Source organism: Gordonia amarae NBRC 15530 (assembly GCF_000241345.1).
Taxonomy (GTDB): Bacteria; Actinomycetota; Actinomycetes; order Mycobacteriales; family Mycobacteriaceae; genus Gordonia; species Gordonia amarae.
In genome coordinates, this window is record NZ_BAED01000062.1 from 1 (window position 1) to 57671 (window position 57671).

The 57671-nt window shown below is 67.9% G+C and carries 50 protein-coding genes and 2 pseudogenes (1 of these 52 running past the window's edge); 17 read left to right on the top strand and 35 right to left on the bottom strand.

Annotated features, from left to right (window positions below; genetic code table 11):
- The 4 genes from GOAMR_RS18235 to rimP all read right to left on the bottom strand — a co-directional run.
- Positions 1–377: translation initiation factor IF-2 N-terminal domain-containing protein (locus GOAMR_RS18235; RefSeq protein ID WP_005191352.1), on the bottom strand; the 377-nt coding region annotated here is incomplete at its 3' end.
- 80 nt (positions 378–457) lie between these two features.
- Entirely contained in the window at positions 458–808 is a 351-nt protein-coding gene (locus GOAMR_RS24305; RefSeq protein ID WP_083837012.1) for a YlxR family protein, read from the bottom strand.
- A gap of 83 nt (positions 809–891) precedes the next feature.
- Positions 892–1899, bottom strand: coding sequence for a transcription termination factor NusA (gene nusA, locus GOAMR_RS18240; RefSeq protein WP_005191356.1), 1008 nt, complete (start codon positions 1897–1899; stop codon positions 892–894).
- Positions 1900–1944: 45 nt separating this feature from the next.
- A complete protein-coding gene (rimP, locus tag GOAMR_RS18245) occupies positions 1945–2535 on the bottom strand; it encodes a ribosome maturation factor RimP (RefSeq protein ID WP_005191359.1) in 591 nt (196 codons plus the stop codon).
- A 161-nt stretch (positions 2536–2696) separates the two neighbouring features.
- Between rimP and GOAMR_RS18250 the strand changes: the two genes are divergently transcribed.
- Together GOAMR_RS18250 and GOAMR_RS18255 are read left to right on the top strand one after the other, a co-directional pair.
- Positions 2697–3287, top strand: coding sequence for a hypothetical protein (locus GOAMR_RS18250; protein WP_005191361.1), 591 nt, complete (start codon positions 2697–2699; stop codon positions 3285–3287).
- Positions 3284–3715 (top strand): ferritin-like domain-containing protein, encoded by a 432-nt coding sequence (locus GOAMR_RS18255; RefSeq protein ID WP_005191363.1) that lies wholly within the window; start codon positions 3284–3286, stop codon positions 3713–3715. The genes GOAMR_RS18250 and GOAMR_RS18255 overlap by 4 nt, the downstream gene beginning before the upstream one ends.
- Positions 3716–3736: 21 nt before the next feature.
- On the opposite strand, the gene GOAMR_RS18260 is transcribed toward GOAMR_RS18255, so the two are convergent.
- From GOAMR_RS18260 to GOAMR_RS18270, 3 genes are all read right to left on the bottom strand, one after another.
- A complete protein-coding gene (locus tag GOAMR_RS18260; protein WP_005191365.1) occupies positions 3737–3985 on the bottom strand; it encodes a type II toxin-antitoxin system antitoxin in 249 nt (82 codons plus the stop codon).
- Positions 3985–4911 (bottom strand): SPFH domain-containing protein, encoded by a 927-nt coding sequence (locus GOAMR_RS18265; protein WP_005191366.1) that lies wholly within the window; start codon positions 4909–4911, stop codon positions 3985–3987. The genes GOAMR_RS18260 and GOAMR_RS18265 overlap by 1 nt, the downstream gene beginning before the upstream one ends.
- Positions 4912–4996: 85 nt before the next feature.
- Entirely contained in the window at positions 4997–6727 is a 1731-nt protein-coding gene (locus GOAMR_RS18270) for a proline--tRNA ligase (protein ID WP_005191370.1), read from the bottom strand.
- Positions 6728–6840: 113 nt separating this feature from the next.
- On the opposite strand from GOAMR_RS18270, the gene yaaA reads away from it, so the two are divergent.
- On the top strand, positions 6841–7581 hold the full coding sequence (gene yaaA / locus GOAMR_RS18275; protein WP_040515805.1) for a peroxide stress protein YaaA: 741 nt from the start codon (positions 6841–6843) through the stop codon (positions 7579–7581).
- Positions 7582–7858: 277 nt separating this feature from the next.
- Here yaaA and GOAMR_RS18280 read toward each other — a convergent pair.
- The 4 genes and pseudogenes from GOAMR_RS18280 to GOAMR_RS18295 form a co-directional block, all read right to left on the bottom strand.
- Positions 7859–9310, bottom strand: a pseudogene (locus GOAMR_RS18280) (DHA2 family efflux MFS transporter permease subunit); the annotation flags it as partial.
- 167 nt (positions 9311–9477) lie between these two features.
- A complete protein-coding gene (locus GOAMR_RS18285; RefSeq protein WP_005191383.1) occupies positions 9478–9753 on the bottom strand; it encodes a hypothetical protein in 276 nt (91 codons plus the stop codon).
- 110 nt (positions 9754–9863) lie between these two features.
- Positions 9864–11111: a uroporphyrinogen-III C-methyltransferase gene (cobA, locus tag GOAMR_RS18290; protein WP_005191386.1), complete on the bottom strand. Its 1248-nt coding sequence runs from the start codon at positions 11109–11111 to the stop codon at positions 9864–9866.
- Positions 11112–11186: 75 nt separating this feature from the next.
- Positions 11187–11879, bottom strand: a complete 693-nt coding sequence (locus tag GOAMR_RS18295) for a response regulator (RefSeq protein ID WP_005191388.1) — start codon at positions 11877–11879, stop codon at positions 11187–11189.
- Positions 11880–12085: 206 nt separating this feature from the next.
- Between GOAMR_RS18295 and GOAMR_RS18300 the strand changes: the two genes are divergently transcribed.
- Positions 12086–13099: an acyl-ACP desaturase gene (locus GOAMR_RS18300; protein ID WP_005191391.1), complete on the top strand. Its 1014-nt coding sequence runs from the start codon at positions 12086–12088 to the stop codon at positions 13097–13099.
- Positions 13100–13138: 39 nt separating this feature from the next.
- On the opposite strand, the gene GOAMR_RS18305 is transcribed toward GOAMR_RS18300, so the two are convergent.
- The 6 genes from GOAMR_RS18305 to mqo all read right to left on the bottom strand — a co-directional run bounded on the left by GOAMR_RS18305 (position 13139) and on the right by mqo (position 20955).
- The gene (locus GOAMR_RS18305) at positions 13139–14854 is read right to left on the bottom strand and encodes a GAF domain-containing sensor histidine kinase (RefSeq protein ID WP_005191393.1); all 1716 of its coding nucleotides are present in this window, start codon (positions 14852–14854) and stop codon (positions 13139–13141) included.
- A 62-nt stretch (positions 14855–14916) separates the two neighbouring features.
- On the bottom strand, positions 14917–16311 hold the full coding sequence (locus tag GOAMR_RS18310) for a cobyrinic acid a,c-diamide synthase CobB (RefSeq protein WP_040515794.1): 1395 nt from the start codon (positions 16309–16311) through the stop codon (positions 14917–14919).
- Positions 16305–16922, bottom strand: coding sequence for a cob(I)yrinic acid a,c-diamide adenosyltransferase (gene cobO / locus GOAMR_RS18315; RefSeq protein ID WP_005191405.1), 618 nt, complete (start codon positions 16920–16922; stop codon positions 16305–16307). The genes GOAMR_RS18310 and cobO overlap by 7 nt, the downstream gene beginning before the upstream one ends.
- Before the next feature lie 10 nt (positions 16923–16932).
- Positions 16933–18879, bottom strand: a complete 1947-nt coding sequence (locus GOAMR_RS18320) for a VWA domain-containing protein (RefSeq protein WP_005191408.1) — start codon at positions 18877–18879, stop codon at positions 16933–16935.
- Positions 18876–19382, bottom strand: a complete 507-nt coding sequence (locus tag GOAMR_RS18325) for a GNAT family N-acetyltransferase (protein WP_005191410.1) — start codon at positions 19380–19382, stop codon at positions 18876–18878. Before GOAMR_RS18325 ends, GOAMR_RS18320 begins: the two co-directional genes overlap by 4 nt.
- An 85-nt stretch (positions 19383–19467) precedes the next feature.
- Positions 19468–20955 (bottom strand): malate dehydrogenase (quinone), encoded by a 1488-nt coding sequence (gene mqo / locus GOAMR_RS18330; RefSeq protein WP_005191412.1) that lies wholly within the window; start codon positions 20953–20955, stop codon positions 19468–19470.
- A gap of 166 nt (positions 20956–21121) precedes the next feature.
- Between mqo and GOAMR_RS18335 the strand changes: the two genes are divergently transcribed.
- Positions 21122–22213 (top strand): alpha/beta hydrolase, encoded by a 1092-nt coding sequence (locus GOAMR_RS18335; RefSeq protein ID WP_005191415.1) that lies wholly within the window; start codon positions 21122–21124, stop codon positions 22211–22213.
- Complete coding sequence (locus tag GOAMR_RS18340) at positions 22210–23610, top strand: mycothione reductase (protein ID WP_005191418.1); 1401 nt, start codon at positions 22210–22212, stop codon at positions 23608–23610. The genes GOAMR_RS18335 and GOAMR_RS18340 overlap by 4 nt, the downstream gene beginning before the upstream one ends.
- Before the next feature lie 24 nt (positions 23611–23634).
- On the opposite strand, the gene GOAMR_RS18345 is transcribed toward GOAMR_RS18340, so the two are convergent.
- From GOAMR_RS18345 to map, 6 genes and pseudogenes are all read right to left on the bottom strand, one after another.
- The gene (locus GOAMR_RS18345) at positions 23635–24459 is read right to left on the bottom strand and encodes an alpha/beta fold hydrolase (protein WP_040515796.1); all 825 of its coding nucleotides are present in this window, start codon (positions 24457–24459) and stop codon (positions 23635–23637) included.
- Positions 24460–24503: 44 nt separating this feature from the next.
- Positions 24504–26051 (bottom strand): cobyric acid synthase, encoded by a 1548-nt coding sequence (locus GOAMR_RS18350; RefSeq protein WP_040515797.1) that lies wholly within the window; start codon positions 26049–26051, stop codon positions 24504–24506.
- A gap of 11 nt (positions 26052–26062) precedes the next feature.
- Positions 26063–27388, bottom strand: coding sequence for an ABC transporter permease (locus GOAMR_RS18355; RefSeq protein ID WP_005191424.1), 1326 nt, complete (start codon positions 27386–27388; stop codon positions 26063–26065).
- Positions 27389–27508: 120 nt separating this feature from the next.
- A pseudogene (locus tag GOAMR_RS24310) lies at positions 27509–27769 on the bottom strand (cation:dicarboxylate symporter family transporter); the annotation flags it as partial.
- A complete protein-coding gene (locus GOAMR_RS25930; protein ID WP_373278785.1) occupies positions 27724–27867 on the bottom strand; it encodes a hypothetical protein in 144 nt (47 codons plus the stop codon). The gene GOAMR_RS25930 and the pseudogene GOAMR_RS24310, both read right to left, overlap by 46 nt.
- A gap of 87 nt (positions 27868–27954) precedes the next feature.
- The gene (gene map, locus GOAMR_RS18365) at positions 27955–28824 is read right to left on the bottom strand and encodes a type I methionyl aminopeptidase (RefSeq protein WP_005191427.1); all 870 of its coding nucleotides are present in this window, start codon (positions 28822–28824) and stop codon (positions 27955–27957) included.
- 175 nt (positions 28825–28999) lie between these two features.
- Here map and GOAMR_RS18370 point away from each other — a divergent pair, with 175 nt between their 5' ends.
- Genes GOAMR_RS18370 through GOAMR_RS18380 form a run of 3 tightly spaced genes read left to right on the top strand, consistent with a single transcriptional unit; the run spans position 29000 to position 31943 of the window.
- Complete coding sequence (locus tag GOAMR_RS18370; RefSeq protein WP_005191428.1) at positions 29000–30067, top strand: heme/hemin ABC transporter substrate-binding protein; 1068 nt, start codon at positions 29000–29002, stop codon at positions 30065–30067.
- Entirely contained in the window at positions 30064–31167 is a 1104-nt protein-coding gene (locus GOAMR_RS18375; protein ID WP_005191429.1) for a FecCD family ABC transporter permease, read from the top strand. The genes GOAMR_RS18370 and GOAMR_RS18375 overlap by 4 nt, the downstream gene beginning before the upstream one ends.
- Positions 31164–31943 carry a heme ABC transporter ATP-binding protein gene (locus GOAMR_RS18380; RefSeq protein ID WP_005191431.1) on the top strand — a complete coding sequence of 260 codons (780 nt, stop codon included), beginning with the start codon at positions 31164–31166 and terminating at the stop codon, positions 31941–31943. Before GOAMR_RS18375 ends, GOAMR_RS18380 begins: the two co-directional genes overlap by 4 nt.
- Before the next feature lie 89 nt (positions 31944–32032).
- On the opposite strand, the gene GOAMR_RS18385 is transcribed toward GOAMR_RS18380, so the two are convergent.
- The gene (locus GOAMR_RS18385) at positions 32033–38395 is read right to left on the bottom strand and encodes an AAA domain-containing protein (RefSeq protein ID WP_040515798.1); all 6363 of its coding nucleotides are present in this window, start codon (positions 38393–38395) and stop codon (positions 32033–32035) included.
- A 292-nt stretch (positions 38396–38687) separates the two neighbouring features.
- Between GOAMR_RS18385 and styD the strand changes: the two genes are divergently transcribed.
- The 5 genes from styD to GOAMR_RS18410 all read left to right on the top strand — a co-directional run bounded on the left by styD (position 38688) and on the right by GOAMR_RS18410 (position 43894).
- Positions 38688–40166 (top strand): phenylacetaldehyde dehydrogenase StyD, encoded by a 1479-nt coding sequence (styD, locus tag GOAMR_RS18390; protein ID WP_005191433.1) that lies wholly within the window; start codon positions 38688–38690, stop codon positions 40164–40166.
- A gap of 51 nt (positions 40167–40217) precedes the next feature.
- On the top strand, positions 40218–41330 hold the full coding sequence (locus GOAMR_RS18395) for an NDMA-dependent alcohol dehydrogenase (RefSeq protein WP_005191436.1): 1113 nt from the start codon (positions 40218–40220) through the stop codon (positions 41328–41330).
- A gap of 91 nt (positions 41331–41421) precedes the next feature.
- On the top strand, positions 41422–42324 hold the full coding sequence (locus GOAMR_RS18400) for a LysR family transcriptional regulator (RefSeq protein WP_005191438.1): 903 nt from the start codon (positions 41422–41424) through the stop codon (positions 42322–42324).
- A gap of 137 nt (positions 42325–42461) precedes the next feature.
- A complete protein-coding gene (locus GOAMR_RS18405; protein WP_005191439.1) occupies positions 42462–43034 on the top strand; it encodes a cupin domain-containing protein in 573 nt (190 codons plus the stop codon).
- A 104-nt stretch (positions 43035–43138) separates the two neighbouring features.
- Positions 43139–43894, top strand: coding sequence for an SDR family NAD(P)-dependent oxidoreductase (locus tag GOAMR_RS18410; protein WP_005191440.1), 756 nt, complete (start codon positions 43139–43141; stop codon positions 43892–43894).
- 59 nt (positions 43895–43953) lie between these two features.
- Here the strand turns inward: GOAMR_RS18410 and GOAMR_RS18415 are convergent, their stop codons facing one another.
- The 10 genes from GOAMR_RS18415 to GOAMR_RS18460 form a co-directional block, all read right to left on the bottom strand.
- Positions 43954–44940 carry an AraC-like ligand-binding domain-containing protein gene (locus tag GOAMR_RS18415; RefSeq protein ID WP_005191441.1) on the bottom strand — a complete coding sequence of 329 codons (987 nt, stop codon included), beginning with the start codon at positions 44938–44940 and terminating at the stop codon, positions 43954–43956.
- A 6-nt stretch (positions 44941–44946) separates the two neighbouring features.
- Complete coding sequence (paaK, locus tag GOAMR_RS18420) at positions 44947–46260, bottom strand: phenylacetate--CoA ligase PaaK (protein WP_005191443.1); 1314 nt, start codon at positions 46258–46260, stop codon at positions 44947–44949.
- Positions 46261–46303: 43 nt separating this feature from the next.
- Positions 46304–47410 (bottom strand): 1,2-phenylacetyl-CoA epoxidase subunit PaaE, encoded by a 1107-nt coding sequence (paaE, locus tag GOAMR_RS18425; protein WP_005191451.1) that lies wholly within the window; start codon positions 47408–47410, stop codon positions 46304–46306.
- A gap of 4 nt (positions 47411–47414) precedes the next feature.
- On the bottom strand, positions 47415–47924 hold the full coding sequence (gene paaD, locus GOAMR_RS18430; RefSeq protein WP_050942797.1) for a 1,2-phenylacetyl-CoA epoxidase subunit PaaD: 510 nt from the start codon (positions 47922–47924) through the stop codon (positions 47415–47417).
- 34 nt (positions 47925–47958) lie between these two features.
- Positions 47959–48876 (bottom strand): 1,2-phenylacetyl-CoA epoxidase subunit PaaC, encoded by a 918-nt coding sequence (gene paaC / locus GOAMR_RS18435; RefSeq protein ID WP_005191454.1) that lies wholly within the window; start codon positions 48874–48876, stop codon positions 47959–47961.
- A gap of 16 nt (positions 48877–48892) precedes the next feature.
- Positions 48893–49186 carry a 1,2-phenylacetyl-CoA epoxidase subunit PaaB gene (gene paaB, locus GOAMR_RS18440; RefSeq protein WP_005191455.1) on the bottom strand — a complete coding sequence of 98 codons (294 nt, stop codon included), beginning with the start codon at positions 49184–49186 and terminating at the stop codon, positions 48893–48895.
- Complete coding sequence (gene paaA, locus GOAMR_RS18445; protein ID WP_005191464.1) at positions 49186–50148, bottom strand: 1,2-phenylacetyl-CoA epoxidase subunit PaaA; 963 nt, start codon at positions 50146–50148, stop codon at positions 49186–49188. Before paaA ends, paaB begins: the two co-directional genes overlap by 1 nt.
- Before the next feature lie 90 nt (positions 50149–50238).
- A complete protein-coding gene (locus GOAMR_RS18450; protein WP_005191468.1) occupies positions 50239–51018 on the bottom strand; it encodes an enoyl-CoA hydratase-related protein in 780 nt (259 codons plus the stop codon).
- Positions 51015–51878 (bottom strand): 3-hydroxyacyl-CoA dehydrogenase family protein, encoded by an 864-nt coding sequence (locus GOAMR_RS18455; protein ID WP_005191469.1) that lies wholly within the window; start codon positions 51876–51878, stop codon positions 51015–51017. Before GOAMR_RS18455 ends, GOAMR_RS18450 begins: the two co-directional genes overlap by 4 nt.
- A 14-nt stretch (positions 51879–51892) precedes the next feature.
- Positions 51893–52666: an enoyl-CoA hydratase/isomerase family protein gene (locus tag GOAMR_RS18460; protein ID WP_005191470.1), complete on the bottom strand. Its 774-nt coding sequence runs from the start codon at positions 52664–52666 to the stop codon at positions 51893–51895.
- A 110-nt stretch (positions 52667–52776) separates the two neighbouring features.
- Between GOAMR_RS18460 and GOAMR_RS18465 the strand changes: the two genes are divergently transcribed.
- From GOAMR_RS18465 to paaI, 3 genes are all read left to right on the top strand, one after another.
- Entirely contained in the window at positions 52777–53388 is a 612-nt protein-coding gene (locus tag GOAMR_RS18465; RefSeq protein WP_005191471.1) for a TetR/AcrR family transcriptional regulator, read from the top strand.
- Positions 53389–53465: 77 nt separating this feature from the next.
- Positions 53466–55508 (top strand): phenylacetic acid degradation bifunctional protein PaaZ, encoded by a 2043-nt coding sequence (gene paaZ / locus GOAMR_RS18470; RefSeq protein ID WP_005191472.1) that lies wholly within the window; start codon positions 53466–53468, stop codon positions 55506–55508.
- Positions 55505–55924 (top strand): hydroxyphenylacetyl-CoA thioesterase PaaI, encoded by a 420-nt coding sequence (paaI, locus tag GOAMR_RS18475; RefSeq protein ID WP_005191473.1) that lies wholly within the window; start codon positions 55505–55507, stop codon positions 55922–55924. Before paaZ ends, paaI begins: the two co-directional genes overlap by 4 nt.
- Before the next feature lie 64 nt (positions 55925–55988).
- Here the strand turns inward: paaI and GOAMR_RS18480 are convergent, their stop codons facing one another.
- A protein-coding gene (locus GOAMR_RS18480) for a penicillin-binding transpeptidase domain-containing protein (RefSeq protein WP_005191474.1) crosses the window boundary here: on the bottom strand, positions 55989–57671 show its 3' portion. Its footprint extends 126 nt past the window's final position; 1683 of the gene's 1809 nt are visible here — the last part of the coding sequence; the start codon falls outside the window, past its right edge; the stop codon is at positions 55989–55991.

The window sequence follows — 57671 nt, forward strand, 5'->3', positions numbered from 1 at the left end:
GCCTGCGGGGCCGGGCGGCCCGCATCTACGGGTGCCGCCGGAGCGCTCGCCGCGGCGGCCGGGGCCGGCGCAGGTGCGGCCGGCTTGGGCGCGCCGGGACGCGGGCCCACGGGTGCGGGCTTCTGGGCTGCCGCCGGCGTGGCCGACGGGCGCGGTGCACCGGGCTTGGGTGCGCCGGTAGGCCGGGGCTTGGACGCACCTGTGTCCTTGCCTCCGGCCTGGGGGAATGATTCGCGAAGTCGCCGGGCCACCGGGGCCTCGACGGTCGACGACGCGGATTTGACGAATTCGCCCTGCTCCTTGAGACGTTCGAGCACCTGTTTGCTCGTCACGCCGAGTTCTTTGGCCAATTCGTGCACGCGGGCCTTGCCTGCCACTGCTCTCCTCACTTGGAGGTCGAGCGGCCTGCCCGCTACGACCTCGTGGTTACGTCCGATACGTGCTCATCGTGGGAACTTCACGGTGTGCTCATGTCTTCTGCTGCCTGTCTTTGATCGTTGATCTCCCCGACCAGCTCGGAGAGATCACTGTGGGTCACGGTCAGACCGTGGACCCGTAATGCCGGCCCGAAGGCCTTGCGGCGCACCGCACGGGAGAGACACTCCTCACGTGGGTGCAACCAGGCGCCTCGCCCCGGCATAGCTCGTGTGACATCCACAACCACCACCGTCCTGCCGGGACCCTCACCGGACTCCGTGTGTAGGGAATCGGTACGGGCCACCAACCGGACGAGCGCTGTTGCGCTGTCTCGCCGCCGACATCCGATGCACGTCCGTATCGGCGCCTCGGATAGCGTTCGATGAACCATCGGTCAGTCTAGCGCGCCGAGGGCCGATCGGGAGAATCGGCCCACAATCAGCGGTGTTGATCCGGTCACGTCGGCCCGAACCATCACTCGTCTCCGGGATCGGCGGGGTCTGCGTCGGACCGGATGTCGATCCGCCACCCGGTCAGCCGCGCCGCCAGCCGGGCGTTCTGGCCTTCCTTGCCGATCGCCAGGGACAGCTGGTAGTCGGGCACCACCACACGCGCCGCTTTGAGGGCCAGATCGATGACCGACACCGACACAACCTTCGCCGGCGACAGCGCATTCCCGACGAAGACGGCCGGGTCGTCGTCGAAGTCGATGATGTCGATCTTCTCGCCGCCAAGCTCACTCATCACGTTGCGCACCCGCTGGCCCATCGGGCCGATGCAGGCGCCCTTGGCGTTCAGGCCGCCGACCTTGGTGTGGACGGCGATCTTGGAACGGTGGCCCGCCTCGCGCGCGACGGCCACGATCTCCACCGAGCCGTCCTCGATCTCGGGCACCTCCAGCGCGAACAGCTTGCGCACCAGGTTGGGATGGGTGCGCGACAGCGTGATCTGGGTGCCACGCGCCCCGCGGGTGACGCCGACGACATAGCACTTGACGCGATCGCCGTGCTTGAGTTCCTCACCCGGGACTTGTTCGGCCTTGGGGATCACGCCCTCGACGGGATTGGCGTCGCTGCCGATGGCCACGACGATCATCTCGCGGGCGTTCGCCCGCGCGTCGGCCTGCACCACGCCGCCGACGATCTCACCCTCATGGGTGGCGAAGTCACCGAACGTCTTCTCGCTCTCGGCATCACGCAGCCGCTGCAGGATCACCTGACGGGCGGTGGTCGCGGCGATCCGGCCGAAGTCGTCGGGAGTGTCGTCCCACTCCTCCGAGGCCTCGCCGTTCGGGCCGTACTCGTGCGCCATCACCCGGACCTCACCCGACTTGCGGTTGATGTCGATGCGGGCGTGCTGGGCCGGGTGGGCGGTGTGCTTGTACGCGGTCAGCAAGGCGGTCTCGATCGTCTCGATGACAGTGTCGATCGGGATGCCTTTGTCGGCCTCGATCATGCGCAGTGCGCTGATGTCGATATGCATGGGCTGGCTCCTATTCACTTGTGAGGCTGGCGGAAGGAAGGGAAGTCATGCGCGCTCCTGACGACGCTGCTCGATCTCCTGCTCGTCGAGGCCGCAGAGTTCGAGCTCGGTGACCGACGGCCGGGAGAAATCGACCTGGACGACCGCCTTCGCGATCGAGGCGAGGGCGACGGCGCGGCTGGTGATGCGGCCCCGCGCGTTGACCACGAGCGTCACCGAGTCCTCGGTCAGCTCTCCGACGCGGCCGGTGATCGACGGAGTGTCGGCGTCGGACAGCTCGACGGTGACCTTGCGGCCCCGGGCTCTGCGCCAGTGCCGCGGCGCGGTCAGCGGCCGGTCGACGCCGGGTGAGGTCACCTCGAGGTGGTACGGGTCGGCGGGGACGTCCGGATCTGCGTCGAGAAGTCCGGAGATGTCGCGGCTGATGGTCGCGATCTCGTCGAGGTCGTTGGCGCCGTCACGATCAACGACGACCTTGATCTCACGCCGGACGCCCGCGACGGCCGCGGGCTGTGCGGCGGAGTCCGGCCAGTGGACGATGACCTCGTCGAGGTCGTAGCCGTGGCCGGTCACGACCGGTTCGACGAGTGTGGTGATGTGCGAGGTCAGTTTCCGTGAGGCTGAGGTGGACTGCACGACGGTCGAACTCCTCGTCTTCAGTTGTAGGTGACGGTGTCGGCCTGCCGGGCCGTGACATACGCTGACCCGGCTGCCGCTATGGGCAGTCGGGCGAACAGCAATGATAGCAACCGCGCACCGCAAAACCCATCCGCCGAGTTGCTGGCATCATGTGACGCGTGCCCATCCTCCCGATGCCCGATGTGAGCGCGCGTGCCGCCGGCGCGCCACCCCGGTCCGAGTCCACCGCCGGTCTCGTGTTGTCACCGCTCAAGCTGTCACGCCGGTCGGCGATCCGCGGTGCGCTGGCCGCGTCGGCGATCGCCGCCACCGCCGGATCGGTGGCCGCCTGCGACAGCGGGCCGTCGGCGGAGCAACTGACGGCCGAGGCGCTGCTGCCACTGGCCGACGCCGCGCACGCCGACGCCGCCACGGCGCTGGCACTGAGCGTCACCGACACCGATTACGCGGCCGCGTTGAAGATCGTCGCCGACCAGCGCACGGAACACGCCACGGCGCTCACCGAGGAGATCACCCGGATGCACCAGGACACGGCGAAACAGATCGTCACCACTCCCGCGAAAGAGACCGGCGAGACGGGAGGTTCCGGCGGGACCGGCATCACCGTCGACGACTTCCGCACCCGGCTCACCGCGTCGGGGCGGGCGGCCGGGAAGGTCGCGGTCGGCGAGGACGGCTACGTCGCCGGGCTCGCCGGCGCCGTCAGCGCGTCGGTGGCCTCGATCGTCGAGGTGGCGCTGGCCGAATGAGTGAGACAACCGATGCACTGAAGGTGGTCGTCGCCTCCGAGCACGCCGCCCTGTTCACCTACGGCGTGATCACCGCGTTCACCACGTCCACCCGCCGCAAGACCGTCGACGAGTTCACCGCCGCCCATCGCGCAGCCCGCGACACCGCCGCTGAGGCGATGCGGTCGGCCGGGGCCACCCCGCCCGATCAGGAGCCCGGCTACGTGTTGCCTGTCAAGGTCACCGACCCGGTGTCCGCAGCGAAGGTCGCGCTCGCCGCCGAAACGGATTCGGCGGTCGCCTACCGGTCACTGCTGGAGAAGGCCGGCAGCCCCGCTGTCCGGCAGATCGGCCTCGACGGGCTCACCGCATGCGCGTCGCGGGCCGCTCAGTGGCGCGCCGCGCTCAAACAGTCGCCGTACACGGTCGCACTGCCCGGTTCCCGCTGACTGTCGGCTCTCCGGGGGCTCTCAGATCTCGCGGCGCGGGCGGCCCCTGCGCCGGATCGGTGCCGCCTCCCGCGGTGACCGTCCGGCGTCGTCGAGCGCGCGGCGCAGCAGCACCTCGATCTGCGCGTTGACGCTGCGCAGATCGTCGGCCGCCCACTTGGCGAGGGCCTCGTAGACGGCCGGGTCGATCCGCAGGGCGATCGATTTGCGGGGCGAGGGACGCCCCGCGCCCCGCGCCTCTTCGCCCGCATCTGTGCTGCCCGTGGCCATCAGGAATACAGGCTGCCGGTGTTCACCACCGGCGTCGCACGATTGTCACCGCAGAGGACCACCAGCAGGTTCGACACCATCGCGGCGCGACGCTCGTCGTCGAGCACCACGACGTCCTCGGCCTCAAGCCGGGCCAGGGCGCTCTGCACGAGCCCGACGGCGCCGTCCACGATCTTCTCCCGGGCCGCGAGCAGCGCCGACGCCTGCTGGCGCTGCAGCATCGCCTGCGCGATCTCGGGGGCGTAGGCCAGCGAGGAGATGCGGGTTTCGAGGATCTCCAGTCCGGCAAGGGAGGCGCGGTCGGCGACCTGATCGGCCAGTTCCGCGGCCACCTGGTCGGTCGAGCCGCGCAGGGACGTGGTGCCGTGACTGGCGTCCTCGTCGTACGGGTGGCTGGTGGTGACCTGCCGCAGTGCGGATTCGGCCTGGGTTCCGACGAACTCCTCGTAGTCCTCGACACCGAATGTCGCCTTGGCGGTGTCGGCGACCTGCCACACGATGATCGCGGCCACATGGACGGGATTACCGACGGCGTCGTTGACCTTCAGTTCGGCGGTCTCGAAGTTGCGCACCCGTGCCGACACCTTCCGGCGGGTGGTCAGCGGCGGCACCAGCCCGAGGCCCGGCTGCCGCACCGTGCCCACGTAGCGCCCGAACAGCTGCACCACGTAGGTGTGTCCGGGTGCGACGACGATGATGGTCGAGGCTCCGACCACGGCGGCGATCAGCAGGAGCACGGCCGGTACCGCGAGCACGGGCAGCTGCTGCGCCACGGCGAGTGCGATACAGCCCGCGGCGAGGCCGATCGCCACGACCGCTGCGGCGATGACCCCGATCGCCGCCGGCGTTCCGCGATACCAGCACGGCCGCTCGGACACCTCGACCTGCGCTCCCTCGCGCCCGACCGGTACGGTTTCGACGTTCATGACGACAACCTCCTAAAGTGATATCAGTTTTTAAAGTGATATCACTTTAGGAGGTTGCTCGTCCAGTCCCCTGGCCGTCCGGGTCCTATCCGCGGACGATCGCCGCGATCGCCGCGGCGGCACCCTCGACCGGGATCTCCCGGGCCTCACCGGTGAACCGGTCGCGGACCTCGACGACCCCGCCCGCGAAGCCGCGCCCCACCACCATGGTGGTCGGAACGCCGAGCAGTTCGGCGTCCTTGAACTTGACGCCCGGCGACGCCTTGCGGTCGTCGAGCACCACCGACAACGCCTGCGCGTCCAGTTCGGCGGCAAGCGCCTCGGCACCGTCGATCGCGGCGGCATCCTTGTTGGCGATCACCACGTGCACGTCGAACGGGGTGACCTCACGCGGCCAGCGCAGGCCCTTGTCGTCGTGGCACTGTTCGGCAATCACCGCCACCAGCCGTGACACGCCCACACCGTAGGAACCCATGGTGAGCCGGACCGGTTTGCCGCTCTCCCCCAGCACGTCCACCTCGAACGCGTTGGTGTACTTCTGGCCGAGCTGGAAGATGTGCCCGATCTCGATCCCCTTGGCCGCGGTGAGCACGCCCTTGCCGTCGGGCGACAGGTCACCCTCGCGGACCTCGGCGGCCTCGATGGTGCCGGTGGGCACGAAGTCGCGGCCCGCGACCAGGTCGACCACATGCTTGCCCGGCTGGTCGGCACCGGTGATCCAGCGGGTGCCGTCCACCACGCGCGGATCCACCAGGTACCGAAGTCCGTTGCCTAGCAGCGCATTCGGTCCCACGTAGCCCTTGACCAGGAACGGGTTGGCGGCGAAGTCCTCCTCGGTGAGCAGTTCCACCGACGCAGGCTCCACCGCCGCCTCCAGCCGCTTCATGTCCACCTCGCGGTCACCGGGCACGCCGATGCCCACGATCTCCGGTTCAGCGCCGGGCACCTGCAGCTTCACCAGCACGTTCTTGAGGGTGTCGGCCGCGGTGACCTCACGGTCCAGCGCAGAGTTGGCCCACGCGACGAGGGTGGCGATGGTCGGGGTGTTCTCGGTGTCGTGCACCTGAGCGGCGGGCGCGTCGTCGAACGGGAGGGGCTCGGGTGCCGGGGTCACCACCGCCTCCACGTTGGCGGCGTAGCCGGATTCCACACACCGGACGAAGGTGTCCTCACCCACCTCACTCTCGGCGAGGAACTCCTCCGACGCGCTGCCGCCCATGGCACCGGAGGTGGCCGAGACGATGACGTACTTGACGCCGAGGCGGTTGAAAATCTTCTGGTAAGCCTCGCGGTGCAGGTTGTAGGCGACCTTGAGGCCGTCGTCATCGAGGTCGAATGAGTAGGAGTCCTTCATCACGAACTCGCGGCCACGCAGGATGCCCGCGCGGGGGCGTTCCTCGTCGCGGTACTTGGTCTGGATCTGGTACAGGATCACCGGCAGATCCTTGTACGAGGAGTACTCGCCCTTGACCAGCTGACTGAACAGTTCCTCGTGGGTGGGGCCGAGCAGCATGTCGACACCCTTGCGGTCCTTGAGGCGGAACAGGTTGTCGCCGTATTCGGTCCACCGGTTGGTGGCCTCGTACGGTTCGCGCGGCAGCAGTGCCGGCAGCAGGATCTCCTGGGCGCCGATGGCGTCCATCTCCTCGCGGACAACCTGTTCGACGGCCCGCAGCACCCGCAGGCCCAGCGGCAGCCAGCTGTAGACGCCGGGCGCGGCGCGGCGGACATAGCCGGCACGCACGAGCAGTTTGTGGCTGGGCACCTCGGCGTCGGCCGGGTCATCGCGCAGGGTTCGCAGGAACAGGGTCGACATGCGTGTGATCACAGTCAGCAAGCTTAGGGCATTGCCGCCACCTGTTTCCGGGCGTCTCACCCGGGTGAACCCTCACGTCGAATCGGTGGGCGCCGTCTCGTTATCGTGTGTCGGTGCGAGTGATCCTGCCTCCTTCCGAAACCAAATCCGACGGCGGTAAAGGCGCGCCCCTGGATCTGGACACCCTGGTGTTTCCCGAACTCAACCCGATTCGCAAGCAGATCGGTGAGGCGCTGGTGGCGCTGGCGGCCGATCTCGACGCGAGCTGCAAGGCCCTGGGGCTGGGCCGGACCCAGCTCGCCGAGGTCGACCGCAACGCCGAACTGTGGATCTCCCTCACGCGCCCGGCGATCGAGCGGTACACCGGCGTTCTCTACGACGCCTTCGACTACGCCTCGATGACACGGGCCACCAAGGCGAAGGTGGCCGGCCGGGTGATGATCGGGTCGGCCCTGTTCGGGGTGGTGGGTGCGGGTGACCTGATCCCGGCCTACCGGTTGTCCGGCGGGTCCAAGCTCCCCGGGATGAGAACCATCGCCGCGACGTGGAAGCCGGAGCTGTCGCACAGTCTGGATGCAGTCGACGACTTCGTGGTGGACCTGCGTTCGGGTGTCTATCACCAACTCGGCCCGGTCCGCGGTGCGGTCACCGCCACCGTGGTCACCGAGCAGCCCGACGGTTCGCGCAGCGTGGTCAGCCATTTCAACAAGCACCACAAGGGCCTGATCGCCCGTGAACTGGTCCGCACCCGGCGCACCGTCCGGGACATCAATGCCCTGGCCGCGGTCCTCTCCGACGCGGGTCAGCGCATCGAGATCGACGGCCCCGACCGGATCGTCGTCGTGACCGACTGACCCCGGCCGCCGGTCAGCGGCTGTGTCGGTTGCGGGTGGACATGAAGATGCGCCCGGTCTCGGCGACGCCGAGCCGCTCGTCGTCCTCATCCTCGAAGGGCCCGCCGTCCGGTGCGGGCAGCGACCACTCGTTCGGCGTCCGCGGCCGCGGTCCGTCGGGGCGGACCGGGATCGGTTCCGTCGGCGGATCGTCCGGCCGGTAGCCCCTTCGTGGGGCAGGCTTTTGCGATGAGGGGCCGTTCGCCGCCGGCACGGGACGGGCCTCCGGTTCCTCGCCGTCGACACCGGCATCGGCGGCCTGCTGAGCGGCCTGGCCCTCGGCGACCTCCTCGGGGGTGAACCGCATGAACATCACGACGCAGGCGGCCAGGACCGCGAGCGCCGCACAACTGGCGAACGCGAGGCCGTAGCCGTCGGCCTGGGCCGCGAGCTGCCTGGCGTTCATCGTCTCGACGGGTGCGGTGGTGCCGCCCTTGGAGAGTGCCCGGGAGGTGACCGCCGCGCCGACGGCCACCAGACCGACGGCGCCGCCGAGTTGCTGGGCGACCTGCGCGATGGCGGTGAGCGGACCGATCTCGTTGGGTCCCACGCCCGCGACCACCGACAGCGTCAGCGGGATCACCGCCAGACCCACACCGAAGCCGATGACCACCACAGGCATCCCGATGCCCGGGAAGTACGACGGTGCGTCGGTGGCGATGGACCAGGCATACATGCAGCCCGCGGCGATCACGGCACCGCCGGCCAGGACGAGCCAGCGCGGCTGCACCATCAGCGAGAGCTTGGACGCGATCGCGGCCGCGACGCCCAGACCGAACGCGAACGGGACCACCGCCATGCCGCTCTGCAGCGGCGTGTACTTGAGGATGCCCTGCAGGTACAGCGAGATGAACACCGCCATACACATCATGATCATGCTCGACAACAGGATCGCGATCAGCGCGGCCACCCGGTTCGAGTTGTCGAACAGGGTGAACGGCAGGATCGGGTTGCGGGCGCGGCGCTCGACCACCACAAAAGCGATAAGGGCGAGCGTTCCGACGATAAACGACCCGACGACGATCGGCCGCACCCAGCCCTGTGGTCCCTCGTTGACGGCGAGCACCAGCAACGTACAGCCGAGGGTGCCGAGCACCGCGCCGGGAACGTCGAGCGAGAGCCGCTCGCCCTGCGATTCGGCCAGCGCCCACAGCGCGCCGACGCCGACCACCAGGCCGATGGGCACGTTGATCAGGAAGACCAGCCGCCACGACAGCTCGGTGAGCACGCCACCGAGGATCAGACCGGCGACCGAGCCGATGCCGGTCATCGCCGCGTAAATGGCGAATGCCTGGCTGCGGGGTTTACCGGGCGCGAATGTGGTGGCGACCAGCGCCATCGCCGTCGGCGCGGCCACCGCAGCCGAGGCACCCTGCAGCGCGCGGCCGACAATCAGCATCGCCTCACCCTGCGCGAGTCCGCACAGCAGCGAGGTAGCCGTGAACGCGAGAACACCGATGACGAACATGCGCCGGCGGCCGAAGGTGTCGCCGAGCCGGCCGCCGAGGAGCATCAGGCCACCGAAGGCGAGAACATAGCTGCTGATGATCCAGTTGGCGTTGGATTCGCTGAGCGAGAGGGCGTCGCGCATCTTGGGCAATGCCAGCGCAGCGACAGTGCCGTCGAGCACCATCAGCAGCTGCATCCCGCTCAGCACGAAGATGGCGGGTCCGAGAACCTTATGCTGCATCGGTGGGACCTCGCATCGTCGAGTAGGGCTTCCCGGATGTGGCCATGGGCATCGACGTTACCGCTCAGTAAGGTTCAGATGCCAATTTCTGGCGATATATGACAGCACGACACGACGATGCCGGCGACCCGTCGGTCACCGGCATCGTAGCCCGGTATACGGGACTTCTAGGAGAAGATCGGCAACCAGATGCGATCGATGACCGAGCCGAGCACCGAGTGCGTACGATGCGGCTGCGGGACCTGCCGGTGCGGCTGCGGCGCGGGTTCCTGCTGCTTCGGCGGCGCCGGCCGATGGTGTTCGGACTGGTGTACCGGAGGATGTCCGGGCGCGGCGGTGGCCAAGCCCGCACCGGCACCCACGCCGGCCAGAACCGCACCGGAGGCCATGGCACCAACCAGCACCTTCTTGGCCATCACTCCCTTGGTGGTTGCAGACGTCATTCGCGATCCTTTCCAGAACTGTTCCACTGTCACGGGACGGAAGGCCAGGGGCCGTTTGTCCCGCCGATGACGTTAGGAGCAGACAATCCGAAAACGGTTCGGGAAAGCTGTCAGGAGCCTGGCAATTGCTGTGAATCGGCGTCGGTGAACCCGGCGACGGCGCCGATCACCACAATCGCAGGCGGCGCGAGTCCCTCGGCATCGGCGACCGCACCGGCATGGGCGAGATCAGTGCGCAGCAGCCGTTGCGTGGGCAACGAGCCGTTCTCGATCATCGCGACGGGGGTGTCGCCGGGCTTGCCGCCCGCGAGGAGGGCGTCGGCGAACACCGCGACCCGTTCGACGGCCATCATCAGCACCAGCGTGCCCCGCAGCCTGGCCAGGACCGACCAGTCGATGAGTGAGTCGGGATGACCCGGCGGAACGTGGCCCGAGGCGATCACCACCTCGTGGGTGACCCCGCGGTGGGTCACCGGAATACCCGCCGACCCGGGTGCGGCGATCGGGCTGGAGACGCCCGGTACCACGGTGACGGGCACCCCGGCCGCCACGCACGCCTGCAGTTCCTCGAACCCGCGGCCGTACACGAACGGGTCGCCGCCCTTGAGCCGGACAACGAACTTGCCCTCCTGGGCACGGGAGACGAGGACATCGTTGATGGCCTCCTGCTTCATCGCCCGCCCGTAGGGCACCTTCGCGGCGTCGATGATCTCCACCTGCGGCCCGAGCGCGGCGAGCAGTTCCGGCGGGGCCAGCCGGTCGGCGACCACCACATCCGCCTGGGCGAGCAGACGCTGCCCGCGCACGGTGATCAGTTCGGCATCACCCGGGCCACCGCCGACGAGAGCCACCCCTGGCGGGTGCGGGGTGCTGGTGTGCGGGGCCAGCGAACCGTCGGCCAGGGCGCGGGAGATCGCCGCGCGCATCGCCGCGGACTGCCGGTGGTCACCGCCCGCGAGCACCCCGAACTGCAGATCCCGGTGCCGCCCCGATGCCGGGGTGGCCGCGGTGCCCTGCCGGGCGTCGTCGGCCCGCACGCAGAAGGTGTGCCTGCGTTCGGCTTCGGCGACCACCGCGGCGTTGACCCGCGGGTCGTCGGTGCACGCGAGCACGTACCAGGCGCCGTCGAGGTCGCCGTCGGCGTAGGCGCGGGTGATCACGGTGATGCCGGGGAACGATTCGACGGCCGGGGTCGGGTCGATGGCCACCACCACGACATCAGCGCCGGCGGCCACGAGATTCGGCAGCCGCCGCTGCGCCACCGATCCACCGCCCACGACGACGACCCGGCGTCCGCGGAGATCGAGTCCGGCCAGATACAGACCGGAAACCGATTCCGGAACGACGCGTTCAGCCATGAGGAAACAGCCTACCGGCCCCGGTCCGGGTGCCTGTGCGCAGTCTTAGGTGTGGTTCCCCTCACCCGACTGCCGTCAGTGCTTGTCGTCGCGGAGCTTGGTGGCCATCACCGCGACCTGGGTGCGGCGCTGCATGTCCAGCTTCGACAGGATCCGCGAGACGTAGTTCTTGATCGTCTTCTCCGCCAGGAACATCCGCTGCGCGATCTGCCGGTTGGTGAGCCCCTCACCGATCAGGTGGAACACCTCCCGCTCCTGATGGGTGAGTTCGGCGAGCGGGTCGACGTCATCGCGCTTACCGTCACGCAGACGGGCCAGCAGCGCCGCGGTGCTGCGGTCGTCGAGCAGCGAACCACCGCGGCCGACGGTACGCACCGCCGCGACCAGATCCTGGCCGAGGATCTGCTTGAGCACGAAACCCGAGGCACCGGCCAGGACCGCCGCCAGCAGCGCGTCGTCGTCGGCGTAGCTGGTGAGCATCAGGCAGTGCACCGACGGTTCGGCCGAGCGCACATCGCGGCACAGTTCCACCCCGCTGCCGTCGGGCAGCCGGACGTCGAGCACGGCGACGTCGGGTTTGGTGGCCAGGATGCCGACGGTCGCCTCCCCCACCGACGCGGCCTCTCCGACGATCTCCAGGTCGGAGGCCGTGCCGAGAAGGTCCCGCAGTCCGCGCCGGACCAGTTCATGGTCGTCGACGAGATACACGCGAACGCGCGGGGTGTCGCCGTCGCTGTCGGAGTCCTGAATCTCACCTGCTGATGCCATGGGTGAAACGCTACCTCAGCACGTCCGGCGAGAACGGCCAAGCGGACACCACACCACCGAGCGGACACGACAAGCGGCCCAGCCCTGTCGGGACCTTCGCCTCAGGAGCCACTCCCCGGTTCAGCGAAGAGTGGATTCAAGGTCCCGCAACGCTGCGCACCCGTCTTCACCGACCGCCGGAAACGACCACAGATGCAGGAGAATTCGTGACCAGTCTCACCGGCATCACGACCAGCATCCCGCAGATGACCGGTCCTGATCTGCTGCGCGAGCTGCTTCCGGTGTGCGAGACCGAGCTCGAACGGCACATGAAGATGGCCAAGGACTGGTACCCGCACGAGTACGTGCCCTGGGACGGCGCCTACAACTTCGCCACCCTCGGCGGGGACGACTGGGATCCCACCCAGTCCACATTGTCGGATGCCTCACGCGCGGCGCTGGTGGGTCTGCTCCTCACCGAGGACAATCTGCCCTCGTATCACCGGATGATCGCCGAGCACGTCTCTCTCGACGACGCGTGGGGCGCCTGGGTCGGCCGGTGGACGGCGGAGGAGATGCGCCATTCGACGGTGATCCGCGATTATCTGGTGGTCACGCGCGGTGTCGACCCCGTCCAGCTCGACATCGCCCGCACCCGCAACGCCATGACCGGTTTCAATCCGCTCTCCCGCGATCGCGGGCTGCCCGAACACAGCGTCGGCATGCTGTTGGCGATCACCTACATGGCCTTTCATGAACTCGCGTCCCGGGTATCGCAGCGCAACGCGGCCAAGTCCGGCGCCGACCCGATCGTCGTGCGGCTGCTGCACCGCGTCGCCGGCGACGAGACCCTGCACATGCTCTTCTATCGCAACATCATCGACAGCGCCCTGGATCTGGCACCGGATCAGACGATGGAGGCGATCTACGGCATCGTGACCACCTTCCAGATGCCCGGTGCGAGTCCGGTTCCGGGGTCCTCACCCGCACTCGGCCGGATCGCCGCGCTCATCGCCGAGGGCGGCATCTACGACCTGCACCGGCACCGTTCCGACGTGGTGGTGCCGTTGTTGCGCAAATGGCGGGTCTTCGAGCGCGACGATTTCGGCCCCACCGGGCAGATGTACCGGGACAAGCTCGCGGGGTTTCTGTCCGAGCTGAATCAGCGGGTCGAGAAGTTCGACCACGCCCGCGCCCAGGCTTCCCGGCCGACGGCCTTCAGCGAGCGGCATCCGGCCTGACCCCGCGGCCCCACCGGTTCGGTCCGTGCACCAACCCGCTCAGTGCACCAGCGGAACGGTCCATGTCAGCGTGGTGCCCCCGGCCCGGCCCCGCCGCTGCGGCGTGGTGTCGATGGTGAAGGTGCCGTCGCACTCGTCGGCGCGGGTGGTCAGGTTCTCCAGTCCGCGATAGGTGACGTTGGTGTCGATGCCTTTGCCGTCGTCGGTGATCTCGACCTTGAGCACGTCCTCGTCGGCGCTGACCAGGACCGAGATCCTGTCGGCGTCGGCGTGCCGCAACGCATTGGACAGCCCTTCCCGCAGCACGGCGTCGATGTGCGGTCCGAGAGCCTCGGGGACCACTGTGTCGACGGGTCCGTCGAAGGTGACACTCGGTGAGATCGGGGCGTGCACGGCCAGCTCTGAGACGATGTCCAGGACACGGCGCCGCAGCGTGGTGGCGTCGTGGTGGCCGGGGATGGACTGCAGGTCGAAGATCGACGTCCGGATCTGCGCGATGGTGCGGTCCAGGTCCACCACGACCTGTTCGAGCCGGGACACCGGGGTGGCGATGGTGCCGTCCTCGTCGTGTGGGGTGGCCAGCATGGTCTGCATGGACATGCCGACCGCGAACAGCCGCTGGATGACGTGATCGTGCAGGTCACGGGCGATGCGATGCCGGTCCTCGAGCACCTCGAGGTCGCGGGCGATCTGCTGCTGTTCGGCGTACACCACCGCGAGCGAGGCCACCTCGGCCACACCGGCGAGGCCCGCGATCTCCTCGGGCTCCCACCAGGGGCGGCGGCGGTGGGCCACCACGATCCAGCCGAAGGCGCCGGCGGCACGCTGCAGCGGCTGTACCGTCACCCAGTCGGGGTCACCGGCCACCACGCCGTCGGGGATCAGCTCGGCGGCGAGCACGACCATCGACGATCCGATCGGCATCTGCGAAGCCGAGACGGGCGAGACGTCACCGGACTGGTCGGCACCGGCGATCTGCTGGGACCGGCCCTGTACCACCATCTTGTCCTCGGAGCTGGTGAGGATGACCACGTCCAGCGCCTCGGTCAGCGCCGCGACATCGTCGCATAGCCGGGACATGGTGTCCGACAAAGCGATTCCCGCCAACGGTTCGGATCCGCGGCGGGCGACCGCCTGCATCCAGCGGTGCCGGGTACGGGCGCCCTCGAAGAGCCGGGCGTTGTCGACGGCGATACCCGCGGCCACCGCGAGCATCGCGATCAGCGTCTCGTCGACCTTGGTGAACTCCTCGGCATTGCGTTTCTCGGTGAGATAGATGCTGCCGAAGTTGGAGCCGCGCACCGTGATCGGCGCGCCGAGGAAGGTCTCCATCGGCGGGTGGTGGGGCGGGAAACCCACCGACGAAGGATGTGCGGACAGGTGCGGGATCCGCAGCACCTGTGGTTCCTTGATGAGCAGACCGAGCACACCCCGGCCCACCGGCAGATGCCCCATGATCGCGCGTTGGTCGGGGGTGATGCCGATGTGGACGAATTCGCTCAGTCCGCCGTCGCCGCCGCGCACACCGAGCGCCCCGTACTGGGCGTCGACGACCCCGACGGCCACCTCCACGATCCGCTGCAGGGCCTCGTCGAGTTCGAGTCCCTGCCCCACGACGAGCACCGCGTCGAGCAGATCGCGCAGCAGCCGCGGGTCGTCGCCGCCGTGTTTGGTCAGGGCGTCGAGTGCGTCGGCCCACCGGTGTTCGGCGGGTTCGGGACGGCCGGAGATCCTGACTTCGTGGTTGGTGGCCATGGTGTACATCCTTGTCGGGTTCGGCGTGCGGTGCGGGCTGATTGGTCGCTCACCGGGTGTGGTCAGGGTCTTCCGGCGGCCGCGGCGACGAACCGGGTGACGGCATCGGGGTGGGCGGCCGGGTGCAGGTGCAGATACGAGGCGTGCACACCACGGTGGGTGTAGCCGTGCCGGGCGGGGCGGCCGTCGGCGTCACGCCAGGTCCACGCGGGGTTGGCACCGGGCCGGTCCTCGACGACGACGCTACGGTGGAATTCGTGCCCGGTGACCCGCGCCCCTTCGCCGAACAGCACGGAGTCGGCCACCGCGACCGCATCCCGGTAGCCGAGCGTCAGTGACGGGGAGAACCGGCCCACCGCGTCGATGACCCCGGCCATCGGGTGGCCGTCGAGTTCCCGCGTCAGATACAGCAGGCCGGCGCATTCGGCCCAGATCGGCCGTCCCGCCCCGGCGTGCTCGGCGAGTTGCCCGCGCAGGGTCCGGTTGGCCGACAGTTCGGCGGCGTGCTCCTCGGGGAAGCCACCACCCACGATCACCCCGGCGGTGCCGTCGGGCAACGGATCGGTCAAGGGGTCGAACACGGCGATCCGCGCACCGGCGGCGGTCAGCATCTCACCGAGTTCGGTGTAGAAGAACGTGAACGCCGGGCCGCCGGCGACCGCGATCACCGGGTTGCCGGCCGGCTCGATGCCGTCGTCAGCCGACCACGGGGTGACAGTCAGCGGCGTGCGGCCGGCCGCGGCGGCGACGATCGCGGGAAGATCCAAGGCGGCGGCCAGTTCGGCCGACATCGATTCGACTGCGGCCACCGCTTCCACGCTGCGTTCGGCGGCCGGTATCAGCCCGAGGTGCCGGGACGGCACCACCAGCGACGGGTCGCGGCGCAGCACCCCGAACACCGGTACGCCGACACGGGCGCACGCGTGCCGCAGCACCTCTTCGTGCCGGGCCGATCCGACCCTGTTGAGGATGACCCCGGCGATCCGGACCGACGACTCGTAGGTGAGAAATCCATGCAGCAACGCGGCCAGGGATTGGCTGTGCCCGGAACCGTCGACCACGAGCACCACCGGCGCACCGATGAGCGCGGCGACGTGCGCGGTGGAACCGTACGCGACCGGATCGGCATCGGCGATCGCCGATCCCGTGCTGTCCGAAAGGATCCGGCCGTCGAACAGCCCCATCACACCCTCGACCACCGCGATGTCGGCGCCGGCGCTGCCGGCGGCGAACAGCCGCGCGACCAGCTCGATCCCCACCAGGTTCGGGTCGAGGTTACGTCCCGGCCGCCCCGCGGCCACCGCGTGATAGCCGGGATCGATGAAGTCGGGACCCACCTTGAACGGGGCCACCCGGTGGCCCGCGGCGCGCAGCGCACCGATCAGGCCGGTGGTGACGGTGGTCTTGCCGCTACCGGAGGCGGGAGCGGCGACGACGATCGTCGGGATCGTCACCACTCGATACCTTTCTGGCCCTTGCGGCCCTGATCCATCGGGTGCGCGATCTTGCGCATCTCGGTGACCAGATCGGCGGCCTCGACGAGGGCCTGCGGTGCCCGCCGGCCGGTGATCACCACGTGCTGGCGGCCGGGCCGGGCAGCCATCGTCTCGACGACGTCGCCGGTGTCGACCCACCCCCAGTCGAGCGGATAGGTGAATTCATCGAGCACGTAGAAGTCGTGGGTCTGTTCGGTGAGGCGGCGTTTGATCTCGGCCCAGCCTGCCGCGGCCGCAGCGGCGTGGTCGTCGGCCTCGCCCGCGTTGGCACGCAGCCACGACCAGCCCTGCCCCATCTTGTGCCATTCGACGGGTGCCCCCTTGCCGGTGGAGTCGTGCAGTTCGCCGAGGGCGAGCATCGCCGACTCCTCTCCCACCCGCCACTTTGCGCTCTTCACGAACTGGAACACGCCGACGCTCAGGCCCGCGTTCCACGCCCGCATCGCCATCCCGAACGCGGCCGTCGACTTGCCTTTGCCGTCGCCGGTGTGCACGGCCAGCACGGGGGTGTTGCGCCGCTGCCGGGTGGTCAGCCCGTCGTTCGGGACGTTATCTGGGACTCCTTGTGGCACAGTCGTTCTCCTAGCTGGCGCGGCGCGGCGCGACGATGCCGCCGGGCCGGCGCAGGGCGGACCGGTGCAGAGCAGCCGGCGTGAGTTCATCGAGGGTGAGGCACTGCGCACCCAGCCGGGCGGCGAGTTCGTGTGCCATGCCGAGCCGGATCATGCCCTGTTCACAGTCGACCACCACCGAGGCGATGCCGCGGCGGGCGATTCCGGCGGCGGCAGCGGCGGCGCGGCGTGGGGCATCGGGGCCGGCGGTCGCGCGGCCGTCGGTGAGCACCACCAGGAGCGGCCGGCGCTGCGGTTCCCGCCGGGCCGCGCCGTCGATCACCTCGGTGGCCGCCAGCAGTCCCTCGGCCAGTGGCGTCCTGCCGCCGGTGCGTACCTCGGCGAGCCTGCGCACCGCCAGCTCCACCGAGCGGGTCGGCGGCACGCTGACCAGCGCGGCCGAGCCACGCGCGGTGACCACGGCCACCCGGTCACGACGGGTGTAGGAGTCGCGGAGCAGGTCAACGCACAGCTCACTGACCGCGGTGAGCCGTCTGCGGGCGGTCATCGACCCGCTGAGGTCAACGACGAACACCACGAGATTGCCTTCACGCCCGACCCTTTGCGCCCCACGCAGGTCGTCGGTGACCAGGGTCAGCCGCGCTGCGCCCCGGCCATCGGACGCGGTCCGTCCCGCCGCGGCCAGGACGGTACCGAACAGGTGCAGCGGCCTGCCCGTCTCGAAGTCGACGGCGTGCGTGGTCGCACCCCGCGTGCTGCGGGCGCGGGAACGGCGTCCGGGATCGCCGTCACCGATACCTGCCGCCTTCAGTGGGCGCATCCGGCGCGGCGCTCCGGAGCTGCGAGTACCGAACAGCGCACCCGCCGGGGCGGGACTGCTCTGGGCACCGGTGTCGGGCTGCGGCTCGGCCCGGTCGCCCGGGCTGTCGTCCCCGATCACCGGACCGTCGCCGATCGGACCGGAGTCCTCTCCGCCGCCGGGCCCACCGTCGTCGGGGCCGTCCCCGTCGGGATCGGGTTCGGGCTCCTCCGGCCCGGCGGCCTCGTCACCGGCCTGCATCGCCTCGTCGAGTTGCTCGTCGGTGAACCCTGAGTCGTCGAACGGGTCCCGCCTGCGGCGGTGCGGAAGGGCGAGCTCGACGGCGACGGCGACGTCGTCGGTGTCCACGGCACCGGCACCGCGCCACGCGGCGTGGGCCGCGGCGGCCCGGGCGACGACGATGTCGCCGCGCAGCCCGTCGACACCCAGGTGCGCGCAGATCCCCGCGATCCGCCGCAGTTGCGCCACCGGAAGGGACACCTGACGTACCGCGGCCCGGGCGGCGGCGATCCGGGACCGCAACGTGTCCTCGTCGGCCGCGTACCGCTGCGCGAAAGCACCCGGGTCGGCGTCGAATTCCATGCGGCGCGAGATGATCTCCACCCGCTCATCCACGTCGGGGGCGGCCACCACGTCCACGGCCAGACCGAACCGGTCGAGCAGCTGCGGCCGCAGCTCCCCTTCCTCGGGGTTCATCGTGCCCACCAGCACGAAGTCGGCGGCCTGCGTGTGTGAGACGCCGTCGCGTTCGATGGTCACCCGGCCGCTGGCGGCGGCATCGAGAAGAACGTCGACGAGGTGATCGGCGAGCAGGTTGACCTCGTCGATGTAGAGCACCCCGCCGTCGGCCTGGGCGAGCAGGCCGGGGGTGAAGTCGGCCCGTCCTTCCCGCAGCACCCCGGTCAGATCCAGGGACCCGACGACGCGGTCCTCGGTGGCGCCGATCGGCAGTTCGACCACCCGGCCGCCGGCGACCGGACCGAGGCCGCGCACGATGGTCGACTTCGCGGTGCCCTTCTCACCCCGGATCAGCACACCGCCGATGCCGGGCGAGATGGCACTGAGGATCAGGGCGAGCTTGAGCCGGTCCTGCCCGACGACAGCGGTGAACGGATAGCGCGCCGGAATCACACTCACAGCTCATCACGCGCCGTTCCCGACGACGTGCCGTTCGGTGACGCCGAGTCCGCGCTCCTGATCATCGACACGTGCGGGATCCCGTCCTCCAAGTACTCCTCCCCGACGACCGAAAAGCCGTGCCCGGCATACATGTCCGCGAGGTACTTCTGCGCCTCGACGCGGCATTCGTGGTCACCGACCTCCGCGAGCGCCTCGATCATCAGCCGCCGGGTGTGTCCGCGACCGCGGTGCGCCCGGTGGGTGCACACACGTCCGATCTGGTAGGTGTCGGCGCCGTCCGGACCCGTGTTCCGCAGGATGCGCAGTTCGGAGGCGATGGTGCCGTCGTCCGCGGTGATCCACAGCTGGCGGGTGTCCGGCTCCAGGTCACGCCCGTCGAGGTCCTGGTACGGACATGCCTGCTCGAGCACGAACACCTCGGAGCGGAGCTGCAGCAGGCGGTACAGGGTCGGCGCGTCGATCTCGTCCACCGACGCGCGATGCAATTGCCCATTGCTCATGATGTCGTGACTATCACACCACCGCGTGCCGCACCAATCACCTCAGCGGGCGGTCGGTACGGCACGCATGCGTGATCGACAGCTGTCAGGCCTTCTGGCCGGCCGTCAGTTCCAGCGAGCTGCTCGTCCAGTCCCAGACCTGCCGGAACAGGTCGCGGTTGTCGGAGAGCTTCTTGCCGAACGACGGGATCATCTCGGTGAGCTTGGGGGTCCACGCCTGGTACTGCTGCGGGAAGCACTGTTCGAGCACCGACAGCATGGCGGGCACCGCGGTGGAGGCGCCCGGTGAGGCGCCGAGCAGGCCGGCAATGGTGCCGTCGCCCGCGGCGATGACGGCGGTACCGAATTCGAGCGAGCCGCCGCCACCGGTCTTGCGGATCACCTGCACACGCTGGCCGGCGGTGATCATCTCCCAGTCCTCGCCGTTGGCGCGCGGCATGAAGTCGGCGAGGGTGGCGATCTGGTCGGCGCGGCTGGCGGCGAGCTCACCGAGCAGGTACTTGGTGAGGGCCATTTCCTTCATGCCCACCGACAGCAGCGGAATGATGTTGTCCGGCTTCACCGAGAACGGCAGGTCGGTGAACTTGCCGCTCTTGAGGAACTTGGGCGACCAGCCGGCGTACGGGCCGAACAGCAGGCCCTGCTGGTGGTTGATGACGCGGGTATCGAGGTGCGGCACCGACATCGGCGGGGCACCAACGGCGGCCTGCCCGTACACCTTGGCGGCGTGCTGCTCGATGAGGTCGGGGTTGGTGCAGCGCAGGAACGCGCCCGACACGGGGAACCCGCCGAAGCCCTTGGCCTCCTTGATGCCCGACTTCTGCAGCAGGTGCAGGGCCCCGCCGCCGGCGCCGACGAACACGAACTTGGCTGCGATGGTGAGCTTCTCACCGGTGCGCCGGTTGGTGACCTTGACCCGCCAGGAGCCGTCGGACTGCTTGTTGAGGTTGGTGACGGCATGCCCGAAGTACACATCGCCGGCCTGGCCGACGTAGCCGAGGAGTTGCTGGGTGAGTGCGCCGAAGTCGACGTCGGTGCCGTCATTGAACCAGTTCAGCGCCACCGGGTCGGAGTAGTCGCGGCCGGCGCCCATCAGCGGCAGGCGTTCGGCGAACACGGCCGGGTCGGTGATGTACTCCATGCCCTCGAACAGCGGGTTCGCGGACAGCTTGTCGTAGCGCTTGCGCAAGTACTCGACGCCGTCGGCACCGTGGGTGAAGCTGACGTGCGGGATGGGGTTGATGAACTCTTTCGGGTTGCCGAGGAAGCCGTTGTCGACCGCGTGCGCCCAGAACTGCCGCGACACCTGGAACTGCTCGTTGATATTGAGCGCCTTGGTGATGTCGACGTCGCCGTCGGCGGTCTTGGGCGTGTAGTTGAGTTCGCACAGGGCGGAGTGGCCGGTGCCGGCGTTGTTCCACGGGTCGCTGCTCTCGGCGGCCGCTGCGTCGAGACGTTCGAAGACGCTCACCGACCAGGTGGGTTCCAGACGCCGGACAAGTGCGCCGAGCGTCGCGCTCATGATGCCCGCGCCGATCAGCGCGACGTCTGTCTTGATCACCGTTTGAGACACCGTGGCTCCACTTTCGCAGCTGTGGACGGCTACCCGTCCGGATGAAAACTGTCAACGGTCATTCTTACCCATAGACATACACCAGACTGAACCGGCCACGCCCGGATGTGGGCCGCACGACAACAACCGGACCCGTGACCGGCGTGTGCACCTTAGAGTGGAGCGCGTGAGTTCCCCTGACGACGCCGCTGCCGTCACCACCGCGCCGGAGGCCGATGCACCGGCCCCGCCGGCCCTGACCTGGCAACCCGACCGGTACCTCGACCGCTATGAGATCGCGACGATCCCCCTCGGTCCCGACCCGGACGACGAGGGGCCGATCTCGGCGACCCTGATCCGGCGCACCGCTCCCGATCCCGGGTGCCGCGGCGCGGTACTGCACGTGCACGGATTCACCGACTACTTCTTCCAGCAGCCGCTGGCCGATTTCTTTCACGCGCGCGGGTACGCCTTCTACGCGCTCGATCTGCGCAAGTGCGGCCGGTCGTTGCGGGAGAATCAGACACCGCATTTCACCACCGACCTGAGCCGATACCGGGAGGAACTCACCCTCGCGTTGCGCGTGGTGCTGGGCGAGGTCGGCGCCGGCGCCCGGATCATCGTCGGCGGACATTCCACGGGCGGCCTGACCACCTCGTTGTGGCTCGACGAGCTACGCCGGGACGCGCCCGAACTGCATTCACGAATCGAGGGCGCTGTCCTCAACAGTCCTTGGCTCGACCTGCAGGGCGATGCCGTCCTGCGTACCTACCCGGTCACCATGGTGATCAAGGCGGTGGCCAAGGTCAAACCCAAGCAGGTGCTGCCGCAAGAGATCTCGATGGCCTACGGACACAGTCTGCACGAGAGCGCGCACGGTGAGTGGTCGTACGACCTGAACCTGAAACCGATGGGCGGGTTCCCCGTCACCTTCGGGTTCATCGACGCGGTCAGGTCGGGGCAACGCAGGCTGCACCACGGTATCGACGTCGGGGTGCCCACACTGGTATTGCGATCCAACGCATCGTTGTTCACGCACGCCTACTCCCCCGAGGTCGACGCCGCCGACATCGTGCTCGACGTGCGTCACATGGCGCAGTGGAGCGCCCATCTCGGCGACCGGGTGCGGGTGGTACCCATCACCGGCGCCCGGCACGACGTCTTCCTGTCCGCGAAACCGGCCAGGGAAAGCGCGTACCGCGCGTTGGGCGAATGGCTGGCCGAGATCGGCAGGGACCCCGACCCGGCGCACGCGACGAGCACCGGAGTCGCCCAGTGACCGCCCGGGAGGCCGGCCACGTCGTCGACCTGGCGATCATCGGTTCGGGCAGCGGCAACTCGATCCCCGATGATCGCTTCGACAACCTGTCGATCGCCATCTTCGAGGAGGGCGTCTACGGCGGCACCTGCCTGAACGTCGGGTGCATTCCCACCAAGATGTTCGTCTATGCCGCCGACGTCGCGGACACGATCCGCGACGCCGCCAGGTACGGCATGACGGCATCGTTCGACGGTGCCGACTGGCCGTCGATCGTGGAGCGGGTGTTCGGCCGCATCGACCCGATCTCCGCGGGCGGTAAGGAGTACCGCGTCGAGCGGTGCCCCAACGTCACTGTCTATCCGTCGCATGTGGTGTTCGACGGCCGTGATCCCGACGGCCTGTACCGGCTCGTCACCGACGGAGTGACGGTCCTGGCCCGGCAGGTGGTGATCGCCGCCGGCGCCAGGCCGGTGATTCCGCCGGTAATCGCCGACAGCGATGTCCGCCACTACACGAACAACGACATCATGCGCCTGCCCGCGTTGCCGGAGCGGCTGATCATCGTCGGAAGCGGTTATATCGCAGCCGAGTTCGCGCATGTCTTCGGTTCGCTGGGTTCGCGGGTGTCGATCATCGCCCGCAGCGGGCGGCTGCTGCGCTCACAGGACGAGGACATCTCGGAACGGTTCACCGAGGTGGCCCGGCAGCAGTGGGACGTACGTCTCAACAGTGATATCACCGGGGTCGCGGAGACCACCGACGGTATCCGGGTGAGCTTCGCCGACGGCGGTCACTGTGACGGCGATGTCCTGCTCGTCGCCGTCGGCCGGCAACCCAACGGCGACCGGCTCGGCCTCGCCTCCATCGGCGTCGGGTTGCACGACGACGGCCGGGTGGTGTGCGACGACGCGGGCCGCACCACCGCACCCGGGGTGTGGGCCCTGGGCGATGTGAGTTCGCCCTATCAGCTCAAACACGTCGCCAACCACGAACAGCGCGTGGTGCAGTCGAACCTGCTGAAAGGCTGGGACGCAACCGATCTGGACAGCTTCGATCATCGTTACGTACCGGGCGCGGTGTTCACCCACCCACAGGTGGCCTCGGTGGGTTTGAGCGAGAAGCAGGCGCGCGACGCCGGGCATGACATCACGGTGAAGGTGCAGAACTACGGCGACGTCGCCTACGGCTGGGCTATGGAGGACACCACCGGACTGTGCAAGGTGATCGCCGAACGCGGCACCGGCCGCATCCTCGGCTGCCACATCCTCGGCCCCCAGGCCTCCACCGTCATCCAACCCGTCATCCAGGCCATGTCGTTCGGCCTCGACGCCCAGGCGATGGCCCGCGGCCAGTACTGGATCCACCCCGCCATGCCCGAGGTCCTGGAAAACGCCCTGTTGGGCCTGGATCTCTAGCAGGAGGTCAGAGCACCGCAGGGGTCAGAACACCGCAGAGCGCAGCGCGATCTCACTGGCCAGTGCGGGGGCGGCGTGCTGCGGAATCCAGTGGTCGACGCCCGGCAGCTCGCAGAAGCGGTATTCGCCGTACACGTAGCGGCTGGTCGCCAGCGCCTGCTCACGCCCGAGGGCCGGATCGTTGTCGCTCCACACGAGGGTGGTGGGGATCTCCACCGGCCGGCAGGACATCTTGGTCTTGACGTCGCCGGTGAAGTTGGCGCGATACCAGTTGAGGGCTGCGGTCAGCGCCCCGGGCGCTTTCAGCGGTTCCAGTTCCTCGGCGGTGACCCCGAATCTGCGCAGCGCGGCGAAGTTATCGGCGACGATGTTGTCCTCGGCTCCGGGCTGCACGAAAGTCTTGATGTACGAGGATCTTTGCCGTTGATCACCGCTGGTGAGCGCGTCCCGCCCAGCGGACGGGTGGCCGGTGCTCACCGCCACCAGGCCGGTGAACCGGTCGGGGTACCGGGCCGCGAGATGCCACGCCACGAGTCCGCCCCAGTCGTGACCGACGAGCAGTGCGTACGGAACATCAAAGGCGTCGAGGATACCGATCGCGTCGGCGACGAGGTTGTCGATGGAGTAGTCCTCGACCGCGGTGGGCCGGGCGCCAGCGCTGTAGCCGCGCTGTTCGAACACGATGGTCCGCAGTCCCGACTCGTGCAGGCGCGGCACCACGTCGCGGTAGCAGCTGCCGCCGACGGGAAAACCGTGCAGCAGCAGTACCCAGTTGCCTCGCTCCGGTCCACCGACCTCGACGTCGAAGGTATAGTCGCCAACGGTGACAGCGCGGTGCTCGGTCTTCACCCGGCAATCGTACAGACACGTAGCGCCGTACGGAGGGGTATCGCTCAGCCGGTGAGCATATGCGTGATGACGGGGACCGATGCGCCCGCGCCGCGGCCGATGATGTCGAGCAGGGCATCGAGATCGACGTGTGCGGTGAGCAGGTCCGCGATCAGGTCGACCTGTCCGGTGCGGATCGCTGCCACGTCGGTGTCGGGTGCGACCTCGAAGGCCGGCTTGCCCGCCTGCTCGGCGAGCGTGATCAGCAGGTCGCGGCGGAAGGCGTTGTTCTCCAGCAGCCCGTGCCAGTGGGTGCCGCGCACCGCGCCACGCACCGCACCCTCGGCAATCAGATTGTCGCCCTGCCGGATCCACGCATCCTCGGTGCAGCCGTCGACCCGGCCATGATGAATCTCATACCCGCGGACGGCAACCCGGCCGTCACGAACGTCGGCATGCCCGGTGACCTGCTTGGTGATCTTGTCCGCGTCGAACCGGATCGTCATGTCCAGCAGTCCCAGGCCCTCGACCCGGCCGCCGCCGGATTCGACGTCGTCGTCGATGGTGCGGCCGAGCATCTGGAAGCCGCCGCAGATCCCGATGACCGGCCGTCCGGCCGCGGCCCGCCCCCGCAGCGCGGCGTCGATCCCCCGCGACCGCAACCAGGCGAGGTCGGACACGGTCGCCCGGGTTCCGGGCAGGATCGCGATGTCGGCGGCGGCGACCGCACCGGCGTCGTCGACCCACGCGACGTCGACGCCCGGTTCGCAGGCCAGCGCTTCGACGTCGGTGGAGTTGGAGATTCGCGGCAGCCGGATCGCCGCCACGCTCAACCGCACCGGGCGCCCGTCGGCTGCCGGTGGCCCCACCCGCCGGCCCACCGCCACCGACAGCGAGTCCTCGGCGTCGATCCAGATCCCGGAGGCGTAGGGCACGACGCCGTAGGTCGGTCTGCCGGTGAGCTCGCGCAGTTGCTCGAGTCCGGGGGCGAGCAGGCCGGGGTCACCCCGGAACTTGTTGATCAGATAGCCCGCGACGAGGCGCTGATCGTCGGCGCCGAGGACGGCGGTGGTGCCGAACAGGTGAGCCAGTGAACCGCCGCGGTCGATGTCGCTGACCACGATCACCGGCATCGCCCCGGCCTGCGCCAGCCCCATGTTGGCGATGTCGGAGCCGCGCAGGTTGATCTCGGCGATCGAACCGGCGCCCTCACAGATCACGATGTCGAAATCGGCACGCAGTGAGGCGAGTTCGTCGGTCACGACGCCGAGCAGCTGGGCGCGCCGGGTCGCGTAGTCGGCCGCGCCTATCTGCCCGTCAGGACGGCCCCGCACCACGACGTGGGAACGCCGGTCGCTACCGGGTTTGAGCAGCACCGGGTTGAACCGGGTCGACGGGTCCAGTCCGCAGGCGAACGCCTGCAGTGCCTGCGCGCGGCCGATCTCGCCGCCGTCCGGGGTGATGGCCGAGTTGTTGGACATGTTCTGCGCTTTGAACGGCGCGACCCGGATACCTTGTCGTGCGAGGGCCCGGCACAGGCCGGTCACGATCATGCTCTTGCCCGCGTCGGAAGTGGCACCGCCGACGAGCAGTGCGCCGTTCACTCCTGACATCGACCCGGCTGTCACTCCTGGCCTGGGCGGTCGGCCTGCCGGATGTCGTGTTCACGGTCGATCTCCCCCAGGCCCAGTCCGCGCCCGCCGTTGACGAGGGGGTCTCCGGGTGCCGCCAGTTCGAGCTCGGTGTACACGTCGTCATCGGTCTCGTCACCGTCCCGATCGGTGGCCGCGGGGTCCGGGTCCCCGGCCGGGTGCAGCGCCTTGCCCGTGTCCGGGTCGATGCCGTGCCGGTGCAGCACCACCGCGCGGTTCTCCATGCCGTGCTGCATCATCGCGCGCTGGGCGGCGATCATCATCGTGGACTGGCCGGACAGGATCCGCTCGACCTCCTTGGATTCGCGCCAGCGTTTCCCGACCAGCGCGGTCAGCACGCCAATCACCGCGTAGGCACTCATCAGCAGGAATCCCTGCCAGTACGGTTCGCCGACCCCGTACAGGATGCGTTTGATCATCTCGGTGATGCCGTGCCCGACGACGAACGGCTGCAGGTGTTTGAAGAACGACGGCACCATCCACGCCGGGAACGCCGCGCCCGAGGCCGGTATCGACACGAACACGAACAGCAACAGAGCCGGGCCGGTGATGAAGCGACCGAAGAAGTACGAGATGCCGTTCACGAACAGCCCTATGGCGAAGATCCACAGCATCGCCAGACCGGCCATCTGCGCGAAGTGTTCCATCTCGTACACACCGACGATCGGGCCGACGATGATGTTGGACACCAGCGACAGCACCACCGCCCCACCGGCCAGGATGGCCACACGCGTCCCGTGCCCGAGCGGGGCTCCCATCATCCCGATGAACATCGCCACCATGTATCCGGCGATACACCACGACATCATCATGTACATGGCGCCCTGCCCGAACGAATCTGATTGCGGCAGCGGCGCGATGTCGGTGATCTTCACACCTGTGGTGGTGGCGAAGATCTGCTGGAACGACGTTTTCACGATCGTCGACGCCTGATACTGGTGCGCCCCCGCCACGAACAGTTCGGGCTGTCCCTGCCCGTTGGCCGGGATGACGAGCGCCGCGGCGTTGTCGCCGTCGCGCACCGACTCGACGGCGGCGGCCTGGTCGCCGAAGTAGCTGAACGCGAACGTTCCCGGAGCGCCGGCCTCGACCTTCTGGGTGACCACCGACGCGGCCGGGGTGTTGACCACACCGACCGGCACGTCGTGCACCTTCGGCGAGTGGAAGGCCACCACGTAGCACAGGCAGAACGCCGTGATGAAGAACAGCGGCATCCACAACTGCAGCCCGATCATCTGCACCGCCGGCGGCAGTTTGCCGTAATGCTTGCGCCACCAACCGGTCGCAGAAGACAACATCACATTCCTCCTCGGTGAGAATCGCCGACCCGCAATCCGTCCCGGTCGACGCTACTGTCCCGGGACCGATTGGTGATACTTCCGCCGCACGTGTCGACAGGACCAGTGTGGCGGTGCTGCCGATGCCTGATCGATCAGACTGACCACCACCTGCGCCTTGCTGCCGATCTTGGCCAGCGCGAGCCCGAACAGCACGGCGAAGAACAGCACCTGCAGCAGCGCGTTCTCGGCGAACGCCGAGAACACCGACGTGGGGATGATGTTGAGCAGAAAGTCGACCGTGTGCGGGAGTTCGCCGTTGTCGGTCTTCTCCGCCACCGCCTCCGCGCCGGTCTTCAGGGTTTCGGGGTCGATGTCGAAACCCTTGCCGGGCTTGACGACACGATCGCGACGAGGAGCCAGAAGAACATCGACGTGTAGAACGGGGCACGCTTGGGCGCGGGTGGTTTCTGTGGTGCGACAGAAATGTCAGTGGTCATGGCACGAATAATTGATGACCTATACAAACTGTTCGTGTGACAGCAGTTACACCGTCGTAAAGCCGGGCCGCGTAGCGCGCCCCACCGTCAGCTCGACTGGTCGGGCAGCGTCAGGATCTCCGCACCGGTCTCGGTGACCACCAGAGTGTGCTCGAACTGGGCGGTCCATTTGCGGTCCTTCGTGACCACGGTCCAGTCGTCGTCCCAGATCTCGTACGGCAGCCCGCCGAGATTGATCATCGGTTCGATGGTGAACACCATGCCGGGTTCGATGACGGTGTCGACGTTGGGCTGGTCGTAGTGCAGGATCACCAGCCCGTTGTGGAACGTCTCGCCGATGCCGTGGCCGGTGAAGTCACGCACCACGGTGTAGCCGAACCGGCTGGCGTAGGACTCGATCACGCGCCCGATCACGTTGAGTTCGCGGCCCGGTTTGACGGCCTTGATGGCCCGTTCGGTGGCGATGCGGGTGCGTTCGACCAGGTCGGCGGCCTCCTGCGAGACGTTCCCGGCCAGGAAGGTCGCGTTGGTGTCGCCGTGCACGCCATCGATGTAGGCGGTGACGTCGATGTTGACGATGTCGCCGTCCTCGATGACCGTCGAGTCGGGGATGCCGTGGCAGATGACCTCGTTCAGCGAGGTGCAGCACGACTTGGGGAAGCCCCGGTAGCCCAGCGTCGACGGGTAGGCGCCGTGGTCGATCATGTATTCGTGCGCGATGCGGTCGAGTTCGTCGGTGGTGACACCGGGCGCCACCGCCTTACCGGCCTCGGCGAGCGCGTTGGCGGCGATCTTGCTCGCCAGCCGCATCTTCTCGATGGTCTCGGGGGTCTGCACCCACGGCTCGTGGCCCTCGTTCGCGGTCGGTTTCCACGCGTACTCCGGGCGTTCGATGGAGTCGGGCACCGGCAGCGTCGGCGACACCGTGCCGGGTTTCAAGGGGGCGCGAACAGTCATGGCGTCCAGCTTAGAACCTGCCGGAGACGAGCCGTGACGCCGTCGGATCCAGGGGCCGGGCTAAGGTGACACTAATGTTGTCCGCACCGCCCTGTGATCGCCCGAGCCGCCTCGGGACAACCATCGTGATCCCCGAGGCCGATGCGAGGAACGAGCGAGGGTCACGAGGGGTCCGGTGAGACAAAAATCTGACGAGCCCAGCTCCGCACACCCCGGCGCACCGACAAGACTGCTGTTCGCGCTGCTCACCGGCCTCGTCGCGCTGAGTGTGTCGGGGTGCTTCGTCACCCCCATCAAACAGGACCAGGCCGCGAAGGCGTCAACCGCCAAGCTGCGGACCGGCCCGCAGACGGCGGAACTTCCCGACAACGACGTCGAGCCGATCACGACCACCGCGCAGCCGGTCCTGCCCGCGACGGTCACCGACGCCCAGGGACGCAAGGTGACGGTGACCGACGTGTCCCGCATCATCGCGGTCGACATCAACGGCACCCTCGGCAGCATCGTGTACTCGCTCGGGCTCGGTTCCCACGTCGTCGGCCGCGACACGTCGACGATCTTCCCGTCCGCGGTGGCGCTGCCGGTGGTCACCAACCGGGGCCACAGTCTCAACGCCGAAATGGTCCTCAAAATGCGGCCCAGCGTGCTGCTGGTCAACGAGGGCACCACCCCGGCCGGTGCGATCGACCAGATCCGCCGATCTGGGATCCCCGTCGTCGTGTTCACCGCCACCCGCAGCCTCGACACCAACGACAAGCTGATCCAGTCGGTGGCCGACACCCTCGGGGTATCCGCCGAGGGCCGCAGGCTCGTCGCGCGCACCGATCAGCGGGTGGCCGAGGCGAAGAAGCTGGTCCCGAACCCGTCGGGCAACCCGACAATCGCGTTCGTGTACGTGCGCGGCCCCAAACTGACGTTGCTGGCCGGCCCGGGTTCGGGCGCCGACAGTCTCATCGAGGCGATCGGCGGTGTCGACGCCGGTACCAAGGCCGAACTGACGGGAGCGTTCACGATGATCTCGGCCGAGGCGATGATCCGCGCCGACCCCGACGTGATCCTGGTGATGAAGCAGGGCGCCGACACCGTCGGCGGACTCGACGGCGTACTCAAGATCGCGGGGATCTCCGCGACGTCGGCGGGCCGCGATCGGCGGGTCGTGCAGATGGACGAGACGAAGATCCTGGCGTTCGGGCCCGACGTGGGTGAGGTCATCGGGTCGCTGGCGAAAGCGATCTACACATGAGCGCCGGTGTGTCCGCGAAGAAGCAAGGGGCCGGTCCGGTCCCCGTTTCGGGGGAACGCCGGCGCTCCCGGTTGACCCGCAACATCGCGATCATCGTCGGCATGCTGATCGCGCTCGCGGTGCTCGTGGTGATCTCGGCCGGCAGTGGCAAGGTGGCGATACCACCCTCGGAGGTGCTGGGCAGCCTCGCCCATCATTGGCACCTCGACATCGGCCCGCTGCCCTCGCACGAGAACGGCGAGGAAACGCTGTGGAACGTGCGGTTCCCGCGGATCGTGCTCGGCCTGATCGTCGGCGCCGGTCTGGGTGCCGGTGGCTGCCTGCTGCAGGGGGTGTTGGCCAATCCGCTCGCCGAACCAGGCATCGTCGGTGTGTCCTCGGGTGCGGCGATCGGCGCCTGCCTGGTGATCGTCGTCGGCGGCAGCGGATCGAGCGAATGGGCGCTGGCCGGTGCCGCGTTCGTGTTCGGGTTGTTCACGACGGCCGCGGTGTACCTGCTGTCGCTGCGTGACGGCGCGTCGTCGACGATCATGCTGGTGCTGACCGGTATCGCGGTCAACGCGTTCGCGACCGGCATCATCGCCTACCTCACGTTCGTGGCCAACCCGAACGACCGCGAACAGATCGTGTTCTGGCAGCTCGGTTCTGTGGCCGCGGCCTCCTGGAATCAGGTGTGGGTATCGGCGCCGCTGATCGTCGCGGGGTGCGCCGGCGCCCTGGCGCTCAGCCACAAACTCGACCTGCTCGCCCTCGGCGATATCCAGGCCGCCTCACTCGGCGTGAACGTGGAGGTTGTGCGGCGGCAGGCGATCGTGCTGGTCGCGATCCTCACCGCCGCCGCGGTGGCGTTCGCGGGCATCATCATGTTCGTCGGGCTGATCGTGCCGCACGTGATGCGGCTGATCCTCGGACCGCGTCACGCCACCCTGCTGCCCGCCAGCCTGATCGGTGGGGCGCTCGTGCTGGTGTGCGCCGATCTGGCCGCGCGCACCCTGATCGGCGACGCCGACCTGCCGATCGGCATGTTCACCTCGCTGATCGGTGGTCCGCTGTTCTTCATCCTGTTGCGCCGCAGCCGGCACGCGGGGGTGGGCTGGTGAGCGAGAAGACCGGGCTGATCGCCGACGACATCCACATCACCCTCGGTGGCCGCGAGGTGGTCAAGGGGGTGTCACTGACCGTCGCCGGCGGGTCGATGTGCGCGCTCGTCGGCCCCAACGGCTGCGGCAAGTCGACGCTGCTGTCGGCGCTGTCGGGGGTTCGTAAGCCCGACTCTGGGACGGTCCGCATCAACGGCCGCGACATCCACACGATCACCCACCGCGACCTCGCGCGGGAACGGTCCCTGGTGACGCAGACCAACCGCACCGACACCCCGTTCACCGTCGCCGAGGTGGTGGAGATGGGCCGCTTCCCGTGGCTGCGCACCCCGCAGGCGGCGCGGTCGCCACAGGTCATCGCCGACGCGATCGACGAATGCGACCTCGGGGAGATCCTTGACCGCCCGTTCTCCCAGTTGTCCGGCGGCCAGCAGGCCCGGGTGTCGCTCGGCCGCGCGCTGGCCCAGCAGGCGCCGGTGATGATGCTCGACGAACCGACCGCCGCCCTCGACATCCACCACCAGGAAGCGGTCCTGGACATCCTGCGGCGCCAGCGCGACCAGGGCACCGCCGTCCTGATCGTCGTGCACGACCTGTCCCTGGCCGCCGCCTACGCCGACGAGGTCGCCGTGATGAAAGACGGGCACCTCCGCGCCCACGGCCCCACCCACGACGTCATGACCGCCGACCTGCTCTCAACCACCTACGACCACCCTGTCGAAACGATGCCCCACCCGGACACCGGCCAACTCCTGATCATCCCCCGCCGCACTTGACTTCCATTCCCGCGCAACGATTTCCTTCAGCACCAATCGGATCCGATTAGCGGTGAAGGGAACCATTACGCGGGAGGCGGTAGTGGCGGTTACACTCGCCGTGCCGCGGCGGCGAGATGGCGATCGCGGACGTCCTCCAACCGAGCCCGGACTTTCGCGCCGAGCCGGGTGATGTCGAAGAGCACGGCCGTCTCCCGGAGCAGTGCCTCGTCGGCGATACCGGGTGAGCGCAACCGGATCGAGCACATCGCGTTCGCGATCTCTTCTGGTGCGATGTCTTCGAACGACCGGTCCCCACCGCCGATACGGAAGCCCGACCACGCGGCTGGATCGATGTGGTCTGGCCAGACAAAATCGCCGAAAGTTGCACTTTCCAAGTAGGATTCGGAAGGAACAAGGGAACGTAGCACTGCCTTGATCGCTTCCTGGCGAGATGCTGGCACACGATTCAGGCCGTGGCGTCTGGCGACGATCCGGATGAGACGCCCCGTCGCCACAGGTCCCTCCGTGGCGATGATGTCGCGCAGTTCGGCGCGCACAATCTTGACCGCGGCCCGGTCTGGCAGGGTGTCGATTGCGCCATGATCACCGACAACGCCATCGTCCGCCGCAATGAATCGATCACCAGGAGTCACTGTTGGGACGGCCGTCGCCGAGGTCGGCTGCCGCGCCTCGGATACCTGCCGGTCCGCCGGTTCGGCTGCACAATCATCGTTCCGGCGCTCGGTGGATTTCTGCTGATGTCCAGTTTCGGCGACCCGCACAGGTTCCGTTTCTGGCCCGTCCGGCACCGATCGCACACCCACCGGTGTCGCGGAAGTTGTGTCCGCGACATCGACATCGACATCGGCTGTGGAGGACCGGACCTGTCGCGTGTAGGCAATTCTCGGCCGGTCAGCAGGTGGCTCCTGACCCACGATGTCCATCTGGGCAGCGGACGTGTCCACCGACGTCGGCGCGCTCTCCCGACTGTCAAATCCGGCTTCGGCCGCATCGACGGCCGCGCGAATCTGCTCAATCACCAGGTCCCGGTTCTGCAACCACATCGGCCACCAGATTCGCGCCACGTGGGGCCAGCCCATGAGTGCGGTCAGCACGTCGATGGGAAGAATATCCCTGTCCGACACCGTGTTCCGAAGGTGCCAACTCTCGCCGTCGAGCAGCACCGGAAGCAGTGGACGGTCCGGGCGCGCCGGGCGGGCCAGAACGAGATCCAGCCGGAAGTTCGACAACCCGACATCGGTCATCACGTGCAGACCTGCCGACCTCAATGCAGCGGCGATCTCGTCGCGATGCCGATCACGCAGAACCTGTCTGTCGCCGCGTGCACCGACACTGCTGTCGGCGTCGGAATCGGCCGATGATTTAGCCAATGTGAGAAAGTTCTTCAGATCCTTGGGGCCTTGATAGGTTGCCCCGGAAACATCGAGTTCGGCCGGATCGAAACTGCAATAGACGACGTTCTTGCGGCGCGCTCGTGTGACCGCCACATTGAGCCTGCGTTCACCACCGCTGTTCGACAGGGGCCCGAAGTTCGTCGGAATCCGGCCATTGGCCTGTTTGGAGAATGCGATCGAGAAGATGATGGTGTCCCGTTCGTCTCCCTGCACCTGTTCGAGAGCCTTGACGAACAGCACATCCCCCGCGCCCATCCGCGCGTCGTCCAGCACTTCGATCACGGCCGGGTCTTCGTTCGCCGTCAGCAGATCGGAGATCAGCTGACGCTGCTGCTCGTTGAAGGTGACGATACCGATCGACGGCGGGGTCGATGAACCACGCACAAGATCATGGACAGCATTGACGATCGCCTGCGCCTCAACGGGATTGGTATTGTTACCCGCGACGATCCCGCCACCAAGATCTACCGAACGGCTGCCCGCCCGTAGATAGTGGCCATCGACATGCCGGAACTCGACACCGGTCTCCGTGGACATCAAAGTGGGCGTGGGGAAACTGCTCAGCGCACCGCGGTAGTATGCGGCATTTGAGAAGGCGATCAGCGCCTCGTCCTGACTGCGATAGTGCCATGCCAGGCTTATGGTGGGGACGCGCGCGAGCTCGCATTCGCTGAGGATCGATTCTTGATCCTCGATGATCTCTTCCGCTTCGTCATCGAGCTCTTCTTCGGACAATGCAGAACCCGCAACAACCTTAGTCGGTGGCATCTGTTTACTGTCACCGACGACGATCGCAGCTCGCGCCCTGCCGAGTGCCCCGATGGCCTCGGGCACGGTGATCTGCGACGCCTCATCGAAGATCACCAGATCGAACTCCATCGCACCGGGTTCGATGAGGTCGACCACTGACGAAGGACTGCACAGTAACAGCGGAGCAAGTTGCTGAACCGCCGGGGCATATTTGCGCAGGAGTGCGCGAGTACCCAACTTCTGCCGGGTCTTTTCCAACTCCCGCGCCAAGGCACCGGTCGCGGAGCCTCTGCCTCCCGCGCCTCGTCTGTGCAGAAGCATGCTCGGTGCCCAGGACACCCATTGGTCACGAATCTCGTTCTGTGCCCGCGCGTATGTGTCTACCAGCGAGTTGTGTGCAACACTGTCGAACCGGTCGAGTCCCAACGCCCTGACCCGTTCGGCCTCGGAAGTCCGTGCCACCCCCCGCTCAAACGCGTCCTCACAGATTGCCGCGTTGAGACGACCCTCCAGGATGTCGATGCGGGTCCGATCCATTCCGGCCGCGCTAAGCGGTCGAAGACGTTCTTGCAGTCTCATCCATTGCTGCAGCCCGAGTAACCGTTCGTACTCGTAGCTGCGGCGCCAAGTGTCAGCGTGAGCGGCGACGGTCGCTACGATCGATCGCCCGCCCCGCCAGGCACCGATATCAGCGCCGTCGGCGTTGAGGTGACGCAGCAAAGATTGCAGCGCCGTCGCGAAGTCGGTGATCTGGTGCCGGACTCCGGTGAGCGCACCTGATTGCGCCAAGGAGCAGGCCGCGTGTACCCATTCGTCGGACACGCGCAATGGCGCGGTGAGTTGTTCGAAGTCACCGATCCGACTGTGCACGGGTGCCATCGCTTGCGGGCCGAGAAGCTTGGTTGGGACGGCATCGGCCAGCCCAGGCACCGAGCAGAGCGTCGCAGTTGCCACACTCTCGAGGTCACGTGCCTGCTTCAGCTGCGCGATAACCCGAACAGCCTGCGCCGCGTCGGCGAGATCGACGCCGGCCGGGGCGAACTTCGTGAGTGGTTCAATGACTTCTGCGAGACGTTTACTGCGGCCCCACCGTTTCGATTCAGAAGCGGCGCCGACGGCAGCCGAGATGGTGTCAATGTCGAGTTCAACGACCCCAGGGGAGAAGCCTGCAAGAAGCCGGTGGGCATCAGCGATCTGCTGCTCCGCCGTCGCACTCGATTCCCTGGCATACCTGGGCCATGAAGGGTCCAATACCCCGGCCAGGTCCGGCCCCGCAGGCAGCCGCGGGTGGGTCGCGGCCGCCAGTACTGCCAGATGCTCGGGTTCAGTAAACCGATACAGGTAGTCGCGCAGCGAGCCTGTGGTCGTTGAGCACCATGCGACCGAATCAAGAACGCGCACAATGCTGTCCACCGCTCCGGTGACATCGAAATCGGGATACATCGGCCCCGCCAGCCGCCACGGGTGATCGGGGCCCACTCTCGCGGCCGCAGTCCACGGCTGAAGGCCGACGAATACGGACCGAAGGCTCGCAACGGTCCGACCGTCGGTCGCGACCAAGTGTTCGGGTACCGCGATCGCCGGGCCGTCCCCCACGAGGAGTAACTGATCGTGAGCGCGATACGCCGACACCCCAGCCGCGTTGACGCGATGCAACTGTTCAGGATACTCGCGCAGCCCGTAATCCGCGGCGCGCAAGCGTCGTTGGGCGTCGTCCATCGCGGCCTGATCCGGGTGCACCATCGCGTCGAGCGATTGCCGTAGATGCGCTCGAACCTGCGTCGCGTTCGACCCTTCGTGGTGCAGGTTCAGGGTGAACGGTCCCAGGCCGATTTGGTCGAGCCTGCGTTGCACCACCGAGAGTGCCGTCCCCTTCTCCGCGACGAACAGTACTCGCAGCCCCGTCAGGAGGCATTCCGCGACCATATTGGTGATCGTTTGGGACTTACCTGTTCCCGGCGGGCCTTGCAGCACGAAAGTACGACCCTGACGCGCCCACACAACCGCCTGCTTCTGTGTCGAGTCGGCGGGGATAGGTGTCTGCAGATTCTCCACGTCGGAGAGGTTCGACTCCTCGCTACAGGCGACGGCCGCCTGATCCAGGAACTGCTCGGTTGGCGTGTGCACCAGGTGGTTGATCAGCGGCCGCCGCAAGAAGTCATCTGCATGGGCGTTCAGATCCTGCCACATGCGGAATGATGACAGGTCAAGCAGTGCCAACCGGGCCTCCGCGGACACCTCGAGGACCGCACCGGCACGGGCGATCGCGGTACGTGCGCCGCCGAGAACGGCATCGACGTCGAGTCCCGCATGGTCGGTGATCGGTGTTTCCAGTTCAGGAACAACGATGCCGTGTTCGCGGCGCAGCCACTCAATCAGTGCGGAATTGGGTGTGGTCGACTGGGAGGAATCGATCGTAAGGGTGAAGTCGGTGCGTCCCCGCGCGACGCCGATGGTGACCGGCACCAGAATCATCGGGGCTTCGGCGAACACGCCCGGCTTGTAAGGCCAACGCAACAGCCCGATGCAGAGAAACAGCGGGTTCATACCCTGTTCGTCACGGGCGGTCTTCGCCGCATACGCCATCGACCGGATCTCTTTGACGAAAGTCGACCCCTCGAGCACCGTTCCGGTGCCGCCGCGGATAGCAATCCGCTGCACGTACAGTCGCCGCTGCCGGAGATGTTCGGTCAGTTCGTCGCGGAGTTCGGTGTCCGGCGAATCGTGCATCTGCACGGCATTGCGGATCCCTCGGGCCTGCCAGAGATCAGGGATGTCGTACCCGCTGTGCAGGCCGAACGACACATCTTCATGCAGCTTGTCCTCGAGATAGCCCAGTGATTCGGATGGCACCATCAGCGGCTGTACCCGGGCGTTCTTCTTCAGGTTCAGCAGGTCATTGGTGGCGTTCAGGCTGAACAGCGACCCTTTCCATCTCCTGTATCGGGTGGGCTGGTTATCAACAAGGCGGCCACGCAGCGCCCTTTCGGGACTGTCCTGATCGACATGCGTGATCGATCGCTCACCACCTGGCCGATATTCAACGATCTCGGTCACCCCATCGGCCCGCTCGGTCACAACCGGTAGTGGTGACACGCCTGCGCGCCGAGCGGCGAAAACGTCGATCAGCGTTGCGGTTCCTTCGCCGATCGCCTGGATCAGACTCTGGTGTGCTGATCGGGTGGCATCCGCGAAGCTCGCCTCGCTGCCGGTGGCGAGCATCGTCGACTCGATCGCGCCTAGCCATCCGCCCTGAACGAGTTCGGCGATCCGCACCTGGTTTCTGATACACGGCCGGTCCGGATACCACTGTGGACGGGGTCCGTCGCCCGAATCGGGGTCACGTCGCCAATAGCCGACGAAGATGTGTCCCGGGACCAGGACCAGGACCGGATACAGCCCCACGTGTTCGAAAACCGCCGCCATCAGGACCGTGGTGTCCATGCAAGTTCCCAGGCCGCTGCGCGCGACATCGGCGTGGTCCCGGATACGTTGCCCTGACGTCGCATAGTCCCAGTTCGGTGGGGGTTCGGAGTAGGCGATATTCCGGGATCGCAGGGCAGCGAAGACAGCGGCGACCGAATCGTCTACGGCCTTCTCGGCCTTCGCCACGTCGGCGATCTGGAACGCGCTGAAGCTCGGCTCGCCGGTGGCCCGGCCCTTCTCGTCGGCCGCGTCCCGGGCAATCGCCGCGACCTCAGGATGATTGGGACGCACAAACGATGCGAGCAATGAATTCGCCAACGACATCGCCTGACCGGTCAGCATCGCCAGGGAGAATTCAATCTGGTCCTTCTCAGCCAAAAGGTCGTCCGCACCGGATTCATCCCGTGCCAGGAATGCATCGATCTCACCGAGGCGCACCGCCAGGCGGTCGACTGTTTCAGCCTTGTGCGGGTCACCGAGCCAGAACCAGAGGTCGCGTGGCTGCACATGGATGTCCTCGTCACGCCGGGTCAGAACGATATTGCCGACGGTGTCACGCAGCACGATCTCGCAGACCGCCGATGTCCGATCCACAACCTGCGACATCGCCCGGGGCGAGAGCTGGACATGCACACACGACACCGACGATGTCCCAGCTTCCAACGGACCTTCATACACAGTGGCGGAGCCGAATTCGATGTCGGCATCACGTACCGTCACCGTGACGGTTGCATGTTCGATATCCGCCGGGACGGTGACCACGATCTCCGCGATCTGCGGGATCTTCGCTGCCGAGGCCGCCCACGACCACTGCGCGCTGACCTCTGCAACAATCTGCGGCCGCATCACCGGTTCGTTCGTGTCCACCTGCACCGTCATCGTCCGCGCCCCCAACCGTCCTGTCCGGGCCATCATCGCCTTCGTCGAGAATCTAACCACCGATGTCAGGCATCTTTGCGTCGTATCACTCAGCGCACCCCGATCAACCGATCAGCGACTGCCCAGTGCCGTGACAACCCGGACACACGAACGCATCGACCGCGCGCGGTACAGAATGAATGGCGGACGAACGGTCGCGCATCGTCAACCTCCCAGGCGCTGACGGGCAATCGCAAGTCCCGCTCTGTCCCAAGAATTGTGTCAACAGTCACATTCGACGGAACGGAGAGTCATGACCGCGGTTAGCGAGACCAGCGCACTGCCGGAGGCGACGGCCACCCAACTGCTCATCAACGGAACCTGGCGGGCGGCCTCCGACGGCGGCACGTTCCCGGACCTCAATCCGGCGACCTCCCGGCCGCTCACCGATATCGCGTCGGCGACCGCGGCGGATGTGGACGCGGCGGTGACGGCGGCACGAGGGCAGTTGAGCGGTGAGTGGGCCGCGATGCCGGGGGTCGAGCGCGGCAAGATCCTGAACCGGGTCGCCGACCTCATCGAACGCGACGCCGACCTCCTCGCCCGTCTGGAAGCCCTCGACGTCGGAAAACCGATCGGACAGCCGGGGATGCTCGATGTGCCCAACGCCGCCGGCACGTTCCGGCATTTCGCGGGCTGGGCCGACAAGATCACCGGCCAGACCATCCCCACCGCAGGCTATTTCGGGCAGCCCACTCACTCGTATACGGTGCGGGAGCCGGTCGGGGTGATCGGCGCGATCGTCCCGTGGAACACACCGCTGATGATCTGCGCGTGGAAGCTCGGCCCCGCCCTGGCGGCCGGGAACGCGGTCGTGGTCAAACCGCCGGAGGACGCTCCCCTGTCGATCCTGCACCTGGGCAAGCTGCTCACCGAGGCGGGACTGCCCGACGGTGTGGTCAGCATCGTGCCGGGTCTGGGCCATGTGACCGGCCAGGCGATCGTCGATCATCCCGGCGTCGACAAGATCAGCTTCACCGGCAGCCCCCGGGTCGGCCGGCTCATCGCCAAGTCGGCCGCGGAGACGTTCAAACGCGTCACCCTCGAACTCGGCGGCAAATCGCCCCAGATCATCCTCGACGACGCCGACGTGGAGGCCGCGATCAACGGCACCGCGCTCGGACTGTTCTTCAACCAGGGCGAAGTATGCGCCGCCGGCACCCGGGTGCTGGTGCACCGGTCGCTGTACGACCAGGTGGTCGACGGTCTGTCGGCGGCCGCCGACGCACAGGTGCTCGGCGATCCGCTCGATCCGGCGACGACGATGGGTGCGCTGGTCAACGCCAAGCAGCGCGACACGGTGCGCCAGTACATCGAGTCCGGCAAGGCCGAGGGCGCCAGGCTCGCCGCGGGTGCCGGCGCCGCACCCGAGGAGGGCTTCTTCGTGCGGCCGACGATCTTCGCCGACGCCACCAACGACATGACGATCGCCCGCGAGGAGATCTTCGGACCGGTCGGCACCGTCATCGCGTTCGACGACGCCGACGAGGCGATCCGCATCGCCAACGACACCGAATACGGTCTGGCCGCGAGCATCTGGACCCGCGATGTGGCCCGCGCACATTCCCTGGCCGCGCGGGTCCGGGCCGGTGCGGTGTGGGTGAACGGCTGGGCCGCCATCGATCCCGCCCTCCCGTGGGGCGGCATGAAGACCAGCGGCGTGGGCCGCGAACTCGGCTGGGCCGGAATCCTGGCCAACACCGAGGAAAAGGTCATCACCGTCGTCCTCTGACAGCCCTCTGCTCTGACATCTCATCCGCAATCGACGAAAGGACCATGACGAATGAAGACCCAGGCAGCGGTGCTGTGGGAGCCCGGAACCGACTGGAAGCTCGAGGAACTCGAACTCGATGCCCCGAAGTATGGGGAGGTGAAGGTCGAACTCGCCGCCTCCGGCATGTGCCACTCCGACGAACATGTGCGCGACGGCAGCGTGCCCGTCGGCATGTACCCATACATCGGCGGCCACGAGGGCGCGGGTGTGGTCACCGAGATCGGGCCCGGCGTGACATCGGTGGAGGTCGGCGATCATGTGGCGCTGGGCTTCGTCCCCGCCTGCGGCAAGTGCCCCTCGTGCGCCAAGGGCATGTCGAGCATCTGTGATCTCGGGGCACACGTGCTGGCCGGCGTCCAGATCTCCGACGGCACCTCCCGCCACCACGTCAACGGCCAGGATGCCGGACTGATGTGCCTGCTCGGCACGTTCGCGCCCGTCACGGTCGTCAACGAGGCGTCGTGCGTCAAGCTCACCAAGGACATTCCGCTCGACAAGGCCGCTTTGGTGGGCTGCGGTGTCACCACCGGCTGGGGTTCGTCGGTGTACGCGGCCGGGGTGTCGGCCGGTGAGACGGTCGTCGTGCTCGGGATGGGCGGTGTCGGCTGCGGCGCGGTGCAGGGCGCCGCTCTCGCCGGTGCGCGGCATGTGGTGCTGGTGGATCCGTCGCCGTTCAAGCGGGAGCAGGCCACCATCTTCGGCGCCACCCACGCCGTCGCGACGATCGACGAGGCCCTCACCCTGCTGCAGGACATCACCTGGGGTCAGCTCGCCGACAAAGTGTTGATCACCGTCGACGTGGCCGACGGCGCCCTGGTGGCACCCGCGATGAGCCTGGTGGCCAAAGGCGGTGTGTGCGTGCAGGTGTCGGTGGGTGATCTCGCCGCCACCGACGTCACCATGAGCCTGTTCGACCTGACCGCGATGCGCAAGACGTTCAAGGGCGCGTGGTTCGGCAACGCCAACATCCGTTTCGACATCCCCCACCTGCTGCGCCTGTACATGGAGGGCCGTCTCAAGCTCGACGAGATGATCACCCGCACGTACTCGCTGGATCAGGTCAACGAGGGCTACGAGGCGATGCGCAAGGCCGAGAACGTCAAGGGCGTCATCATGTTCTGACACCACCAGTCCCGCACTGTCCGGCGGTACCGCGCACGACGCTGCCGCCGGGCGGTGCTGTCACTACACTCGCGTGTGTCGAAGGGCGCCGATGGACACTCACCCCCGCGTGCTGCGCTATTTCCTCGTCGTCGCCGAGGAGCGGCACTTCCGGCGTGCCGCCGAACGCCTGTACATCACCGGGCCTGCCCTCAGTCAGCAGATCAAACAACTCGAATCGACGCTGGGGGTCGAACTGTTCCGGCGCACCTCCCGATCGGTCGAACTCACCGCACACGGCGAGGAGCTGGTGCCGCTGGCACGTTCGGTCGTCGAGGGCAGCGATGCGATCGGTGCGTGGGCCGCGGCCACCAAGACCCGCAAGAACCGCCTGCGGGTCGGGTTCATGTCCACCGCCGCAGGCGATCTCACGCAACGCATCCTCGCCTCCGCACAGGCCTCGCCGCGAGGTTTCGATGTCGAGTTGCATCAGCTCGACTGGGACGACCAGACCCGCGCGGTGACCGACGGCCGCGTCGACGCCGCATTCGTCCGCGAACCCGTTGCCACCGAGGGCATTAGGTGCACACCGGTGTTCGCTGAGCCACGCGTCGCCATGCTCCCGGCCGGTCATCGCCTCGCGGGCCGGGACTCCATCATGTTCGCCGACATCGCGGGCGAGGTCTTCATGCCCAGCGCCATCGGCAGCCGCGCCTGGATCGACTACTGGCTGGTCGAGCCACGCCCCGACTGCAGACCGGTCCGGCGCGGACCCACTGTCTCGTCGGTGGAGGAAATGTTGGAGAACTGCGCGGGCGGCCGGGGTATCGCGATCACCGCCGGTTCGGTGCCCAAGTTCTACGCGCACCCGCAGGTCCGGTTCGTGCCGGTCGACGACCTGTCCCCGAACCATGTGGTGCTGGCTGTGGCCGCCGACGACGCCCGCACCGTCGTCGCCGATTTCGAACGGCTCGTCGCCACCGTGGCGCGGGCTGCCGGCCCCGGCGATCGGTAAGCGGCACTTACCGATCGTTGGGATCTGCGACCTGGCCTCCGTCACACCGGTGCGGCACAGTTATAAGCGTCACACAGATCGCCAGCCCATAACGATCTTGTGGCCCAATCACTTTCACCTCGACATCGGAGTCTTTCATGACCGCACTCGACGACGCCCCGACCACCACCACCGGTCCGCGCAACCCGCTGTTCTGGATGACCAGCCCCGGCAACACCCCCAAGGGCGAGCGCCGCGACTTCTACACCATGGACGAGACCGAGTGGACCGACTGGTTGATGCCCGGCACCCGCTACAAGCTCCTGTACTGCAACCTCGTCTCCGGCGCGTTCACCCTGCTGCTGCAGGTCGACCCCAACATCCAGGCCACCTCGCACTGGCATGTCGGCAACCTGCAGGTCTACATCCTCGACGGCGGCTTCTACTACTACGACGGCACCGTCACCATCGACGGCCAGACCATCCCCGACAAAGGCGCCCCGCACTCGTTCACCGTCGAGACCGCCGGCACCATCCATCAGCCGTTCGCCACCGAAACCGGCTGCGTGATGCTCGCGGTGTTCGACGGCCCGATCGGCGGCTACACCGAAGACGGTCAGCTCGCCGTGATGGGTGATGCCCGCCTGCACTACTACATGGCCAAGGACAACAACGCCGTCCACAACACCCAGCTCGTCGACTACTCCTACGGTTCCACCGACCTCCAGTAGTTCACTCGCGCAATCCGATTCGGACGCCACGGTCCCGCCGGCCGCGGCGTCCGAATCTGCCTTCCCCGCAAGCCATCCCCACGCACACCATCAAGGAGAGAACCATGACCAACCCCGACTCCCCCGTCGCCATCGTCACCGGAGCCGGCGGCGGCATCGGCGCCGCCACCGTCCGCGAGCTCGTCGCACGCGGATTCCGGGTCAGCGCAGTCGATCTCGACGAAGCCGCGGTCACCGCACTGGCCGAAGAACTCGGTGACGCCGTCCTGGCCGTCGGCGCTGACGTCTCCACCGCGGACGGCGTGGACGGCTATGTGCGCGCGACCCGGGAACGGTTCGGCCGGATCGATCACCTGCACAACAACGCCGGTATCGAGGGCCGCGCGTCGAGTATCGACTCCGGCGATCCCGCCCAGTTCGCCCGGGTGCTGAGCATCAACGCGGGCAGCGTCTATCTGGGAATGCGGGCGGTCCTGCCGGTCCTGTACGCGCAGGGCAGCGGAACGATCGTGAACACCGCCAGCCAGGCCGGCGTCGAGGGCGTGGCCAATCTCGCGCCGTATGTTGCCAGCAAGCACGCCGTCGTCGGCCTGACCCGCACCGCGGCCATCGAGGCCGGGCCGCACGGGGTCCGGGTCAACGCCGTGGCACCGGGCCAGATCGCCACCCGCATGATCGAAAGCCTGAAGGAGCAGTGGGGCGACGCCGACGCGATGCAGCAGCAGCTCACCGCACTCATCCCGCTCGGCCGTTTCGGCGCACCGGAGGAGATCGCCAAGTCCGTGGCCTGGCTGATGTCCGACGACGCCTCGTTCATCAACGGCGCCGTCCTTACGGTCGACGGCGGCACGACGGCGTAACGCACCACGGCACAGCCCTGGTGGGATCATCGATGGTCCCACCAGGGCTTTGCCGTGCGTCAGCACCGGCCGGAACTGTACTGGACCCTGATCCGCTCCCGATACTCACCCGGTGTCATGCCGTAGGTGGTCTTGAACAGCCGGGAGAAGTGGGCGGGGGCGGGCAGGCCGTTGGTGGCGCCGATCGCGGCGACACCACGATGACGGAGCGACGGGTCGGCGAGGTCGCTGTGGCAGCGTTCGAGACGCCGACGACGGATGTAGCCGGCGACGGTCTGGCCGTCGGTGGCGAACAGACGTTGCAGATAGCGCACGGACACATGGTGTTTCGCCGCCACCGCGGCCGGGCACAGCTCCGGGTCGGCCAGGTGGCGTTCGATGTAGGCACGGGCGGACACCGTGATCGTGTCCGCACAACCGAGCGGCTCACCGGGCACGTGAGCGCGCACGGTCGCACTCACCAGATCGGCGACGGCGTCGGCGATCAACGGGCTTTCCGGTGGCGCTGAACCGGTCACACGATCAGGGAATTGGTGCCGGAGCGAGCTGAGGACCGCCATCAGCAGCGCGCCGGTTCCCGACGCCGACGCGACCGTACGAACAGTTCCGGACCGCAGCTCGGACTCGTTGACCCGCAATGCGCTTCGCGGCACCACGGCCACCAGCATCGAGAACGGGTCGGTCATCGCGAGTTCGTATCGTTCGCTGGTGTCGTAGACGGCGATGTCGCCGGGACCGAGCAGTGCCTCCCGGTCCCGTTGCCGCACCACCGAATGCCCGCTCAGCTGCACACCCACCTTGATGACGCCCGGGTCGGCGCGTTTGATGGTCGCCGCCGACCTCCGCACCCGGACCCGGCCGCCGGCGACCTCCGAGAGCCGGAGATCACCGACGGCCACATCGGCCAGCCCGCCGCGGAACGACCCCGCCGTACCCGCGTCGGGTTCGGCCTTCAAGGGCACGAACGTCGTCGAGATGCCCTCGCACCATTCGTCAAAGGTGAGTCCACGCAACGACTGTGCGCGGCCGGTGTCGACGGCGGTCATGACCGGTCAGTCCTTGGGCCGGTTGTCGACCCGCCGGCGCGCCTTTCCGGTTGAACGTTGCAGCGACCCCGGCTCGGCGATCTCGACATCGACGGTCACACCGATCTTGTTCTTGATCAGGCGCTTCAACGACGCCGTCGCCGCCTGCTGCGCATCCGCACTCGCATCGGGCCTCGGCTCCACCTTCACGGTGAGCGTGTCCATCCGGCCCTTGCGGTCGATGACGCACTGGAACTGCGGGGCCAGGGCCGCCTCCGTGAGGATGAGTTCCTCGATCTGCGTGGGGAACAGGTTCACCCCGCGCAGGATGATCATGTCGTCGTCGCGGCCGGTGATCTTCTGGATCCGGCGCATCGAGCGGGCCGTGCCCGGCAGCAGCCGGGTCAGATCGCGGGTGCGGTAACGGATGATCGGCATCGCCTCCTTGGTGAGGGAGGTGAACACCAACTCGCCTTCCTCCCCGTCCGGCAGTACCTCGCCGGTGATCGGGTCGATGATCTCCGGGTAGAAGTGGTCCTCCCAGATGTGCAGGCCGTCCTTGGTCTCCACGCATTCCTGCGCGACCCCCGGACCCATCACCTCGGACAGCCCATAGATGTCGACCGCGTCGATGCCGAGGGTGTCCTCGAGTTCGCGACGCATCTTCTCCGTCCACGGTTCGGCCCCGAACACACCTGTGCGCAGCGAGGTTTCGGCCGGGTCGATACCGGCGGCGACCATCGCGTCGACGATGGTGAGCATGTATGACGGGGTGACCATGATGGCGTCGGGTTTGAAGTCGCCGATCAGCTGGATCTGCCGTTCGGTCATCCCACCCGACATCGGGATCACGGTGCAGCCCAGGCGCTCCGCGCCGTAGTGGGCACCGAGGCCACCGGTGAACAGGCCGTACCCGTAGGCGACGTGCACCTTGTCGCCGGGGCGCACACCCGCGGCGCGCAGGCTCCGCGCCACCAGATCGGCCCAGTTGCTCAGGTCATTGGCGGTGTAGCCGACCACCGTGGGCCGGCCGGTGGTGCCCGACGAGGCGTGCAGGCGGGACACCTGATCCTGGGGCACGGCGAACATCCCGAACGGATAGTTGTCCCGCAGATCGGTTTTCGCGGTGAACGGGAACAGCCGCAGGTCGGCGAGCGACTGCAGGTCGCTGGGGTGAACCCCCCTCTCGTCGAACGCTTTCCGGTAGTGCGCGGTGTGGTCGTAGGCGTGCTGCAACGACCAGCGCAGCCGGTCCAGTTGCAGGGCCGCGATCTCATCGCGCGAGGCGAATTCGATGTCGGCGGCGTCGGGGGTGGTGGGGGACGAAAGTGTGCCGGTCATGGCTGGGCTCCAGGGGCGGGAGGAAACAATGGTGGTGGATGGTTCAGGCGTCGAAGTCGACGGTGACGGTGCCGGAGACGGGGAAGGCCTGGCAGGTGAGCACGAATCCCGCGTCGACCTCGGAGTCTTCGAGGGCGTAGTTGCGGCGCATGTCCACCTCGCCGCAGGTGACCTTGGCGCGACAGGTTCCGCACACCCCGCCCTTGCAGGCGAACGGCAGGTCCGAACGGAGATCCTCGCCGGTGTCGAGCAGGCTCTCGTCGCGGGAGACGCTGCCGGAGACGGATCGGCCGTCAAGGACGATGGTGACCTCGCTGGTGGGTCCGGTGACGCCGGGCTCGACGTGCCGGTCCATCGGCGGCGGGGTGGCCTCCACGTAGAACAGTTCGAAGTGGATGCGGTCGCGACTGACCCCGCGTGCGGTCAGCAGGTCGCGGGCCGCCTCGACCACGCCGAGCGGGCCGCACAGCCAGAAGTGGTCGATGTCGTCGGTGGGCACGACATCATCGAGGAGTGCTTCGAGACGTTCCTTGTCGAGGCGGCCGCTGAACAGTTCGACCTCGCGTGGTTCCCGGGACAGCACATGGATGATGTCCAGGCGCCCGCCGTACTGATCCTTGAGGTCGGCGAGCTCTTCGGCGAACATGACCGACTTCGTCTTGCGGTTGCCGTAGATGAGCGTGACCTGCGACTCGGGGTTGGTCAGCATCGAGCTCGCGATCGAGAGCATCGGCGTGATCCCGGACCCGGCGGCGATCAGCAGGTGCCGGCCACCGGCGGCGGGGTCGGCGGAGAAGGTGCCGTCGGGCGGGGCGACCTCGATCCGGTCACCGGCACGCACATCGCGGACGAGCCAGGTGGAGAACAGGCCGCCGTTGACCTCCCGGACCCCCACCCGCGGCGCGGTACCCGCCGGGGCGCAGATCGAGTAGCTGCGCCGGTGCTCGACGCCGTCGACGACACGCCGCAGGGTGAGCGTCTGTCCGGGCCGGAAGTCGTAGAGATCGCCGAGGTCGTCGGGGACGGCGAAGCGCACGGCGACGGCGTCGTCACAGAGCGGCTCGACGTGGTCGACGGTCAGCGCGTGAAAGTCGCGGTTGCGGCCGGCGGCCGGGGCCGCGGCGGTTGCCGTGGGGCTGCTGGGGCTCATCGGATCAGATCTCCTTGACGTGATCGAACGGTTCCGCGCAGGCCAGGCACCGGTAGTGCGCCTTGCACAGGGTTGCGCCGAACTCCGAGACGAGTTGGGTGTCCGGGGATCCGCATTGGGGACAGGCGACGGATCGGGGCCGGGTGGTGAGGGTGAGCGGGATGGGGCCGTCGGCGCGGCGGGGCGCGGCGCCCGGCGGTGAGTAGCCGGCCTCGACGAGTTTGCGGCGGCCGGCGTCGGTGATCCAGTCGGTGCTCCACGCCGGGGTGAGGCTGGTGCGGATCTCGACGTCGGCGTATCCGGCGGCGGCGAGCGCGTGGGTGATGCTGTCGCGGATCTCGACCATCGCCGGGCAACCCGAGTAGGTGGGCGTGATGGTGACGATGACGGTGCCGCCGGATTCGGTGACCGAACGCACCATCCCGAGGTCGGCGAGGGTGACCATCGGCATCTCCGGATCGAGCACCGAGGACACCACGCCTTCGGGACCAGCCACGCCTTCGGGACCAGCCATGGCGGCGGGAGAGACGATTGTCGGGCAGGTCATCTCACCACACCCCCTCGGGATTGGCGCGGGCCACGCTCTGGGTCTCGGCCAGGATGTAGCCCATCCACTCGGTGTGTGCCCCCTCGCGGCCCGCGCGCCCGCCGGTGCGGCCGATGCTCGGCCCGGCCGGCAATGCGGTCTCGGCGGCGTGCAGCACTTGCTCGATGACCTGGTCGAACTCCTCGCGCACGGTGCGCGGGTCGACCGCGACACTGGCGGCGGCCAGGTCGAGTTCGGTGGCGGTCGGCACGAACAGTTCGGCGGCGTACGGCCACACCCGGGCCAGCCCGTCGGCGAGACGCCGCGCGGATTCGGTGGTGCCGCAGCCGAGGGTCACCACCCACCGGGCGGCGTAGTCGCGGTGGTAGGTGAGCTCCTTGACGCCCTTGTCGGCGACGGCCGCCAGCACCGGGTCGCCGGAGGTGCGCAGCCGGTCGAAGACGGCCAGGCGCCACGTCGAGAAGATCAGCAGCCGCGCCATGCTCTGCGCGAAGTCACCGTTGGGCAGTTCGGTGAGCCGGACATTGCGGAAGTCCTGCTCGTCCCGGAAGAACGCCAGCGCGTCCTCGGCCGGGGCGGGCGAGGTCTCGGAGACGACGGGGACGACGCCGGCATCGGCGGTCGCCGCCCGCGCCAGCAGCAACCGCGCTTGGCCGAGCAGGTCGAGGCTGATGTTGGCCAGTGCCATCTCTTCTTCGAGTTCGGGTGCGTGCGTGCACCATTGGGCCAGCCGGTGGGCGCTGACGAGGGCGTCGTCGCCGAGCATCAGGCAGTAGGCGGCGAGTTGGGCGCCGTCGACACCGTCCGGCAGGGTGGTGTCGACGCCGGCGAGCGGGTCGTCGAAGCTGGTGCCGAATGCCCACTGGCCGTGGGTGGTCGGGTCGTCGAGTCCCTGATATGCGTTGTCGTGATCGATCATCGTGGCTTCTCCCCTCTCACATGTGCGGGACGTTGTCGGGGATGTCGTAGAACGTGGGGTGCCGGTACACCTTGTCGCCGCTGGGGGCGAAGAACGGGTCCTTTTCCGACGGGCTGGTGGCGATGATGTCGCCGGCCTTGACCACCCAGATGCTCACGCCTTCGTTGCGGCGGGTGTACACGTCGCGGGCGTGCCGCAGTGCCATCTGGTCATCGGCCGCGTGCAAGGATCCGACGTGGACGTGGTTGAGTCCGCGCTTGCCGCGCACGAACACCTCGTACAGGGGCCATTCGGCCTTCGTTGTGCTCATCAGTTGGTCTCCTGTTCTTCACGAGCCGCGAAGGCAAGTGCCGCATCGCGTACCCATTGGCCGTTCTCGTGTGCCTCGCGACGGACCGCGATCCGTTCGAAGTTCATGGCGCCGTTGCCTTTCACCACGTCCATGAACTCGCTCCAGTCGGGTTCGCCGAAGTCGTAGTGCCCGCGGTCGGGGTTCCAGACCAGGTCGGGGTCGGGGAAGGTGACCCCGAGCACCTGGGCCTGCGGGACGCTCATGTCGACGAACTTCTGGCGCAGTTCGTCATTGGTGTGGCGTTTGATGCCCCACGCCATCGACTGCTCGGTGTTGGGCGACTGATCGTCGGGCGGGCCGAACATCATCAGCGCAGGCCACCAGAACCGGTTCACCGACTCCTGCACCATGGCGCGCTGCGCGTCGGTGCCGCGCATCATCGTCGTGAGCAGTTCGTAGCCCTGGCGCTGATGGAACGACTCCTCCTTGCAGACCCGGATCATCGCCCGGCCGTACGGCCCGAAAGAGCTGCGGCACAGGGGGACCTGATTGCAGATGGCCGCGCCGTCGACCAGCCACCCGATGGTGCCGACGTCGGCGAAGCTCAGCGTCGGGTAGTTGAAGATCGACGAGTACTTCTGCTTGCCGGCGATCAGCTTGTCGGTCAGTTCCGCCCGGTCGGCACCGAGGGTCTCGGCTGCCGAGTACAGGTACAGCCCGTGGCCGGCCTCGTCCTGCACCTTGGCTGTGAGGATGGCCTTGCGGCGCAGCGACGGCGCCCGCGTGAGCCAGTTCCCTTCCGGCTGCATCCCGATGATCTCCGAGTGCGCGTGCTGGGCGATCTGGCGGATGAGGGTCTGACGGTAACCCTCGGGCATCCAGTCGCGCGGTTCAATGCGCTGATCGCGCGCGATGGTGCTCTCGAAATGGGTTGTCAGGTCGTCATGCTCATCGGCACTTATGGCATGTGACGTGGACATATAGCCTCTTTTCAATACCGACTGTTCGGTCGGTAATAGTATGCGTGAAAGTGGACCTCGGCACAAGGTTTTTCGAGAAACCGGCTCCGTTCAGCGGCCGGCGAACTCCGGTGCGCGTTTGGCGAGGAAGGCGTCGACGGCGGCCTTGTGGTCGGCGGTGGACCCGAGCAGAGCCTGCGCGAGCGCCTCCCTGTCGAGGGCGTCCGACAGTCCCGTGTCGGAGGCGCGGACCAGCTGTTTGACCTGCGTGTAGGCGACGGTCGGGCCGGCGGCGAGTCGGGCGGCGATCTCGTGTGCGGTCGACGCGACGAGTTGGTCGTCGACGACGCGGTGGACCAGGCCCCAGTCGGCGGCCTGCTGTGCGGTCACCTTGTCACCGAGCAGCATCAGGCCCATCGCCCGGCTCGGCCCGAGCGCGGCCACCAGGGTGTGGCTCAGTCCCGAGTCACTGGCGAGACCGATCCCGGTGAAGGCGGTCGCGAAACTCGCCGAGCCGGCGGCGATCCGGATGTCGGCAGCCAGCGCCAGTCCGAGTCCCGCGCCCACGCAGGCGCCCTGGATCCCCACGACCACCGGCACTGCGATGTCGCGGACCGCGCGGATCAGCGGGTTGTAATGCTCGACGACGGTGTCCATGGCGGTCGACGGGTCGGCCTCCAGCGCCGCCACGTGCTCACCCAGGTCCTGGCCGACGCAGAAGTTGCGCCCGTTCGCGGTGAGCAGCACCGCACGCACCGCGGGATCGGCACCGGCAGCCGTGACAGCCTCCGCCAGAGCCACTTTCGTGGTGGCATCCAGCGCGTTGTGGGCCTTGGGCCGGTCGAGGGCGATGGCGGCGAGGCCGTCGGTGATGGTGAGGGTCGCGGTCATCGCGCACCGTCCTTCCAGTCGAAGAAACCTGTTCCGGTCTTGCGGCCGAGTTCGCCGCGGGCCACCTTGTCGCGCAACAACTGCGGTGGTTCGAATCGCGGCCCGAGGGTTGCGGTGAGATGTTCGGCGATGGCCAGCCGGACGTCGAGGCCGACGAGGTCGGTGGAGCGCAGCGGGCCCATCGGATGCCGGTAACCCAGCTCCATCGCCTTGTCGATGTCGGCGGCCGAGGCCACCCCCTCCTCCAGCATGCGGATCGCCTCCAGACCCAGGCACACGCCGAGGCGGCTGGTGGCGAATCCCGGGGCGTCGTTGGCCAGGACATCGGACTTGCCGAGCGCGGCGACCCAGGCCTGCGCGGCGGCGACGGTGTCGTCGGAGGTGGCCGGCGCCCGCACCAGTTCCACCAGCGTCGACGCGGGTACGGGGTTGAAGAAGTGCATGCCGAGGAACCGGTCGGGCCGCCGGAGCGCCTCGCCGAGGCCCGCGATGGACAGCGAGCTGGTGTTGGACGCCAGAATCGCGGCGTCGGCAACCTTGCCCTCCACGGCGGTGAGTACACCGACCTTGAGAGCAGCGTCCTCGGGAACCGCCTCGACCACGAGGTCGAGGCCCTTGGGGAGATTGTCGATCGCATCGACCACCGACACCCGGGCCAGCACCTCCGTGGGCTCGGCGCCGTCGAGTTTGCCGCGTTCGTGTGCCCGGTCCAGGCCGGTCTTCACCCGGCCGAGGGCGGCCTGCGGGTCGTGGGTCTCCACGACGGTGACCGCCGACCCGAGCTGGGCGAAGGACTGCGCGATACCCGCGCCCATCCGCCCGCCACCGATCACACCCACCCTGGGCGCTGTTGTGCTCATTGCTTCCTCACTCTTCACTTGTTGTCTGGTGTGGTGCGCGCGCCCCGCTCCAGGAACGCGGTCATCCGGTGACGTTTGTCGTCGGTGCCGAACAGCACGGCCTGCGCGATGTCGTTGACCCACGGGTGACTGCCCGGGGCGTCGACGATGGTCTTGGCCAGCCGGATCGCCAGCGGAGCCTGCGCGACGATGCGGTCCACCACCGCATGGGCGGCGGCGAGCGGGTCGTCGGTGATCTCCATGACCAGTCCGTGACGTAGCGCGGCCTCGGCATCGAGCCGGTGCCCGGCGAGAATCACCTGCTTGGCCACCGATGCGCCGACGAGCTCGGGCAGCCGGTAGGTCGCACCGGCCGCGGCGAGGATGCCGAGCCCGGGTTCGGGATTGCCGAACACCGCGGTGGCCGAGGCGATCCTGATGTCGCAGGCGTAGGCGAGTTCGGCTCCGCCGCCGAGCGCGTAGCCGGAGATCGCCCCCACCACCGGCATCGGCAGCGCGGCCACCCGGTCGAACAGGGTGCGGTTGATGCCGGCAAGCGCTTCGTTCAGCCCGCGTTCGCGGAGTTCGCCGATGTCGGCACCGCCGGCGAAGTGGTCGCCCCGGCCCACCAGGATGAGCGGTCGGGGGTCACGCTCGATCGCGGTGCACACCTGGTGCAGTTCGCCGATCATCGCGGCATTGATGGCGTTGCGCCGCTCGGGCCGATCGAGGGTGACGATGTACCGGTCCTCGAGTTGGTCGAACGCGACAGTGGTCAACTCGGGGGCTGTGATCTCAGGGGCTGTCATGTGGTTTGGCTCACTTTCGTTTGTACGACAATAACCGACCATTCGGTCTGTATCAAGAGGTTGAGTCGTCTGCCCCTAGCCGATCGCCACCGGGATGCGAGGATGAACCCATGAGCACGCCTCCCGTGACCCGACGCACCGGCCGCCCCGGACGGCCCGGATACGACCTCGACTCGCTGCTGGCCGTGGCGGTCAAGGTGTTCAACGAGAAGGGTTACGACGGCACCAGCATGGACGTGCTCGCCGACCGTCTCGGGCTGAGCAAGTCGTCGATCTATCACCACGTGTCCGGCAAGCAGGAGCTGCTCGAACTGGCGCTCAACCGCGCGCTCAACGCCCTCTTCGCCGCCACCACCGAGTCCCAGACCACCGAGGGCCCCCACATTGATCGCCTGGAACACCTGGTCAGACGCAGTGTGGAGATCCTGGTCGCCGAACTTCCGTACGTGACACTGCTGCTGCGGGTACGCGGCAACACCGCCGTCGAGCGGCGCGCACTGGCGCGCAGGCGCGAGTTCGACACCTTCGTCTCGGATCTGGTCACCGCCGCCGCCGAGGAGGGAGACCTCGATCCGGAGGTCGATCCGGCGCTGGTCGCCAGACTCCTCTTCGGCACCGTCAACTCTCTGATCGAGTGGTACCGGCCGCGCACGGGCGCCACTCCCGACGCCGTCGCCGACACCCTGATCGCGATGACCTTCCACGGCCTGCGCCGCTCCTAGCTCGGTCGGCCCTTGACAAATCACGCCGCTTCCGGCGATCGTAATTACCGACCGAATGGACGGTAGAGGGAGTTCCCGTGAGCAATCTGTTGCAAAGTTACGTCGAAGGCCGCTGGGTGTCGCCCGGCGATGAGGGCACGCCGTTGCTCAGCGCGGTGGACGGTCACGAGGTGGCCCGGATCTCCTCGTCGGGAGTCGATCTGGCGGCGATGGTCGACTACGCGCGCCGGGTCGGCGGACCCGCCCTGGCCGCACTGACCTTCCACGAGCGGGCCGCGCTGCTCAAGCAACTGGGCATGACACTGATGGCGGGCAAGGCCGAGTTCTACGAGCTGTCCCGGCACACCGGGGCCACCGACCGTGATTCGGCCGTCGACATCGACGGCGGCTTCGGCACCGTCCTGAGCTATTCGAGCAAGGCCCGCCGCGAGCTGCCCAACGACACCATCTGTCTCGACGGCGACATCGAACAGCTCGGCAAGAAGGGCACCTTCCTCGGGCAGCACATCTACACCTCGCGGCGGGGAGTTGCCGTGCAGATCAACGCCTTCAACTTCCCGGTGTGGGGTTTCCTGGAGAAACTGGCACCCGCGTTCATCGCCGGTGTGCCCTCGATCATCAAGCCCGCCAGCCAGACCGCATATCTCACCGAACTCGTCTTCCGGCGCATCATCGAAAGCGGCATCCTGCCCGAGGGTTCGGTGCAGCTGCTGTGCGGCAGCGCCCGCGACCTGCTCGATCATCTCGACGGCCAGGATTCGGTGGCCTTCACCGGGTCCGCCGACACCGCGGCCACCCTGCGCGCCCACCCCACCGTGGTGTCGAGCGGGCTGCGATTCACCGCCGAGGCCGACTCGCTCAACTGCTCGATCCTGGGCCCCGATGTGAGCACCTCCGATCCCGAATTCGACTTGTACGTCAAGCAATTGGTCACCGAGATGACGGTGAAGGCGGGCCAGAAGTGCACCGCCATCCGGCGAGCGCTGGTCCCGGAGAACCTCGTCGACGACGTCATCCGGGCGGCATCGGAGCGGCTGGCCGCGATCACCGTGGGCAACCCGGCCGACGAGTCCGTGCGGATGGGCGCCCTGGCCGGCATCGATCAGCGCGACGAGGTGCTGAAATCGATTCGCGCACTCACCAAGTCGGCGACCATCGTGTTCGGTGACCCGGACTCGGTCGAGGTGGTCGGCGCCGACGCCGTCTCGGGTGCGTTCTTGTCCCCCATCCTGCTGCACGCCGCGGACAAGACGGCCCCCGAACCGCACGACATCGAGGCCTTCGGGCCGGTGTCGACGATCATCGGCTACTCCGACGCCGCCGACGCGGTGGCCCTGGCCGCCCGCGGCAAGGGCAGCCTGGTCGCCTCCCTGGTCACCAAGGATGCCGAGCTCGCGGGTGAGATCGTGCGCGGCCTGGCCCCGTTCCACGGCCGGGTGCTGGTGCTCAACTCCGAGGATGCCCGCGAATCCACCGGCCACGGCTCCCCGCTGCCGGTGCTGGTGCACGGCGGCCCCGGTCGCGCCGGCGGCGGCGAGGAACTCGGCGGTATCCGCGGCGTGCTGCACCACATGCAGCGCACCGCCGTCCAGGGCACCCCCGATGTCCTGACAGCCACCGGACGCCGCTGGGTGACCGGCGCGCGCCGGGTGCAGGGTGAGACGCACCCGTTCCGGAAAGACCTGGGCGAGTTGCGGATCGGTGACACCATCGTCGGCGGGCCGCGGCAGGTGACCCGCGCCGACATCGACCACTTCGCCGAGTTCACCGGCGACACGTTCTACGCGCACACCGATCCCGAAGCGGCGGCGGCCAATCCGCTGTTCGGTGGGATCGTCGCCCACGGCTATCTCGTGGTGTCCCTGGCGGCGGGCCTGTTCGTCGACCCGGCGCCGGGGCCCGTGCTGGCCAACTTCGGCGTCGACAATCTGCGCTTCCTGACCCCGGTGAAGGCCGAGGACTCCCTCACCGTCACGCTGACCGCCAAGCAGATCACGCCCCGGCAGAGCGCAGACTACGGTGAGGTGCGCTGGGATGCGGTGGTGACCAACCAGAACGACGAGCCCGTCGCCGCGTACGACGTGCTCACCCTGGTGGCCAAGCCGGCGGCGTCGGCATGACCGGACCCGGGGTCGCGGGCGATCACCCGATCGCCCGCACGATGTTCGCCGAGGACGAGGCCTCGCGCGCACTCGGCATCGAGCTCCTCGAGCTCGGTCCCGGGTTCGCCCGCACATCGATGCGGGTGACCTCGCAGATGGTCAACGGGCACGGGATCACCCACGGCGGTTACGTGTTCATCGTCGCCGACACCACGTTCGCGCTGGCCTGCAACAGCCACGACGACTCCGCCGTCGCCGCACGCGCCGACATCCGGTTCCTGCGTCCCACCCGCGAGGGCGACCTGCTGGTGGCCACCGCCCGGGAGCAGGCCCGCTTCGGCCGCAACGGCATCTACGACGTCACTGTCACCGTCGGCGACAAGGTGGTCGCCGAGTTCCGCGGCGACAGCCGCACCATCCCCGCTCCCGCGTAACCATCTCCTTCGACGCTGAACGGATCCGTTTGGCGTCGAAGGAATCCATTACGCGGGAACCGATTCAGCGGGGCAGACCGGCGAAGAAGTCGCGGGTTACCGCGACCGCGTTGTTGGAGTCGCCGCCGCCTACGACGAGGGTGGCGAAGGCGATGTCGCCGCGATAGCCGGCGAACCAGGCGTGCGAACCGCCCGCAAACTCGGCCTCACCGGTCTTGCCGTATACCTCGCCCATGCCATTGATCAGGTCGGCGGTGCCACCGGTGACCACTGCGCGCATCATCGACCGCAGTTGTGTGATCACCTCCGGGGCGATGGCGGCTTTGCCGCCGCCGGTGACGACCGTCGGTTTGCCGCGGATCAGCTGCGGCACCGGCGCCTTACCGCCGCGGGCGACCGTCGCGGTGGCCAGCGCCAGACCGAGCGGGCTGACCAGGACCTTGCCCTGGCCGAAACCGTCCTCGGTGCGCTCGACCAGGTCCGAGGCGATCGGCACCGACCCGGACACCGAGTCGAGACCGGCGATCTTGTAGTCCGGTCCGATGCCGAGCGACGCCGCGGTCTCCGGCAGATCCGACGGCCCCATCTGACTGGCGAGTTTGGCGAAACTGGTGTTACAGGATGCGGCGAAGGCCTGCAGCATCGACACCGTGCCCAACGCGAATCTGTTGTAGTTGGGAACGGTGCGCGGGCCGATCTCGATCTCCCCAGGACACGGCACGAGTGTGTCCGGGTGTGCCATGTTCATACGGATGGCGGTGGTTGCGGTGATGATCTTGAACGTCGATCCGGGCGGGAACAAGCCCGTGGTGGCGATCGACCCCTGCCTGTCGGCGAGCGGATTCTGGGCGATCGCCAGGATCCGGCCTGTGGAGGCCTGCAGCACCACCATCGCGATCGGGAACCGGCCGCTGGCGTTCACCGCACGCTGGGCGGAGTTCTGCTTGGACCGCGACAGCGTCAACGACACCGCCGGCGCCGGTTGCGGTGCGTGATCGGCGAGAACACCGGTCTGCATGCCGTTGGCGTTGGTGGTGACCACCCGCCACCCGGGCTTGCCCTCGACCTCGGCGCTGACGAGTTTGCGCACCTCCGACAGCAACGCCGGGGCGAATGACCGGTCCTTGGCGACGAGTTCGGACTGTTCGTTGGTGACCACGCCGGGGATGGCGAGCTGATCGCGGATCCGGTTGAACTGCTCCTCGGTGATCCGCGCGATCGGGTACGCACCGTCGGCGGCGGTCGACTTCTCGGTGATGGTCTGCACCGACAGGCCCGGCGCGTACGGCCGCAGCGCGGCGACCAGGGATGTCACCGAGTCGACGACGTTGCCGCTCTGCGCGGCGGCTTTGGCGTCGAAGTTGACCCCGATGAGGGTGCCGTCGACCATCACCTCCGAACCGTCCGACTCGTTGACCGTGGCCCGCGGCGCCGACGTCGTCTCCAGCAGCAACCGCTGATTGCGGCCCAGGTCCGGGTGCAGATTGGTCGAGGCCCAGCGCACGGTCCAGCCCTGCGTCGACTTGGCGACCTTGACCGTCGCCGGATATTGCCAGGTCTGGCCGCCTGCGAGCTTCCAGGTGTAGGTGACGTCGATGTCGGCGTTGTCGGCGGTGGTACGGGCGTGCCCACTCGACGTCGACACCTTCTCCGCGGCCAGACCCTGCCACACCTGCTCGATACCGGCGCGGGCCAGGGCGGGATTGTCGGTGAGTGCCGACGCCTTGCCGACGTCGCGGGCGTCGAA

Coding starts and splice junctions, on each gene's coding strand:
- GOAMR_RS18270 (WP_005191370.1), bottom strand. CDS start 6,727: ATGTCGACCCTGTTCCTGCGAACCCTGCGCGATGACCCGGCCGACGCC.
- GOAMR_RS18395 (WP_005191436.1), top strand. CDS start 40,218: ATGAAGACCCAGGCAGCGGTGCTGTGGGAGCCCGGAACCGACTGGAAG.
- GOAMR_RS18285 (WP_005191383.1), bottom strand. CDS start 9,753: ATGACGTCTGCAACCACCAAGGGAGTGATGGCCAAGAAGGTGCTGGTT.
- GOAMR_RS25930 (WP_373278785.1), bottom strand. CDS start 27,867: ATGACCACTGACATTTCTGTCGCACCACAGAAACCACCCGCGCCCAAG.
- GOAMR_RS18450 (WP_005191468.1), bottom strand. CDS start 51,018: ATGACCGCGACCCTCACCATCACCGACGGCCTCGCCGCCATCGCCCTC.
- GOAMR_RS18410 (WP_005191440.1), top strand. CDS start 43,139: ATGACCAACCCCGACTCCCCCGTCGCCATCGTCACCGGAGCCGGCGGC.
- GOAMR_RS18325 (WP_005191410.1), bottom strand. CDS start 19,382: ATGAGCAATGGGCAATTGCATCGCGCGTCGGTGGACGAGATCGACGCG.
- paaK (WP_005191443.1), bottom strand. CDS start 46,260: ATGACCGGCACACTTTCGTCCCCCACCACCCCCGACGCCGCCGACATC.
- paaE (WP_005191451.1), bottom strand. CDS start 47,410: ATGAGCCCCAGCAGCCCCACGGCAACCGCCGCGGCCCCGGCCGCCGGC.
- GOAMR_RS18465 (WP_005191471.1), top strand. CDS start 52,777: ATGAGCACGCCTCCCGTGACCCGACGCACCGGCCGCCCCGGACGGCCC.
- cobA (WP_005191386.1), bottom strand. CDS start 11,111: ATGGCTGAACGCGTCGTTCCGGAATCGGTTTCCGGTCTGTATCTGGCC.
- GOAMR_RS18405 (WP_005191439.1), top strand. CDS start 42,462: ATGACCGCACTCGACGACGCCCCGACCACCACCACCGGTCCGCGCAAC.
- GOAMR_RS18265 (WP_005191366.1), bottom strand. CDS start 4,911: ATGAACGTCGAAACCGTACCGGTCGGGCGCGAGGGAGCGCAGGTCGAG.
- paaC (WP_005191454.1), bottom strand. CDS start 48,876: ATGATCGATCACGACAACGCATATCAGGGACTCGACGACCCGACCACC.
- GOAMR_RS18350 (WP_040515797.1), bottom strand. CDS start 26,051: ATGTCAGGAGTGAACGGCGCACTGCTCGTCGGCGGTGCCACTTCCGAC.
- map (WP_005191427.1), bottom strand. CDS start 28,824: ATGACTGTTCGCGCCCCCTTGAAACCCGGCACGGTGTCGCCGACGCTG.
- GOAMR_RS18375 (WP_005191429.1), top strand. CDS start 30,064: ATGAGCGCCGGTGTGTCCGCGAAGAAGCAAGGGGCCGGTCCGGTCCCC.
- styD (WP_005191433.1), top strand. CDS start 38,688: ATGACCGCGGTTAGCGAGACCAGCGCACTGCCGGAGGCGACGGCCACC.
- GOAMR_RS18455 (WP_005191469.1), bottom strand. CDS start 51,878: ATGAGCACAACAGCGCCCAGGGTGGGTGTGATCGGTGGCGGGCGGATG.
- nusA (WP_005191356.1), bottom strand. CDS start 1,899: ATGCATATCGACATCAGCGCACTGCGCATGATCGAGGCCGACAAAGGC.
- paaA (WP_005191464.1), bottom strand. CDS start 50,148: ATGTCCACGTCACATGCCATAAGTGCCGATGAGCATGACGACCTGACA.
- GOAMR_RS18255 (WP_005191363.1), top strand. CDS start 3,284: ATGAGTGAGACAACCGATGCACTGAAGGTGGTCGTCGCCTCCGAGCAC.
- paaB (WP_005191455.1), bottom strand. CDS start 49,186: ATGAGCACAACGAAGGCCGAATGGCCCCTGTACGAGGTGTTCGTGCGC.
- GOAMR_RS18260 (WP_005191365.1), bottom strand. CDS start 3,985: ATGGCCACGGGCAGCACAGATGCGGGCGAAGAGGCGCGGGGCGCGGGG.
- GOAMR_RS18400 (WP_005191438.1), top strand. CDS start 41,422: ATGGACACTCACCCCCGCGTGCTGCGCTATTTCCTCGTCGTCGCCGAG.
- paaD (WP_050942797.1), bottom strand. CDS start 47,924: ATGGCTGGTCCCGAAGGCGTGGCTGGTCCCGAAGGCGTGGTGTCCTCG.
- GOAMR_RS18305 (WP_005191393.1), bottom strand. CDS start 14,854: ATGGCCACCAACCACGAAGTCAGGATCTCCGGCCGTCCCGAACCCGCC.
- GOAMR_RS18295 (WP_005191388.1), bottom strand. CDS start 11,879: ATGGCATCAGCAGGTGAGATTCAGGACTCCGACAGCGACGGCGACACC.
- GOAMR_RS24305 (WP_083837012.1), bottom strand. CDS start 808: ATGGTTCATCGAACGCTATCCGAGGCGCCGATACGGACGTGCATCGGA.
- GOAMR_RS18460 (WP_005191470.1), bottom strand. CDS start 52,666: ATGACAGCCCCTGAGATCACAGCCCCCGAGTTGACCACTGTCGCGTTC.
- GOAMR_RS18385 (WP_040515798.1), bottom strand. CDS start 38,395: ATGACGGTGCAGGTGGACACGAACGAACCGGTGATGCGGCCGCAGATT.
- paaI (WP_005191473.1), top strand. CDS start 55,505: ATGACCGGACCCGGGGTCGCGGGCGATCACCCGATCGCCCGCACGATG.
- GOAMR_RS18415 (WP_005191441.1), bottom strand. CDS start 44,940: ATGACCGCCGTCGACACCGGCCGCGCACAGTCGTTGCGTGGACTCACC.
- GOAMR_RS18355 (WP_005191424.1), bottom strand. CDS start 27,388: ATGTTGTCTTCTGCGACCGGTTGGTGGCGCAAGCATTACGGCAAACTG.